Source organism: Coprococcus phoceensis, assembly GCF_900104635.1.
GTDB classification, from domain to species: Bacteria; Bacillota; Clostridia; order Lachnospirales; family Lachnospiraceae; genus Faecalimonas; species Faecalimonas phoceensis.
This window is the reverse complement of sequence record NZ_FNWC01000007.1, coordinates 459104-515779: the sequence shown is the minus strand read 5'-3', so window position 1 is coordinate 515779 and position 56676 is coordinate 459104. Positions and strand designations below refer to the sequence as shown.

Below are 56676 nucleotides of genomic sequence, written 5' to 3'. Positions count from 1 at the left end.
AGAAAAACTTATTTTGCAACCATAAATTTAATAATAGGCAAAAATATTTCTTAATAAGTTGCAAAACAAGTTGACAAGAGATAGCAAAATAAGTATAATTACAGATACACAGTTGCAAAATACGTATTTTGAAAGGAGGTTGATAAAATGAGCAACATCAAAATGGGTTTAACCATAGAAGAAGCAGCAGAATGTACGGGTATCGGAAGAAATACAATGCGTAAGTTGGTAGACTGGGGCAAACTTCCCGTCCTCAAGGTCGGCAGAAAAGCGATTATCCGCAGGGATACTTTAGAGCGATTTATGAGTGTCAATCAGGGAAGAAACCTGCTCAATGAAAACGATGTCCGCAAAGTAGAATAACTGTTCTCCAAGCCCCCAGCGTTTGAGAGCGAAATACACCCCTCGCACAAATCTTCGATTTGTACTCTGGGTATTTCGCCCTTGCAGGGGGCACTGTATCACAGCTTCGGACAATGCACCGCCGCTATGATACAGAAGAAAACAGCACACTGTTTTCTTCGCTGTCCGTCTGCTTACGCCGCCGAAACAGCGGCAACCGATTTCTCGGTTGCAAAAAGAGTATGCCCGTCACGGGAGAAAGGAGTATATGGCAAGACATTCATTTATACAGATGTCGAAGCTACCCAATGTCAAGGGAAGAATATCCTATATCACAAGCCACGCAAGACAGGAAAATCTCTATGCCACCTACCGCACCGCTGACAATGAATTTTGGAGTAACCTTGCAAGGGAAAGCCAGCAGGAATTTAAGCGAAGCGGTACAGAGGGCAAATGTATTGAAGCAAGGGAATTAATTATCGCCCTGCCTGAAGTATATGCAAGATACGAGCCGCAGGAAGTCCTTGAAGATTTTACGGAGGAGTTCCACAGGCGGTATGGTGTGGAGTGCGTGTCAGCCCTCCACCACAACAAACGCAAGACAAACTATCATATCCACCTTATCTTCAGCGAAAGAAAACTGCTTCCTGAACCTGACATCAAGAGAGCCACACGCAGCGTGTTCTATGATGAAACAGGCAAAAGGGTACGCACCAAGAAAGAAATCACAGGGGAGGACGGACAGATACGAAAAGGCTGTACCGTCATAAAAAAGGGCGAGGTTTACGAAAGCCACCTCTTTACCGTGAAAGATGATAAATTCAAAAGTGAGCCTTTTCTTCGGGAGGTAAAAGAGATTTACACCGACCTTATCAATCGGCATATCTCCGATCCCGAACAGCAGTTAAAGGTGTTTGATAAGAACAGCGTTTATCTTCCCACCAAGAAAATCGGTAAGAACAATCCCAAAGCCGCCGAGATTGAAGCGGATAACACCGCAAGGCAGGAATGGAACAGGACAGCGGATATGGCGTTGTTATCGGGTATTTCCGAAGCAAAGATTTTAGAAGTCAAGCAGACCGAGATACACGAAAAAGCAAGTCAGTCAATCATGAGCAAAGGCTGGTTACCTAATCTGTTCCGTGGGATTGTGGCAAAGGCAAAAGATTTTCTGCAAAGCCTTATCAGGGAAAAGGATATGCCGCCCAAGCCTACACTTGATATTGATATGGCAGAGTTCCGCCATATGCGAAGCCTGATGATAAAAGCGCATGAGGGGGCAAAGGAAATCCGTCATTTACAAGACGATATTCTTCCAAAACTGAGAGCGCAGCTTGCCGATACAAAAGGGATTTTCAAGGGCAAAGAGCGTAAAACGATTACCGAGCAGATACAGCAGACGGAAAAGAAAATCTCCGTTAAGCTGGATAAGCTGCCCGATATTCTGAAAGAGGACGGTTATCCCGATGTGCAGGCGTTTATGCGTACTTTCCGAGAAATGGAAAGTGTTGTAGAACAATATAACCGTGACCTTGCCGAATGGGAACGTCAAGTCAGCAGGAAACCGACAGCCACCGCTAAGGCACAGTACAGACCGCCCGAAAAGCAAAGCGTGTTAAAACATCTGCGTGAGATACAGGAACGCAATAAACAGAAACCGCCCCAAAGACAGCGTAAGAAATCCTTTGACAGAGATAGCCGATAGGCATTCAAAAACCGCCGTGTATGGTGTTATCCATAGCGGCGGTATACATAATTATTTACTGTCTGCAAGTGTAATTTTCATATCCTGAACATTGATGATTGTTTCCTGCTTACATTTCGGACAGTAGAGAGGAAAGTTTTTTAATTCCGTATCTTCCCGTATCATAGTACGGGTTTTATTGCCGCATACAGGGCAATATATCCATTCTGAAATAATAGTTGGCATATAATATCATCACCGCCTATCATTATTTTCATATTCATCAAATTGTTTTGTTTTTTTCAATATCCACAGTGCGTAACTTAAGCTAATAATACATAATACTGCACTTGAAATAATATGAAACTTCATTGAAGAATTTTCAACAGCAAAAACGCTCGAAGAATTTACAAAACTATGTGCAATAATACACGGTAAAAGGCTCTTTCCTTTGTAAAAAATAATTGTAAAAAGAAAACCTATTGCGATTGCATAACAAACTTGTAAGAGTGTAGGTATTAAATCTTTTCCGTTCAGTAAGTTTACAATATGTCCAATTCCAAAAGTAACACTTGAGATAACAATCGCCAACTTTACATTGTCATTGTATAATGCTTTGAACAGAAATCCACGAAAAATAATTTCTTCAATGAATCCAACGCAGAGCATACTTAAAATATATAACACAGTTTCTAAAACAGACAGCTTCATCGTAACGCCATTCCATAGGTTAATACTCATAATTAGAAGTAGCGGAGTAAAATATAAGAAATTTCTAAGGCTTCCATTAAAAGAACACAGACCGTATTTTTCTTTTAAGTTGTGTTTACTCACAAAAACTAAAAGAAGCAATGTAAAAACTATAGCAACGGGTGCAGCAATTATTTTTTCAGTGCCAAGCGAAGCAGAAAAGCTGTCAGCAACACTAAACAAAACAACATAGGAAATAATCCAAACCAATGAGAAATTTAATTCATTTTTCTTATATAAACGATACATTATAATCCTCCTTTCAATGAATAAACTGTTCCGTCAAATACCAAGTCTAAATCAGATATAATCGTCTGTTCGTCATAGGTCATTTCGTTATTTGCAAACATACTTGCATATCCGTGTGCAATCAGGAATAATGAACGGAAAATGGTTTTCGCCTGTTCTGTATTGACCTCTACTTCTTTACTCAGTATAGCTATAATAGGCTGTAATTCTTCAGAATTTATCAACTCAGAAATATTTTTTCCTATAAACTCATTTGTTTGAAATAGAAACCGAAACAAATTTTTTTCTGTTTCAGCAAAGCGTATATAATTCAGTCCAATATCTTTCATCGGATTTTCACTCTGAATATTAGTTATATATTCGGAATGATACTCATCTGCCTTAACATATACAGTTTTTTTCAATTCCTCTATTGTTTTAAAATGATACATAACAGGTTGAGTGGAACAGCCTAATTTTTTTGATACAGTTCGTGCATTGATATTTTCTGCTCCCTCACTTCGTGCTATCTCAAATGCTGCATCTATAATCATCTCTTTTGTAATTTTCACCTTTGGTGGCATATTTTTCACCTCTCCGCCATTTTATAATTATTGTTATATAACATAAATTATAATAAAGGGAGAGATTTTTGTCAAGTTTCGTAACGAAAATACAGTAAAAATAAGCGACAGAGAATTTACTCCCTGCCGCCTTGTCTACTTATGCGAATATAATTTCCCTCTCCACAATCTCCATAGCACAAGCCCGAATGTTATTCATCTGTCCAACCCATTCTAAGGCATTTTTCGCCTTTAGGCGTTCCGTGATACCCTGTGCCTGCTTCATCTGTTCTACAATCCTTTCAAAGCGTTCCTCCGCCTGTTTATCGACATCCGCAAGATAAGCATTCAACTTGCCACTTGTGAGTAGCGTGGCGTAAAACGCCCTCTTATGTTCCTGTAAATATCGTTTGTGTCGCTGCCCCCATAAACCGATAGGTTTGTTTTCTTTTTCGGCTGGTAAGGTCAGGCAAGGGATATAATAATCTCTTTGCAGTTCATACCAAAGACCATTGCTTTCATCATAAATATACTTGTTCATTAAAAAATCCTCCACTATAATATATTCGCACATATGTCACAGTTCTCCGATTGCCACACTCTGTTATATCTTGTTATGGGATTTTCTTTCCCTTGATTTTGCCCTTATAAGCAGTCAGGGAGAGAGTAAACTTGTGTGAAATCATATAAAGGGATAAGGCGAACACATTGCGATAAATCCTTTATTTTCAAGGCTTTTGGAGGATTTTATTGATAGACTATAACCTCTGCTAAGAGGCTATAAAATTGTGTTATTCAAATTCGTATTTACAATTATATTAGAAGGTTGAAGGTCTCCCATTCCCACACCCATATTATGCATATCACGTACTACCCTTATCAATTCATCTATTATTATCTTCACTTTTTCCAAATAGTTACAAATGTCTTGTTCCTGATGAAACGGATATGATGATGATACCCAGTGAGTTAAATCTATTCCTTCTACGAATTCTTCTACTAGGAAAGTGTTTTCCCACACCTTAAAATAATCTTTTACTTTTACAATACCATTTATACCTTTAAGTCTATCTAGTATTGTATGCTCAATATTAAGTCTATGCTCTGCGTCATGCCCATTACCATCATACCCTACTTTCGGTCTTGCTTCTTTAATAACAACTGTTTCCCTAGAGTCTTTATTTTCTGCTAAATATATTCCTCCGCCATTATTAAATCGCAATGCTCGTGATATTTTATATTGACTTAATTTGGATGGCTTTTTTTCTCCAGTTCGTTCTACTTCACATTCTACTTTTAATATTTCTGGCTCCGTAACAAAATCTGGCACTCTATAATATGGTGTCCTATTATCGGGAACTAATTTTCCTGTATTATCTTTTATTGCTAATTCACCAGATTCTGTAACCATCCTCTTAAATCCGCCATATCGATAGTATACATTTCCGTCCTTCCACTCTCTATCACTTAGAATATATGGCCCTTTTTCTACCCCCTTTAGACATTCATGTAACTCATCCAATAATATTGGAAATATATTATCATCTGGGTAAATTGCCATGAATTTTCCCGCGCTAGCTCTATTTCCATGTTTTGAATTCATGAGTTTTAGAAATTCCTCATTCGCAATATGCTTAAATGCGATATTTTTTTTAAAGAGTATTTCTCCTACTCGCTTTAATACTTCTTCTGCTGTTTCAGTTGTTGCACTAATATGTATTTTCCATCCCTGATCCTGCATTCTAATTGCAGAATTCGAATAAAATCTCCAGTTAGTGAATTCAACTATTTCCCAATCTTCTGAAGGCAAATCTAATATGTAATCTGTATGATCATCCACTTTGTCCGGCAATTCATAGTAGCGCGTACCTGGTTTTATGTAATTAAAATACAAAAAGTTTCCCGACATAATTTCTCTCCTTCTTTGTTTTCTTAACTCTGGATAAACTATACTACATTTTTTGTATGTTCTATTGATCTAGTCAAAAATACGGATTTACTTGTAAAAAAAGCGGGAAAAATATATTTTTGGAAAAACATGTAAAATTGCATTATATAAGTATATTCTCTGTCAATTTAATTACTATTATATTTTAATTTTCAGTATTGACAGATGTACTCATTTGTACTATATTGTATATGTGTAATAAGTACATTGTTGAAGGTGGTGATATATATGGATATAATTATCAGCAATAATACAGCACAACCCATTTACGAACAAATTACAAATCAAATTAAAAAAATGGTCATGAATGGAGAATTAAAAGCAGGCACCCCACTTCCCTCAATGAGGTCGTTAGCAAAATCACTACACATTAGTGTGATTACAGTTCAAAGGGCTTATGATGATTTACAAAAAGATGGTTTTATTGAATCTACTATAGGTAGAGGGAGTTTTATTACAGATCAAGATCGAACATTCTATCAAGAAGAGCAGCAAAAAATAATAGAAGATTACATCCTTAAAGCTGTCGAAATCGCAAAAACAAATAACATAAAACCTGGAAAACTTATTGAATTAATCAATATATTTTATTTAGAGGAGGAATAAACTTGAACAATATATTAGTAGTTAAAAATTTACAAAAAAAATATTCAGATTCTGAATTTACCTTATCAGATGTATCTTTCTCAATTCCTAGTGGAAGTATTATGGGTTTGGTTGGTGAAAATGGTGCCGGTAAAACTACAACTATTAGTGCTATACTAAATACGCTATTTAAAGACGGTGGATCTGTTGAAATATTTGGTAAAGAGATGACTGATACTTCATTTGATATTCGTGAAAATATTGGCGTGGTATTTGATGCAGTTAATTTTTCAGAATCACTCACTGCAATTCAGCTAAACAATGTTATGAAACATTTATACAAACAATGGGATAATCATCAATACTTAAAACTTCTTCATACTTTCAATTTACCAACTAAAAAGAAAATCAAAACATTTTCGAAAGGTATGGCAATGAAACTTGCTTTATCTGTAGCGTTATCTCATCATCCTAAATTACTTATTTTAGATGAGGCAACTTCTGGTTTAGATCCCATTGTACGAGATGAAATCTTAGATATTTTTTTAGATTTTGTCGGGGATGAAACTCATTCAATTTTGCTATCTTCACATATCACTAGTGATTTAGAAAAAATTGCAGATTACATCACTTTTATACATGATGGTGCTACTATTCTTACTGCAAAAAAAGACGACCTTCTTTATAATTATGGAATCATAAGGTGTAAAGTTTCAGACTTCGACAAAGTCAATACAAATGATATTTTATCATATTATAGAAGAGACTATCAAATTGATATTCTTGTCCAAGATAAAGAATTAGCCAAAAATAAATATCCAAATATGTTAATAGATAATGTAACACTTGACGAAATTATGTTACTTTTAGTTAAGGGGGTGCGCTAAATGAAAGGACTGTTTCTAAATAACTACTATTCTGCACAAGATGGACTAAAAATATCACTACTAATATCTGCACTATTAGTAGTCCTTACACTATTCGTGACTGATAATGTTGCTGCAGCTGCTATGGGACTTATTATATTTATCTTTCCTACAAACAACGTTTCATCACTTCAAGCAGATGAAAACTCAAAATGGAACAAATATGAAATTACTACACCTGTTAGCCGATTCCAAATTATTTTATCAAAGTATATATACTATCTAGGCACTGTAATTCTAGGTTTTATTTGTAGCTTAGCAGTTGTTTGCATTATATTTATTACCGGCCGGAAAGTGGAAGTGAGTATACTTCTATATCCCATTTTATTTGGTATTGCTCTCTCTTTATTTATGGGAGCTTTCCTATATCCGCTTTTACTAAAATTGGGAGCACTTAAAGCTGAATTGTTTACTGTTATTTCTGCTATATTATCAGTAGGAATAATGTTTTTTATATGGTTTGGAGTAAACAAATTGCTTTTTGTCATGGATTTTAAAAGTATAATGATGGGAAGTATATCTTGCATACTTTCACTCATTTTCTTTACTATTTCTTTTTGGATTTCTTATTGTATTTATCAAAAAAAGGAATTTTAACTCACTATCACTTTTCTAATAAATCAGCCCACCCGTCTAATGGTGTGCTACCCGTCAAGCGGACAATGAAAAATAATAAATTTTTCTCCGTCAGCCTATTAATCGGCTGGCGGTATTTTTATGCTACTTTCAATGTAAGTTCATGAAAGGCCATCGGTGTCATTATATGTAACTTACTCTGTAGTCGTCGGTTGTTATAGTATTCAATATAGTCTTGGATGCTTTGGATTAATTCTTCTTTTGATGTAAAGCATTTCCCATAATACATCTCCCATTTTAAGATTCCCCAAAATCTTTCCATTGGTCCATTGTCAATACAGGGTGCAGCTCTGGACATGCTTTGTTTCATATGATGTTTCTTCAGCCGACTATAAAATGCCTGACTGGTATATTGGAATCCGCGGTCTGAATTATACCGAATTCGGTATAATTCAGGCCGCGGAAGTCAGTACGTGTCAAAAGAATACAAACGTGTAACCGCAACTATGCAGTGTAGCTATTCTAAAAAGGCATATCCATGGGATAATGCATGTATTGAATCGTTCCATTCCCTAATTAAGAGAGAATGGCTGAATCGTTTTAAGATCAGAGATTATGATCATGCATATCGTTTGGTTTTCGAATATTTAGAAGCATTCTACAATACGAAACGAATTCATAGTCGCTGTGATTATATGTCACCAAATGATTATGAAGAGCTGTATCGTAGGCTTCAACAGGGCGAATTGCAGATGGCAGATTAAAATGGGGAAAACCTCATTCTCGTAAACGCACCATAGTGCGTACTATCAATTGATTAGCCACTCATCAGAGTGGCATATTTTATAAGTTACTTTCTACATTTCTCTGGCAACTTATCTGACCAAGGAAGCAGATCCTCACAGAAACTTGTATCATGATCTTCCATATGTTTTGGAATCTCTGTGAGTAAATATTCAAAATAATCGTATGGTTTCAGATTGTTTGCTTTTGCTGTTTCAGCAATACTATAGATGATTGCACTTGCTTCAGCTCCTGCAATGGTATCAATCATGACCCAGTTTTTCTTGCCAACACAGAATGGGCGGATTGCCTGTTCTGCGGCATTATTGTCTAGTGGGACATCACCATCTTCAAGAAACACACGCAAATATTTTTCCTGATTCAATGAATACGTGAATCCATTTGCTGTTTTACTCTTTGGCATCACAGACAACAAGTTTTGTTTTGCCCACGCAAAATAAGCATCTACCAGAGGCTTCACAGTCAGCTGTCGATGTTTCAAACGTTCCTCAGAACCTAACTCCTTGAGTTTATTATCCTCACGATAAATCGCTTGGATTTGTTTTAATGCAAGATATGCAAGTGACATTTTCTGACTCGCCTTCGGCAAAGCCTTTACCGCTTCATCAAAGCGACGTCTCACATGTGCCCAACATCCGGCAATCTTCAGGTCTTCACGTTCTTCTGCAATCGTGTGGTAAATCTGGTAGCCATCCGTTATACAGACTCCACGAAATTCCTTTAGGAAGGATCTTGGATGGTTTGCATTACGAGTAGGTTGATACTCATATAGGACAATCTGCTTATCAAGATACATCATTCCTGTTCGGTAAACCCACATGTAGTGCTTTGTTCCGGTTGTTCGGTATTCCTTTGAAACAAGAACCGGAATTTCATCGGCTTGAAGCACATGATATTCATATAACTTTTCGTGTAGGTAATCATAGAAAATCGACAAGTATCTTTCTGCACAAAGAATCGTCCAGCGAGCCATATCTGCTCGATCAATGTTCACTCCCATTCGTTGGAATTCTTGTTCTTGACGATAAAGCGGAACTGCATTTATATACTTTGCATTCCAAATTCCAGCGAGCAATGATGCTGATACAAGGCTGTTCCTTAATAAGTAAGCTGGATGATCTGCCCTTTTGAAATGGTTATCCTTCTTTGACTTATAGACTCCCACATGATGTTCCTCGATTTCAACTTTCATTGGTGTAAAACGGTAACGATTATATACTTCATCTTCTAATTGATACCAGCCGTCTTCTCCGAATTCAGCAATCAATTCATCCTCTGTCATCTTGTGTTCTACAGGGATGACTGGAAGATTCCGGATATCAGCAATACGTTTCCCTTTTGTCTTCTTTCCACGTTTTTTAACAGGTTCTTCTTCGGATTCATCCAGTGCTGCAACAGCCTCTGCCTCATTGAAAAAGACGATATTCCCATCAACCTCCATGAAACAAATCTGGTTATCTACACCTAGTTTCTCAGAAGATTTGCCGAAACGTTTGTTGTTCAATACAGCGACTTGCTCCAACAATAACTGCAACTTCTGATCAATATCCTTCAGTTGTGATTGTTGAACCAAAAACAGTTGAACAAGTGTAGACTTGTCAAAATGATTTAATTGTTCTTCTGTATATTCCATCGCCATAATGACACCCCTTTTCTAAGTATTATTATAGCGGATATGGCAGAAAATTGCGAATTTCATCCCCATCTGAATTCGTCATTTTGCCTATGGTTGTAAGCAACCACAATAAGATTCTACCCCATTAAAATCAAAGGCTTTTAAAGTGATTCCTATAAAATATAAGCTTGCCAAAGTGCTGTAACACACCGATAATGCCTAATAAATCACTTACTGATTATTCAAAATAAAGGGAATGAAGCACTTGATTTATCCTGTAAAATTTCTACCTTTTGCACAAGGATTATGTGGTATATTTCGGGATGGAAATCTCCTGGACCTTTCTTTTGGGAGAAATGGTCAGTCCTTCCATCAGCCAACGGAATTGTTGTCCTGTAAGTTCCTGTACTTCAGATTCATTTCTTGGCCATACAAAACTGCCTTTTTCAAGACGTTTATACAAAAGGAGTTCTTTTAAAATTTTATTACCCTCAGCTATCAGTTGTATGGAATTACGCTTTTTGCATGTTGCTAAAAACGCTGCCTTAAATTGTTCCATGCTAATCGCATGGGTATATTCATTCTGTAAAATATACAGATCGTAGTAATCTCTCAATCTTGTATTCGCTACACCTCTTGCTATTACTGTTTCCATTTTCTCTGCAAGTACTGTTTCCAAATTATAGGCTAAAATAGATATAGTACGTTCTTCAAACATCAACTTAAACGTATACAATACTTCTCTCGGTGTGATAATGTCTCCAGTGGAAATATCTACTTTTAATGGCGTCCGCATTGTTTCCAATGTAGCCTCTAGATTCACTCGTACTCCGGTATATTCTGCCTCATCCATAATTTCACCGACACTTTTTATAGAAAATGTCATACCATCATCAATGGGAACCGCAATAATTTCTTCTATCATTTCCCTTGCATTTTCTACGGACAGTGGCATATTCTTTATGGTTGTATCAATATCCATTGTAGAACGAGTATCCAATCCTACCATAGCAGATACTAGCATTCCCCCTTTCAAAATAAAATTGTTTCTATATTTTGAAAGAGAAATCCGTTCTAAGAAACGCTCCATCACATAGTTACGCATAATAATCTGTGCCTGTAAGCTATCCCCTTTTGTTAAATTTCTTACTAACGCTTTCAACTGTCTTGAAGTTTTAATCATTATAACAATACCTCCAAATATGGTCTCAAAATTTTTTCTACACGAAACTCTTTTGCATATCGCATAAGTTGCGGCAGATTTTTTTCTTTACTTCGCAGGTATTCCTTTATTGCTGACTGTAAATCCTGAATCTCTACATTACTGCGGCTGCGTAATAAATCACACACGGTACGTTCCGCATTGTACGCTTTCACAAGATGTCCCTCTGGTGATTCTAAATTTACTACTCCCAACTCTAAAAGTTCTCTTTTTACACGATATACTTTTATCTTCTGCTCTTTCATACTTTTTGCATGGTATCCTGCTTTTACAGTAACCGTAAATTGTAACGGCTCTCGCTCTGCCATTCCTAACAAATAAAGCGAAGTTTCATGAGAAAAAATAATCTGTGGATATCTCGTTTGTAATAAATAAAAAGGATCTTCCCATGCATCCGGCGACAAGTAAATTCCTTTTGCCACACATTCTAATTCCATTTTCTTTGCATATTCCATAAAATAAGTTTTTGAAATTCCTGCCTCAATCACATCGGCAGTTTGAAGAACTCCATTCTTTTCACATAGCATGTTGTCTAACTTTTCTTTTTTATTCATTTTCATCACCTTACTTTCACACATTGATTATAATTTATTAATGTGTGAAAGTAAACTTTTTTTATTTATTAAAAGAAAACTTTTTCTCTACTATCACAAATTTAACAACTCCTATATATGCCTCCTCCCAAGCAAATACATCTGCACTCGTCTCAATGTGCGAATTTGTATTTTACAGAGTTTACATATTCCATGCTATGTATGCGGTATTGGCTCACCAATACCGTTATAACTATCGCTCCATCACAACCTTATTTCTTGTTGTCTGTACTTCCACACTTTCATCCGGCTCCACATTCAAAATCGGATGTTCTTTCTTATCCATACCAAGTAATGTATTTAATTCCCCTAATCTTGCGTTTTTTTCTGTAATTCATCCCGATTCATAGCAAAGTTGCCTACCACATCTATTTTCTTTTTCATAGATTCTAATTTCCTTTTAATCGCTTCACCGCATAGTTAATAACTTCTTCCGGTGTTGGCCTGTCTCCCTTATGCTTTCCAGAACTGTTTTCCACCAATTCCAAACCGCCTATACTCCTATATTGATTTGTACTCTTGATCGTGTGAATTTATAAAGTGATATTATGAAAGAGGGCGTTCTTCCGCTAAGAAAAACGCCCTTGTTTTATGAGATAATTATAAAGATATAAAGATGTATTTTCAATCCTGAGCTTTTCCGATTAATCCAGATCTTCTGTACAAGCCTGCATAGCTTCCATCACAGCATTTCTAAATCCGAATGATTCCAATCTCTTGACCATTTCAATCGTAATTCCGCCAGGTGTACATACCTGATTCTGAAGTTCTGCCGGATGTTTCCCTGAACGAAGTACCATCTCAGCACTTCCCTTTACAGCCTGTGCACTGAATTTGATTGCCTGCTCCCAGGTAAATCCTTCTCTTGCTGCTCCATTGGCCATAGCATCAATCAGCATAAATACCATTGCCGGAGAACTTCCTGTTACTGGGATAATACCATTCAGCTTGCTTTCATCCAAAATTTCTGCGATTCCAAATCCAGAGATCAGCTTTAACATGATCTCTGTCTCTTCCTTGCTTACATTCTTATTCGGTACAACGGCTGTAACAGCTGCGCCTACCTGAGCACATGTATTTGGCATGCAACGTACGATCTTCGCATCACTCCCCAAATGTTCTTCCAGTTCTGCAATTGTAACACCTGCTGCAACACACCATACGATTGTTCCATTCTCCTTAACGGTATCTTTGATTTCATCCATAATAGCCGGTACCAGCCATGGTTGTACTGCTACAAGAAGTACATCATTCTTTGCTGCAATCATATTATCATCGACAGCTGTAAATCCTGCTTCTACCGCTCTTTTTCTGCTTCCTTCAAATTTATCCGATATGGTAATATTTTCAGGTTTTACAAGATCATTATTTACAATACCTCCAAGAATCGCTCCTGAGATCAATCCATATCCAATTCCACCTAATTTCATTATTGTTTCCTCCTTCAAATCCTTTTTCATTGATAATCAATTTGTTTCCAAATTGTTACCGTATACCGCTTCTTTTTTGTCCACTTTTTTCAAAGCTCTTCGGAACATATTGACACTGGTATAAAACACTACTACTATTACCATCCACTGTAATGTGGAAATCGACATTGACTTTACAATATATACTGCAACCGCTACACCAAACACACCGCCTACAGTCAATCCCATCACTGCATGACGGTCAACCAGACCTTTTTTCAGACTCATCAGACCTGTTGTCGGAGTAGATACTGCTCCGGTACACATCATGATAGGGAATGACACCAGAGGGCTCATGCCCAGCATATAAATCATACACATACACGGTGTAAAATTACCAATACTGAAGTTTAATGCCACACCAAAGATAAAGTTACCAACACATGCGATTACCAGTTTAATTCCTTCCATTCCAATTGCGTCTCCGCCTGCCGGCAGGATTCCAAACTTGCTTCCTAGCATCAGAAGTGCTGACAGCAGAAGTCCAAATGCCATAACAATCGTAACTGTTCTTTCTGAAATCCTTGCAACCAGTTTGTTGCCAATAGCAGCTCCCAACACTCCGCATATTACAATCGGAATCAATGTGCCGAATTCCACTTTCACAGAACTAGTAAAAAGTAATGCTTCAAAGATGACCGGGATTGCAACTCCAGCATTCAATGTCCCCGGAATTTTCTTGTCATCTACTAGACGGAACAAGCCGTAGGCCGCCGTTGTTGTTGCAAATGATCCAATTCCAAGTGCATCGAAGAAGTTCACAACTGCTCCTATGATGTAATGCAGTATCGTCTCTTTTTTAGATACTCCTTCTTCTTTATTCTTCTTATAATCTCTTACAATAATGGCACCTACCACGATCGCATACACGATCAGAATAATCTGAATTATTTTTAATATCATCTAGCTATCTCCTCACTCATACTTTTCTATAATAGATTCCATTGATTTTAATTGCACATCCTGGCTGATATTCCTGTAGCTTTGATGCTATGCTGCTCATCTGCTCCTGATTTGGTGACTGGATATCTTCAAGCTCATACTTTTTCCCCATTTTTCTATAGGTATCCACTCCCAGCTTATGATATGGCAACAATTCAATGTCCCTGACTTGTTTCAATGGTCTGACAAATTCAGCCGTAAGCCTCATGTTTTCTTCTGTCATATTAATTGTAGGAATTGTCGGAATTCTCACATGAATATCTCCTGTAAACTCCGCATCCATACGACGGATATTGTCCTTGATGATTTTATTGGATGCACCTGTATATTTTAGATGCTGTTGCTCATCGGCCAGTTTGAAATCCACAAAAACCGTGTTTAGATAAGGAAGCATCTTCTCCAGTGCCTCATATGGTCCATACAGACTGGATTCAATCGCTGTATTGATTCCTTCATCCCTGCATTCTTTCAGAATATCTCGGACAAAATCCGACTGCAGAAGCACTTCTCCGCCACTGATTGTCACACCACCACCTGAATGAAAGTAAAAAACTTCATCCTTGCGTATAATCTTCATAATACTTTCCGGTGTTGCATCATATCCATAATCCATCATACATTCTATGGACTGCGACTCCGGTGTCGAACACCACTGACACCGGAGTGGGCAACCTTTCATGAACACGACAGTTCTAAGACCATCTCCGTCATGGATGGATGCTTTTTCTATCCGAAGTACCTTTCCTGTCCGTCTTTCCATTATTACCTCCTGTTAACAGGTGCTACAGAAGTTGCTCTGTGCGGTTCTAGCAATAATCTCATCCTGCACTTCTCTTCCAAGCTCCGTAAAATATGCTGTATATCCAGCTACACGCACCAGCAGACCTTTGTAATTTTCCGGCTTTTTCTGTGCTGCAAGAAGTGTCTCTTTATCGATAACGTTGAACTGTACATGATATACATCCAACGTACACAAACTTCTCAACAGTGCCATCAGCTGCCGAATACCGTTTTCAGTCTTTACCATATCCGGTTCCAGTTTCATATTAAGCAATGTTCCCTGTGTATATCTTGAATGTGGAATACTTGCAACTGACTTAATTACCGCTGCCGGTCCTTCTACGTCTGTTCCTCCATTCGGACTGATACCATCTGCAAGTGGCATCCATGCTTTTCTTCCTGATGGCAGTGCTCCAACGTCCTGTCCAAATGGTGTATTACCGGATACTGGTAAGATACCAGGTGTCATCTGTCCAAATTTACTGTGATATTTTTCAATTTCATCTGCAATAAATGTAAGCATGTGGCTAGTAATATCATTTACATCATCGTCATCATTGCCATATTTATGACTTTCTTTACAAAGTTTCTGAATCTCTTCATATCCTTCAAAATCAGCATCAAGAGCTTTCACCATATCTTCCATGCTGACCAGCTTACGGTCATATACCAGATCACGGATTGCTTCCATACTGTTTATCAAATCCGCTACACCAATCAGAATGATACCATTACCGGTGTTGTATTTCGCTCCGCCCCACGCATAATCTTTGGCATTCTTCACACATTCGCGGAAGGATAAGGAAAGTGCCGGAACGATTCGATCCATGCAGATATCATCGATAATATGGCTTTCCTTTACACAGATACGTACAGAATACTTTAATTGCTCTTTTACTGCATTTTCAAAATCCTCATATGTCTCAAATGTAGTCGGATCTCCGGTCTCTGTTGCTACCTTTCTTCCTGTCTTACGGTTCACTCCATTCGTCAATGCGAACTCAATGATACCGCCCAGATTAATATCTGCAAATGCGGAATAGTGACGCAGTCTTCCGTCTAGATTTGTCTCTACACAGCCTGCCGGATTCCAGTCATATGCTTCCTTAAGTGGAATACCTTTATTCATCAACATACGTATTCCCACATCATCATTATAGAATGCCGGGAATCCGGTACCCAGGCTGATAACTTCTGCAACCTTCTTCAAAAACTTAGTCGGATTCTTAGCCATACTGTATCTTACACACATGTTTGGCTGATAGAGCTGCACATCCTGTGTAGCCTGTAACATCATATAAGAAATATCATTAACTGCATCTCTGCCCTCTGCATCGATGCCACCACAGCACAGTGTCTGGAACATTGGATATCCTGCTGAATATCTTGCTGTTGTTGCATCCTGGAATACACATGGTTCAGAGAACTTCACCCACAGACACTCCAGAAGCTCCTGTCCTTCATCCTCTGTGATTCTTCCACTTTCAATATCGACTTTGTAATATGGATAAAAATACTGATCCATTCTTCCCGGATTATATGCTGCTGCATTCTGCTCCATAAAAATCGAAATATGATAGAAGTAGAATGACTGAATTGCCTCCTGAAATGTCCTTGCCGGATATCTCGGTACATGATGGCAAGTCTCAGCAATCGTTAATAATTCAGCTTTTCTTTCTTCGTCTTTCTCCAGCTCTGCCAGACGTTCTGCTTCTTTCGCATATCTTTCAGCCATAATGCAGATGCCTTCTGCCGAAATCAGGAGTGCCTGAAGATAATTATCTTTATCAAATGCTCCCGGGTCTGTCAGGTCAAGCGCTTCTCGCTCTGCCTTGATTGTATTCATGATACTTTCAATACCTTCATCAATAATCTGCTTGTATCCGGCAGTCGTCTCGCCCCAGCCTCGTACAGCTTTCTTATCAATGTAGATCTGTCCACTGTCTCTTAATGCGCGTACATCATCTGGAATCTGTTTGAGCCATGCTTCATAAGTGGAACGCCCTTCCCAAAATGGTTTTACTACATCCAAGAACATCTGTCTGTCTTCCGGCTTTAAAATAAAAGGATCATATTTTCTTTCATTGATGGTATCCAGTTCTTTGTCCAAGATAGACCAGCAAGTATCTGCACTGAGAATACCGCCTCGCATCTTACTTCCGGCACACCCTACGATCAGCTCCTGATCCCATATCTTGATTGTTTTCTCCTGGCACTGTCTGCGAAAAGACTTTGCTTTCTGAATAGCCAATGGCTCTCCACCCGTCTCCCTGAAACTCTCCGTCAGAATTCTTGCATTTTCTAGATCCATTTCTGGGATTGTATTAACAACACGTTCTTTCATGAAATTTATTCTTGCTCTTTGTTTCTCATTCATGATATGACTCCTCCTTCACCATATTTATCTAGTAACTTTCGAACATATTCTCTTTACTTTCTGACAAGATTATAACGTTATATTTTTAACAATTCCATTACTTTAACAAAGAAAAATATTAATTTTTCCACAAAAAATTCCACAAAAAATGTGATAAAATCCAATTCCACAACACATTATTGCACAAAAAAAATAGAATGATACACTTACATTGTGTATCATTCTCTGAACGTTATCTCTTCACAACACTAAAAAATATGATTTCTGTATTGCTTAGGTGTCATTCCATTTTTCTTTTTAAATGCCTGTATAAAATAGCTGGAATCGTTAAATCCTACACGAAATGCTATATCTGTAATATCCAAATCTGTAGTCCGCAACAATTCCATGCCTACCATAACACGATACGAAGACAGATAATGCATTGGCGTTTCCTTAATGATATCCTTAAAACAGCGTCTGCACTCTTCAATGCTAATACTTGCTGATTCAGCAATCTCTTTAATCTTTCTATTGTTCCTTCATAGACACCACCCACACTGTTTTCTTCTATAAATTCCAATATTTCAGCTCGAATTTCTTCTTCTGATAAATATTCCTCTTCTAAAACCGTTATGTACTTTTCCAATTCCTTCGGAACTTTTAAGATAGAAGAAATGAAAATAAACACAGTATCCAATTCTCCTTCTGCAATCTTTAAACAGGCATTTTTGAACAATCCCACAATTCTTGCATCTTCCAAATAGTAATCAATGTTTTTGATAATGATAACTTTTTCCTGAAATTCCTGCTCCTTTACACCATTTTTGAGAAATTCTTCTAAAGTACAATTATCATCTAAAATCTCCTGTATTGAATGAATTTCTCTTTTTTCTATTTCCTTCCGATTTAGAAGTCCATACATCTGATTCCATTCCCATACTTTTCTTCTACCACTTGCTTTTAAAATACTTTCTTCTACTGCATTATCATCGTAGCTGTTCACATAAATAATCGGAACATTCGCATCAATATATGCTTTTAATTTTTCTCTCAACATATTTTCCTCCTGCTTTTTCTATTTTTGTACTATAGAGTTTACATTCGCCTGCATCATTTCTAAAAAATTCCAAGCGACTTCATTGATCACATCACGATGAAGAAGTTTCTTATCTTCATCATTCATATTGTATTCACCCGAAATTTTTATCTTTTGCTTATAAAAATTTTCCGCCTCTGTTTCTTCTATTTTAATCTCCGGAAAATCAATTCCAACCAGTTCTAAATCTTCCATTTCTTTCGTGATAACAAAATGCTCCGAAAGTAAATATATCAGATTCAGAATAAATATCAGAGTCTTCAGACACCATATTCATGATTGTTACTGTTGAAGAAGACACTCCATTTAATGCTTCTGCTGCTTTTGGACTATATATATCATCTTGGTCTTTTCTAATCAAATATCTTATATAATTCGTTTTATCTAAATTCCTCCGCTTCAGTTGCATTTCTAAAAGCTTATAATCCTCTGGTGATAATTCTACATATAGTGCTTTCTTTTTTTCATTTTTCATAATGATTGCTCCTTTTTAAACAGTTTTCACCCAATATGGCAAAAGTCTATGCCATATTGAATGATTGATTTTAAAAGCTTATCCAAGCTCTCATTACTTCTTTGTTAGTTATCTTTTCTTTTTAATTTTTATCTACTCCCCTTATACACGTCTTCTTATTATTTAATTCATATAAGCAGATAAACATATGATTAATGTTGATAAAAGAAAGGGGATTACTTTAATGAATACAGAGACCTATGAAGACTTAATAACAATCGAAGAGCTTTGCGAAATCCTATCAATCGGAAAAAACACTGCCTACCGATTACTAAACACAAAAGAAATTTCTGCTTTCCGCATCGGACGTATTTGGAAAATCCCAAGAGCATCTGTTTCCTCTTATATAAAATTCCATACCACTTTACTATAAGACAACCGGACTGATTACTCAGTCCGGCATTTATTATGTAGCATGAATAAAAATACATTATTACAACATTCTTTTGACGAAGATTTAGATTAAAAATTTGACGAAGATTACGAAAATAAACTAGGTTTATAAGTTGCGTATATATTTGTATGATAAGTCGCTTACTTTTTATTAAAAAGCATGCAGAATTTGCGTTAAGATGTTCGTACAGAACTTTGACGAAAATCATGACGAAGATTTTACGAAAATCGGTACAATAACATGCGCCAATTTGCAACAGCTTACAAGAAGTGCCTTTGACGTGAAAAGCCCCAGAAACACTAGGTTTTCTGGGGTTTTAATAAGCTTTATTAAGTTATGATAACTTGTTCGATTTAGGAATTAGTTTCCCATCTGTTTTGCCAACTTTTATTTACTGTTTTCTCAAATGCCCATTTTATAAGGCTTTCTACGCTTTCCTCAATTCTGCTCTTCCATTTTACCCAATTTCCCTTTGGGTAGAAACTTTTCATTCCCGTTGAAAGCAAATTTCTCTTATTTTGCTATGTTGGGTACTCTTTTATGCACACTGGGTAGAGTTTTTATTTTTCTGAACTTTCTGTTTTTCACTCACGCTACCAAACTTTGCTATTTCTTCTTCAAATTTTGTTTCTGTCACATGAGTATATATGTCAATCGTTGTACTGTAATGCTGATGTCCCATTAGCATTTGCACTACTTTAGCGTCCATTCCTTTTTCAAAGCACCTGCTACAAAATGTATGTCGGATTGCATGAGGATAAAGGTCTTTAAATTCTATCGGCTCTCTGTTTTCCTTTACCGCTTCTATTGCTTCTTGAAAATTGATTGCTTTTACTACTTTCTTAATTTCTTTTTCTGCTACATTCCGAATAACTGGACTTCCTAAAGAAGTGGTAAACACCAAGTTATCAAATTCTCCACTTGAACGCCAACGATTTCCATAGGCTTTTTTCTGCCTGTTCTGTTTTTCTTTTTGAGATAACAGAATTTCTTCTGTTTCTGCCATAAACGGAATACTTCTGTATGAATTATGTGTTTTAGGCTTTGTTAGTCGCATAGTCTTTACTCCATTTTCATATTGACAGGATAAAGACCTTTGAATGTTAATACATTTCTTATTCCAGTCTATATCTTCCCATTTCAGACCACCGACTTCCCCAATTCGCATACCCGTCAGAAACATAATGTAAAACATCTCTTTATACCAGTTATGCTCTACTTCCTGCAAAAACCTTGTTTGCTCTGCCATTGATAAGAAACGTCTTTCTGCTGTTTTATTTTCCCAAGGTACATTGATTTCAAAACATGGATTGATGTCTATAATACGATTATTCTTTGCAGACTCCAAACACTCCCGAACTCTGCCTAAAGCATCTCGCATACTGGAAGACGCTCTCCCCTGCTTATTCATATCGTTAATGACACGTTGAATATCCAAGTTCCGTATATCTGTCACTTTCATATTCCCTATTGCTTTTCCAAATGTATTATAATATTTGCTACGCATAGGAAACACGCTTGTTTCCTTGATATTAGGAATTTTATAATTTGCAAACCATTCCTCAAACCATTCATTCAGCGTTATTTTCTGACGTTTCATATCAATATTATTTCTTGCTTCTTCTTTTGCCTTTTCAAACAATATTTTTAATTTCTTCAAATCAACATCATACAAGTTAATGTCTATTCCGTTTATCTTTGCTCTTGCTTCGTATCTACCGTCCTTTCTTTGACGTAAACCTGTTCCTAATTCTTTTCCTTTTAAATCTTTACCCATAATCTCTACCCTTTCTATCAATCAAATATTTTGATAAATAAAAAGGGAACTTCTGTGATTTTAACCATATACTACTATAAGTTCGCCTCCTTTTCAATCAGAACTTCAATAACTTTTTGCTTGTTGCTCTAGCCATGTGTCTAATAATCTTCTGTTCGCATACCACCGATACCCAATCTTCATGGAAAACGGACAGTTTCTACTTTTCAAGAGTTCTCTTGTCTTTGTTTCTCCAAGTCCAAGATACTCACTTACTTCCTTTAAATTTAATAATGCTTTTTCTATACGATTATCCCCTTTCCTCTAATCTTCTTGCTTTTATGTAATCATCATACAACTGTTTCTGTGTGATATTCATTTCTCCATTTGCTACAAGATTACCGATATAATCCCTTTTCTCTATCTTTCCAACCTCTGCAAACAGTTTCAAAGACGGAGCAACATACTTTTCTAACCATTCCCACACCTTTTGTAAACTTTTCTTCTGTGGTTGCATGGTAAGTTTAACCTTACCTATATCTTTCATCAGTTCCGCCCACGCTTGATAGGTTGGGTAAAGCCTTTTTCGTGTTGTCATGCTGTCTGTCGGCTTTTCTAAAAATCGTATTTTGCTGTTCAATACTTCCATTGCCAGTCCTGCCACATCTCTATATCTCAATAATTCCTGTACTACGCTAACTGCCATTTCCTGCCGAAATCTCAACTCATATCTATTCCAATTTTCGTCTAATTCTGTTCCATATTTTTTATTCTGTTCATATCCTTTTTCATAAAATACCAATCTCAAATTGCTGGCTGAACTGCCGAGATAAAGACTACCACCTTTACTCTGAAACACTTCTTCTTTCAGTTCTCCCGAGTCGTGAAAATCTATCTCCCTTAGTTTTGTGGAAAGCAATCCCTCTTTTGTCCGTACAATCAAATCGGGAATACTCAAATAAGGTTTTCTATCATCTATCGCCAAATCAATCCGAGGAACATTGATATGATACTGGCAAACTCTGTTCAAGAAATCAAACCATGTTTCCTCATTGAGTTGTAAAAAATTCTCATAGTTGCGACAGCCTTTCCCACTCATCAAAATCTGAAAGCCTTGATACTGTGCATTTCCTGTCGGCTTTAGCACCTTGATATTATCGAAGATTGCCACAACCTCATGTCCTGCAATCCCCTTTTCATAACCCGTTACGGTCATAAGTTCCAAAGGTATTCTCAGTACATCTTCTATAACTGCTTCTAACGGAACTTCCTTAATCGTTATCTGACACCAGTCTATCAAGGCACTTAATGCTTCTTTCTGTCGTATTACTCCCCTGTTAGTGTAGGGGAGTTCTGGAAGAAAACTTCCGCTTCTTTCTTCCAAATTTACCATACCTCCTATCTGCAATGGCGTTGCCATTGCCCTGCCCTCAACCTGCCGTTTGGTACGTCAGAACGAGGACAGGAACTTTGACCGCCTACATATTTTTGTTTGCAACAGGGCGGATACCCTTACAGGTAATCTTCTCCACTAATACAGGAAAGTTTCCTCTCTGCACATAAGGGGCATATACTGGTTCTTCCAGTTCCACCACCGCATAAGGCTCAATCTTCGGAAGTTCCGTTGCTTCCAAGCGAATATCCACGCTGTTCCCAAGCTTCATGCTTCCAAGATGAAGTTTTAAGGCTTCCACTTCCTCTGTTTTCTTCTTACTGTCTTTATCATAGCGGTAACAGTTATCCGCACCCATGAAACGAAGTTCTCCAAATGCTTCTTTTACCTGTTCTTTTGTCAATGTAATCTGCATACACGTTCCTTTCTCCCCGTTGAACCGATAGGTCAGTTTCTCATATTTTCAATTTCTTATTACGACGTCGTTTGTGGTTCAGTTATTTCTGAACTTAATTGTATATTAGCACAGACATATTTGTTTTGCAATAGGAAGTTTAGTTTTTTATAAACTTTTTATTTTCTTTTTTCTGAACTTGTGGTATAGTGTCCTTAGACGATAAGATATGAAAAGTTATAACGAGATATGGAAAGAGAGGGTTTTCAGATGAATACAATCGCAGAACGGATTAAATTTGCCATGAAAGCAAAAAATAAAAAACAAGTAGATATAGTCAAAGATACAGGTATCAGCAAAGGGGCGTTTAGTTCCTATCTTTCGGGACAATACAACCCCAAAGCCGATAAAATGGAACTGATCGCCGACTCCTTAGATGTAGATTTGCGTTGGCTTTACGGACAAAATGTGCCTATGGAACATACAAGTCAAAACGATAACGCCCTGCAATATGTCTTTTATAACAACTCCTGCTCTGAGTATCTTCTTGATGATTTAGATGATATATATATCGCCATGATGACACAATATGCCGCCCTCATTCCACGCTTTTATGTCCTTGTCAATCGTGCTGGAAATGCAATGCACATACTGCCACTATTTTTGAAAGAGGATAGTTCCCAATTCTATGAATGCCCGTCTGATTTCTTTTATTCCGACAGGCATACAATTTTTACAAGAGATTTTGAAAGCATTCACATGGTATTAACAACCGCCACGATTTACTATTATGGAATTGATACAGCAACCTATGAACCGAAAGTTACCATGCTCTCCTACTCACAGACTGACGACTGCTTTCATATCGACAACGGAATACAAGACGGTCACATAAAAGCATTTGAAAAGGAACTGGAGAAAGAAACACTTTACTTAAAACATAACGCCCAGTAACAAACAAGAGGACTTGCAAGGTTTCTGACCTTTCAAGTCCTCTGCTGTATCATGGTGCTGTTGGCTGTGTCCGTTCCGTCAAGGACTGCCCTACGGCGTATCGGCTTCGCCTTGTTCCTTGACCTCACTACGTTTTCTTTTTTTCTTGCCACAACAAAAGCCTGCACGAATTTTCTTCAATCCGACAGGCTCTCATTCTTTCACATACTCTATCAATTCTTCTATTCCACAATCCAAGTAACTGCACAGTTTACAAATTAGTTGTGCGTCTAATCTCTGAAATTCATTTCTGCAATAACGATTAAAGTTAGACCTCGGTATATCCAATTCCTTACAAATGGTATTCTTACTAACTAAGACTTCCCATACCCCAAATGGGACTTGTTCCTTGAAAATTCAATATTTCAGCTAACAAAATAGCGATTTATGCCACAGTAGCCAGTGGATGGAGTGCATTACGCAGATATTCCGGCAGTCTGGACTCAAAATCAGCAGTAAATCTAGCCAACTGTTCGTCACTAAGCTTCAGAAGTTCCTGAAGGCTTGCCATGAAAGCATCCATCAGGATGCTAAGTGAACGGTAGAAAGTGATATCTGCCATTTCATCTACCAGAAAAAAGAACAGTTCCCCTAGGGTTCGTTGATCTTCATTCTGTCTCTGCTCCATTGCAAGTAACATGTATCTGGTAAACACGATTGCTACGTGAGCAGTCAGTGCATCATAAGATAAGCTATGACATTCACCAATCAGATTCAGCATAGACTTGCAGGTCTTGAAAAAGACCTCGATTTTCCAGCGTTTGCCATAGATGCGGATGATTTCTTCTTCGGAGAGCGATGTATCTGTGCATATGAAAGCAAGCCAATCCTTACGATTGGCCTTGTTTCTTACGCAAACGATTTTTGCTGGAATGGGATTCTCTTTCCCTACCATCACATCAACAGAAAGAAGATACCTGGAACGGCCACGACGTTTCTTGTTCCTGGAATATATTTCCTTGATATTAAGCTGGTCCTCACCATAAGTGTACTTGATGCGGCTGCTTTTCTTGATCATGGCAATGACATCCATTCCTCTAGACTTAAGCGCAGTTATCTGTGCAGGATTGGAAAACCAGGAATCAAAAAGCACATATTCTGCAGAAAGCCCCGCAGATACAGCGGTATCAAGGAGTGTAAGCATTGCCTCCGGAGCTTTTGTCTGTGCAAGCTTACGACGCTTTCCGGCAAGAGTTCTCTTATCAAATGCCTTCACAGGGCCGATGATGTTCGACTCTTTGGATGAAGCCAGGAGACAGCTGTTTACAGGAATCAGCGTATTCCCATCGCTCCAGCTTACGGTCAGCATACGGAAGCCTTTCTTGTAGTTCATTCCCGTATGATCAAAGACTTTAGATCCCAGTTCTGTCTTTTTGCAGCTTGTACGATGGAACAGACTGTCGTCGATGATAAACACGTTCTTACGGGAGTCATCAGTAAGGTGCTTTAGATCATTCTTCACGATGTCAGCAGCAAGAAGTGATGTAAAACGGAGCCAGTTGGTTTTCGTAGAATTCAGAAAACGATAGAAGGTGTTCTTGGAAAACGCTTCTTTGAAGGAACCTGTTTTCTGTTGCATATACATACTTCTTCCAGTGAAAATGTTCCCCATCTTATACTTAAGCAGAGAAACAGAGGAAACGCCTTTCTCTTTGGTGCCGTTGCATTGCTTCAACAACCTGCCAACGTGATGCTTGATAAAAAACTTCTGGACACAATCAAGTAATGCTACCTCATTGCTATTGTTCTGTGATATACTGGACATGGCATAAATCCCCTTTTCTATTTTGGTTTTTCGACAATTCTATTATACCAAAGGAACGTATTTATGCCTTTTTAATTGGCTGAAATATTGAATTTTCAAGGTTAATCACACCTTATTGGTGTGGGAAGTTTGAGTTACTAATTCCTTTTTCTTTCAGCAGTTCCTCTATGTGAAGTTCCAAATGTCCATACTTCATTGCCTCACCTCTACATAAAAGTATATTCAATAAATCTTTATGTAGTAATTCACTATATAGTGAGGTACTATATAGTTATCCCTATAACTATGTAGAAACAGAGGTATGTCAAAATGAAAAAGAAATTGTTATTTGCCACTATTATTCTAGTCTTGCTTGCAGGTGTTCTCTATTACATTAGCTTGCCCGATTATCTTGTATTTAACAGTATGTCATTCAGCAATGGGGCTAATCGTGATACCGAATTGCAAGTTATCGTATATCAATACTGGAATATTGATGAAGTGGTAGCGGAAATCAAAGCAGAACATAATCAAATCAACGGAACTCCTACTACGCTTACAATCAATCTACACCGTTCTAAATGGTCTTTTCACAATGGATATGAACCATTTTATACCACTACTATCAATTATGATTGAAGAGGAAAAGCAGACAGTCCTATCAAAAAACTGTCTGCTACAAGCTGAAAGTTGTCACTCTGGTAATTCCATTTCATTATTCATTTTTATAAATCCGTATTTTTCATATAATGGTCGCCCCATATCTGTCGCTTCTAATGAAATAGAAAAGATGCCTTTGCTCTTACTGTCTTTAATCAGCATATCTAATGTTTTATAGGCAATCCCTTTTCTTCTGTACTTAGGATTAGTATACATATTCATTATGTACGCCTTTTTTCCGCTCGGATTATGATAGGTCGGCATCACTTGAAAAAAACTAACACCACCAGTTCCAATACAACAACTTCCATTAAAGACCAAATACGCAATATGAGAGCCATCGCAAAGAGCTTTTTGATAATAGCTATAAGATTGCCTTTCTACTTCACCCATATCAGTATCAACGCAAAGTTTATTAGCGGCTTTTAATACCTCTATTCTTGTTTTTACCAATATATCTATATCTTCAAGCGTCGCTCTTTTATATGTTAAGTTCATCTTATATTCTCTCCTACAACTTAAAATTTGTTTATTTCTCATAATATCATACTTTGTAATTATTTACACCATTATAATCAAAAAAATAACGCAGACAATATCTCTACTATCTGCGTCATTCCTTTCATATCTTCTTGAAATATTTACTCCATTTTCTTTCAACTTTTACTCCAAATTTACTCCATTTTAAAAATCTGTTACGATATTTTGCGGTATTCTACGATACCTTTTCTTTGAAGAAAAATGTCTGCAAACCTTGATTTTCAGCGAACTTTTCAATATTTCCAAGCACTTTATTCTGTTGTGAGATTTTCTTCTCAAATTATTTCTGCACAATATTTATGATTCTTCCCGGAACGTAAATTTCTTTTACGATTGTTCCTGTCAGTTTATCTGCAACTGCTTCTTTACCAGCTTTAATCGCATCTTCTTTTGATACGTCTGCCGGAACTGTCACAACTGCTCTTGTTTTTCCGTTAATCTGAACAGCAACTTCGATTTCATCATCTTTCATTGCATCTTCATCGTATGTCGGCCATCCTGCATTGAATACAGTTCCTTCGTGACCTAACTGCTGCCATAATTCTTCTGCCATATGTGGTGCAAATGGTGCCAACAATACAGCAAATGTGCTCAATGTTTCTTTATCGATTCCGCCTTCTTTTTTCGCGATATCGATTAATTTATTGTTGTATTCCATGAAACCGGAAATAACCGTATTTAAGCTGAAACTTTCAAGACGCGTTGTGATATCGTATACCATTTTGTTACGAATCTTGATCATCTCTTTTGTCGCTTTTACATCTGCATCTTTGCTGTCCATAACAAGATTCCATACACGGTTCAAGAAACGGTATACACCGTCGATTCCGCGGTCATCCCATTCTGCATCTAATTCCGGTGGACCTACAAATAATTCGTACATTCTAAGTGAATCACATCCGTAATCTCTTACCAAATCATCCGGTGATACTACATTTCCTTTTGATTTACTCATCTTGATACCATTTTTACCAGTAATCATACCTTGGTTAAATAATTTCTTAAATGGCTCGTCAAAATCGACTGCTCCGATATCGTATAAGAATTTTGTATAGAAACGAGAGTACAACAGGTGAAGAACAGCATGCTCCACACCACCGATGTACATGTCTACCGGAAGCATCTCATCTGCTTTTTCTTTGGAAACCAATGCTTCTGAGTTATGGTTATCTACATAGCGCAAGAAATACCATGAAGACCCTGCCCACTGAGGCATTGTGTTCGTCTCACGTTTTGCCGGCTTTCCACAAACCGGACAAGTTGTATTTACCCAGCTTTCGATTCCCGCAAGTGGAGATTCTCCTGTTCCTGTCGGTTCATAAGAATCTACTTCCGGCAACGTCAATGGAAGCTGATCTTCCGGTACCGGAACTGCTCCACAATCCGGACAATGTACAATCGGGATTGGCTCTCCCCAGTAACGCTGGCGCGAGAATACCCAGTCACGTAATTTGTAATTCACTGTCGCTTTACCGATTCCACGCTCTTCAATGATATGTGGAGCTTCTTTTTTCAGAACTGCAGATTCCATTCCGTTCCATTCTCCGGAATTAATCATTGTTCCGGAAGCCTCTGTGTAAGCTTCTGTCATATTTTCGATTTCTTTTCCGTCTTTTGCAATTACCTGAATAATTGGAATATTGAATTTTGTTGCAAATTCGAAATCACGATCATCGTGAGCCGGTACACACATAATAGCGCCTGTACCGTAATCAGCCAATACATAATCGGATAACCAAATTGGTGTCTTTGCTCCACTAATTGGGTTGATTGCATAAGAACCTGTGAATACACCTGTTTTTTCTTTATCCTGAAGACGATCTACATTTGATTTCATAGAAGCTTCATAAATATATTTTTCTACTGCTTCTCTTGTCTCATCTGTTGCAAGGCTTGCTGCCAAAGCGTGTTCCGGTGCAAGTACCATAAATGTTGCTCCGTGCAGTGTATCCGGTCTTGTTGTGTAAACTGTAATTTTTTCGTCTTTTCCTTCTACCTGAAAATCAACTTCTGCACCGAATGATTTTCCAATCCATTCTGCCTGCATTTTCTTAACTTTTTCCGGCCAGTCTAATTTATCAAGGTCCGCTAAAAGACGTTCCGCATATTTTGTGATACGGAGCATCCACTGACGTAAGTTTTTCTTTGTCACTTCTGTTCCGCAGCGCTCACATTTTCCGTTCACTACCTCTTCATTTGCAAGTCCTGTCTTACATGAAGGACACCAGTTGATCGGGAACTCTTTTTCGTAAGCTAATCCTTCTTTGAACATTTTTACAAAAATCCACTGTGTCCATTTGTAGAACTCAGGATCTGTTGTATTTACTTCCATATCCCAATCGTAAAGTGCTGCGATTTCGTTGATCTGACGTTTGATGTTCTTTACGTTTTCCGCTGTAGAAACTGCCGGGTGAACACCCATCTTAATTGCATAGTTCTCTGCCGGAAGTCCGAATGCATCCCATCCCATCGGATGTACGATATAGTATTTCTGCAATAATTTGTAACGGCTCCACACATCAGAGATTACATAACCTCTCCAGTGTCCTACGTGAAGACCATTTCCTGACGGATATGGAAACATATCCAGACAATAATACTTCTCTCTTTTCCCATTTTCATCTGATTTAACATTTACCGGGTTCTTTTCCCAGTTCTCACGCCATTTTTTCTCAATGGCTTTGTGGTTATAAGGTGTTGCCATTATTTTTCCCCTTTCTGCTTATAATTCTTGGTGAGGTTCTTTCGAACCTAGAATTAAACAAAGCCTTCTCATCTCAAAAGAGACGAAAAGGCTTGAATTTCCGTGGTACCACTCTCATTCATTCCGCATCCTGCGAAATGCACTCATTGCTTCTGTAACGGGAAGTCCCGCTTCTGCCTATGTTACTTGACGAGGTCTTTTCGAGTCTAGTAACAAGGTACAACTCATCGGCTTGGTGAGGTTCTTTCGAACCTAGCGATGTAGTTGTTTCTATTCCTGTTACTTGACGAAATTTTTTTCATCAGTCATTTCAGCAAAAGAACTCCGAGGCGAGTTGGGAGATTACGCTGCTGTCTTGCACCATCCGACAGCTCTCTGAAAACGATAGGCTCTTAATACTCCTCATCTATGTTTTTTGATATTATTTAATTGATTGAATTTAATCTCTTGTATTGTACCATACTAAAATATTTTGTCAAGAATTGAACCATGTTTTTCTGAAAATTGAAAATATACCAATTTGTGAACTGTTACTATAAATCATCCACCAACGCACTGCTTTTTGCATACGCGGTACTTCTCGCCTCAAAGAAATCTGTCTTAATTGCATTTGCATTTGAATACTGGCTCACCCAACGCATACTCTCCGGCTCTGTCTCATGCCCTTCATAAATTGGTGCAAACCCGAGGTTTGTGCATCGCAAATTTCCAAGATACTGCACGTAATCCGTGATCATTTCCCTATTCAGTCCTTGCACATCATCTCCGATTACGTAATGTCCCCACTTGATTTCCTGCTCGCAGCCCTCTTTGATCATACTGCGGTATTCGTCTATATATTGCTCGGTAAATAGATCCGGTTGTTCTTTCTTCAGTTCAATTAAAATATTGCGAAACAACCACAAATGAGTGTTTTCATCCCGATTGATATAGCGAATCTCCTGTACCGAACCCGGCATAAGCTGGTTTCTCCCAAGATTATAGAAGAACATAAATCCGCTGTAAAAATAGATCCCTTCTAAAATATAGTTTGCCACAATCGTCTTCACCAGCATTTCCATGCTCTTTTCTGTCTGAAATGCATTATAAAGATTTCCGATAAATTCATTTCTCGCAAGCAAATGTTCATCTTCCTTCCACTGATACAAAACCTCGTTTCGCTCCTGCGGCTCGCAGATGGTATCCAGCATGTAGCTGTAACTTTGGCTGTGCACCGCCTCCTGAAATGCCTGAATAGACAGACATAGATTGACCTCATTTGCCGTGATATACTCGCTGATCCCCGGAAGATTTGCCGTCTGGATACTATCAAGAAAAATGAGAAATGACAGAATTTTATCGTATGCCCGTTTTTCTGCTTTCGGAAGATTTCGATAATCTTTAATATCCACTCCCAGATTAATTTCCTCCGGAATCCAGAAATTATTCATCGCCTGGCGATACCAGCCGCTCACCCATGTGTATTTCATATTGTTAAAATCATTGAGATTTGTTGTGTTTCCACCAATCATTTTCCGCTTCTGAACCTGTATATCTCCGTTCGGATTAAAAAGCGGTCTTTTCTTTAATTGTTCCATTATTCCATCCCTTTCTGTTGCCATTTACTAAGAAGAGCAGACTTCACATTCCTCCACTTCCAAACTTTTTGAACGTATATAATAAATCGTTTTCACACCTTCTTCCCACGCAAGAATATAAAGATCCAACACTTTTCGGAACGTATACTCGTTCGTAATATAAAGATTCATGCTCTGTGCCTGATCGATATGACGCTGACGCACTCCACAGGCGCGCACGGACCACTTCTGATCGATGTAGTGTGCATTTTTGTAATACCAGAACGTCTCCATAGAAAGCTCCGGTGCAACACGCGGCATCAATCCATTTTTCTTTTCTTCGAGGAAATACCGATTCATGATCGGGTCAAGTCCTGCACTCGTTCCGGCGATAATGCTTGTACTGCTCGTCGGCGCTATCGCTAAAAGGTAAGCATTTCGGAGTCCCTGCTGTTTCACTTTTTCCCGAAGCTGATTCCATTTTTCTGTCTTCAAATGTCGTTTATCAAAATATTTTCCTGTCTGCCAATCGCTTCCCTCAAAATATGTGTAACTTCCCTTTTCTTTCGCAATCTCGCTGCTCGCCTCAATCGCAGCATAATGGATTTTAGAAAATACGTCCCCGACAAATTGTAAATGCTGCTCGCTCTCCCATGAAATTCCCTGTTTTGCAAGCATATGGTGATACCCACTCACACCCAGTCCGATCGGGCGATATTTCTCATTATTGATTTTCGCATATGGAACAGGAAAGAAATTCAGATCAATGACATTGTCAAGCGCCCGCACCGCACATTTTGTAATATCCGCAATCTCTTCCCCGTCTTCCACGTTCAGATGTCCCAGAGACAGGCTCGCCAGATTACATACAACAAACTCGCCCGGTTTTGTGACCGTGACAACCACTGTTTCTCCATTCACCGTTTCCACTCGCTCTTCCACTTCTTCGATTCCGCTCATATTCTGCGCAATCTCCGTACAAAGATTACTGCAATAAATCATGCCTTTATGTCCATTTGGATTCATGCGGTTGACATGATCCCGATTAAATGTAAACGGTGTTCCGGTCTCCACTGCGCTTTTGATAATCAGCCGGATAATGTCTTTAATCGGAACGACTCTCTTTTTAATCTGATCATCCTGCACACAGTCCAAATATTTTTCTTTCCACGCTTCTCCATAACAGTCTTCCAGCGCATAGCCCTTCACCGTCAAAATCTCGTGAGGACACATCAGATACCAGTCTCCCTCGATATTGTCTCTTGCCTGCTCCCAAAAATAATCCGGGTAGCAGACCGCCGGGAACACATCATGCGCCTTCATCCGGTCATCCCCATTATTTGTTCGCAAATTCAAAAACTCCGGCAGATCTCTGTGCCACACATCAAGATAAACTGCAACTGCCCCTTGGCGCACACCAAGCTGATCAACTGCGACCGCCGTGTCGTTTGCAAGACGAATCCAACGTATCACACCTCCTGCTGCCCCCTCAAATCCTCGGATAGCGCTTCCGCTTGCCCGCACTTTTCCAAAATACATTCCCATTCCTCCACCAAATTTACTTACTTTGGCAAAATTATCGATACTTCGGTAAATTCCATTTAAACTATCCGGAACAATATCGATGAAGCAGGAAGAAAGTTGGTGATACGGCTTTCTTGCATTCGATAACGTCGGTGTCGCCATCGTCACTTGAAGTTTACTGAGCATATCGTAAAAGCGTTTTACCCAAGGCGCCCTGTCTTTCTGCTCTTTCATCGCCAAATGCATGGCAATTCCAAGAAACATCTCCTGCGGGCTTTCCAGCGCCACACCTTGTCCGGTGTGGATCACATAACGGTTGAGCAGCAATTCCAATCCCGAATACGTAAATAAATCATTTCTTTCAGGAGCTAAAAATGTCTCAAATTCATCGATTTCCTCTTTCGTATAATTCTCCAAAATATACTGTCCATATAGCCCCCGCCCTGTCAGATATACAATTTTTTCATACAGTGTTGTAATCTGACATGATTCTTCCGCTTTCCTCAGTTCTCTTTCAAAAGTAAACAACAACAGCCTCGCTGCAATCATCTCCCATTTTGGGGCTTCCTGTGTAGTCAACTCCACAGCCGCCTTGATCAAAAGTTGCAGATTTTCTTCTATTGAGAGTTCCGGTTTCTGAAATGTCAGAAATTTATCTTCCAATATTCCCAGATAATATATATCTTCCGGGAAATCTTTCTGAATCGCTTCCATATAAGAGGCAATTTCTGTAAACTTTTCAAACGTCTCTATCATCTTTTTTCTATTTCCCATATTTTTACCTCATTACTATTTATAGTATTTTCTAAAACAGAATACCACAATATATAGTTGTTTTCAACCAAAAGAATACATTTCACTCTACACAATTACTATATGCAAAAAGGCACATGACTCTACATCATGTGCCCATTATCCGTTCGTTCTTAAATTTGTTCTAAAGCCTGCCCAATATCTTCTAAGATATCTTCAATATGTTCTGTTCCAATGGACAGTCTGACTGTACTATCATAAATCTGCTGCTCTTCCAATTCTTCTTTTGACAGTTGTGAATGTGTTGTTGTCGCCGGATGAATAACGAGGCTCTTTACATCCGCCACATTCGCAAGCAGTGAAAAAATCTGTAGACTGTCAATAAATTTGTGTGCTTCTTTTTCACCGCCAACAATATCAAATGTAAAGATCGAACCTGCACCATTTGGAAAATATTTTTCATATAATGCGTGATCCGGATGTTCTGATAAAGATGGGTGATTTACACGCTTTACTTTCGGGTGATTTTCCAAAAATGCTACAACTTTTTTTGTGTTCTCTATATGTCTTTCCAATCTCAGTGACAAAGTCTCCACACCTTGCAGTAAAAGGAAAGCATTAAATGGAGAAATGCACGCTCCTTTGTCTCTCAGCAAAATTGCTCTGATATATGTCACAAAAGCAGCCTCCCCGGCGGCATCCACAAAGGAAATACCGTGGTAGCTCGGATTTGCCTCTGCAATGTTCGGATATTTTCCGGATTTCTTCCAATCAAACTTTCCGGAATCTACAATAATACCTCCGAGAGATGTCCCATGACCGCCAATGAACTTTGTTGCAGAATGTACAACGATATCCGCTCCATATTGAATCGGTTGAATAAGATATGGGGTTCCAAATGTGTTGTCAATCACAAGCGGAATATTATGTCTATGTGCAATCTCGGCAATCGCTTCTATGTCCGGGATATCGCTGTTTGGGTTACCTAATGTCTCAAGATAAATCGCTTTCGTCTGTTCCTGTACCGCATCTTCTACTTCCTGAATGTCGTGTACATTGACAAATGTCGTCTGTATTCCCTGTCTTGTAAGAGTGTTCTCCAACAAATTATAGGTGCCTCCGTATATCGTCTTCTGTGCTACAATATGGTCACCTGCCTGTGCGAGTGCCTCAATCGTATACGCAATCGCTGCAGCTCCGGATGCAACTGCCAATGCCGCCACACCACCTTCTAATGCAGCGATTCTTTTTTCCAACACATCTTGTGTAGAGTTCGTCAATCTTCCATAGATGTTTCCCGCATCGCTAAGTCCAAATCTGGCTGCGGCATGTGCAGAATCGTGAAACACATACGATGTCGTCTGATAAATCGGTACTGCTCTCGCATCTGTTGCAACGTCTGCCTGTTCCTGTCCTACATGTAACTGTAATGTCTCAAATCTATATCCCATATTTTCTACCTCTCTTTTTATCAAATTGTCTGGTTCTCGATTTTCTTAACAATCACAGCACATTCGCCCATTTCTGAAATTATGTCTCAACATTAAAAACACTATTTTCATATACCCCATCTCCAATGCTTTTTTATTTCTTAGATATTACCCCTTAATTCCTACCTTGTCAATATGTTTTATGGGCTTTTTGTATCTTTTCTAGAAACAGTAACAGTATTTAATTGCTCAATTCACTTAATTTGACTTCGTCAACTAGAATCGAGCTAATATCCGTCTTCTCTAAATACTCTACAATTTCATCTCGCTTTCCTGAGATACAATAATTCTTTGCTTCCAACACATCTAATTGTTTCGCATCTTCATAACATTCTCTCAGTGCACTCTCTTTCCCTTCACCCGGAAATACATATTTACTGCTTTGTAAATCTAAAGAGTTCCATATATCCATATGGTCCAGCAAATCTTTTAAGTGAGAAAGATACGTCTCTTTCAACTGCGCCTCTGTCATCTCTGTTCGCGCTGCATCCTCTCCACCAATCAAAGAATCCCGCAACGCAAGCCCTCCTTGAAACGATGAATTTGGCTGATAGACTTCCACCCATTGCACATCCACAGCTTCTTTCCGAAGTTCTTCCACCACTTTCGGACTCTCTGCCCCGACAGAAAGATATAAAATCGAAGATTCCGGAAGTTCTTTGATTTTTTCAAGATATTTTTCTTTTTCTTCATATGGATTCTCAAATCGATTTGCCCGAAATGAAGTTACGAATCCACTGTCTCTCCAGTTCACATATTTTCCAAACTTCATATCAACCCACACATTTGGCGCACCATAAATCACCGGACTTCTCCGGTCTGTAATTTGCATAGACAACTCATATCCTGCAAATCCCTTTTTCTTTACTTTTAATGCAACGAGTTCCGCATACGGCTGTGTCGTCTCCCAATAATTTTTCAGAGTTGTCTGCATCTGACTGTGCTCTCCCTCATTTAGCTTTGCCGGGTTGATAAAAATTGCATTTAAAAATGGATTAATAATAAGCAACAGCACAAGAACCACTCCAATAATTCCGGCCAACGTACAGCATACAATCTTCTGAATCTTTTTCTTCATTCTCTGTTCAATTTTCTTCTCCAGTTCTTCCTGCTGCGGCATATCTTCCAGCATCGCTTCCAATTCCTGATCTAATTTGTTTTCATTCCATTCTTTCATGATTCTCCCTCCAATCGTTCTATTAATTTTTGTTTCGCCCTAGAACGTATTCTTACATTTTCTCGCGTAATTCCATGCATCTTCGCAATTTCCTCATCTTTCATATGAAAATTTCTTATTCGTCTTTTATGTTTCCAGGTGTTATGTTTTTCTGTACGATCTTTTGCATCATCTCCCACACTGATTTTGATGTCGCTTCCACTTTTTCATTTCTCTTATAAATCTGTGACTTTTTTACTCCATGTTCCGCCCAACTCTTCCCACCGGATGCATCATTTAATAAAACCGGCTGAAAATTATCTAACAGATGTGCATACTTTGCATCGGCAGTCTCGTAAGCCTCAAATTCTTCCCATAATTCTCTAAAATATATCCCCTGATCTTTTGGAAGCAAGCCAAAAATACGGTCTGCCGCTTTTTCTTCCCTCTCACGCTTATCAGTTGCCCCTGCTGCATCATACGCATAAGTGTCTCCCGCATCAATCTCTACCAGATCATGAATCAGCACCATGATAATCACTTTCATTACATCTACCGGCTCCTCCACATGTTCTTTCAATAAAAACGCCATCAATGCAATATGCCAAGAATGCTCAGCATCATTTTCTTTTCTGTTTCCATCTGCCAGATACGTCTGGCGAAAAATATTTTTCACTTTATCAATCTCCACAAGAAATTGTATCTGTTGTTCTAATCTTGTCATCTCTTCTCTCTCCTTATATATTCGTCATAGTTAATTTCAGTATACGTCCACACATTTTCCCCGTCAAGAAAAGACTTTTTGGTTACTGTTACCTTGACATTTCTCTCTATTTCGCATATGATACTATATAGTTTACTTTGTTAACTATCCAAAAGGAGGCTAGTTTATGCGAGATTACACATGGCTGGATATGATGAAGATCATGCAGGAAATTCGACTTTTTTCTACACTTCACGTAAGACGTGCCAAAAAGGAAGGAATCACATCCGCTCAGGAAATAGATCTGCTTTCCAGAATCGTACTGTCAGATCACGCCCTGACTCCTCAGGATTTGACTGTCCAGATGGGACTTTACAAATCCGCAGTCAGCCGTCTGATCGACCATCTGGAAAAGAAAGGATTTCTTAAAAAACACTATTGTGAGACAGACAAACGTAGTTATGTGCTTTTGATTACAGAGACTGGAAATATGGAACTGGATTGCACCTATCGCTATTATCTGGAGCCAATCTACAAACTGAGAGAAGTACTCGGCGCAGAATCTTTCGAATCATTAACCACACAGATTCAGACAGCAAATGAATTGCTGCAAGATAAAAAAACAGGGAGGTAGTCATATGACTTTTTATCAAGAATTACAATTGGATCAGGTCGGCTCAAAATCCTATATCGCAAGCATAACTGACCCTAAAGAAAAACGAAAGCACATCGCAATCTATTTATTTAAAATTTTATTAACCGTTTCGTTTTGCGTTGCTTTTGTTACTATTTACACAAAACTTTTCGGAGCAAACAATAGCATTGTCGGTGTCGTTGTATTATTATCCGTCATGGTATTTCGTTATGCCGATATGGGTATTCACAATCCGCATGGCGCATTTAGTATTCTGATCATCTTCTGTATTCTCGCAGTTGGTCCAAGATTGACCAATATGGTCTCTCCGGGTATCGCATTCTTTGTGAACATAATCTGTATCTTTGCTCTGATGCTGCTCGGCTGCCACAATGTCATTATGTCCAATCACTCCACATTTGTGTTAGCTTATCTGTTATTGCAGGGATACGATGTCAGCGGACATGATTATACCCTCCGACTGATTGGACTTTTAGTCGGTGCAGCATCTACTGCTTTGATTTTATACCGGAACCACAAAAAAATGTCTTATAAACGAAGTTTCCGGCATCTGTTTCAGGAGTTTGATTTGTCTTCTGCTCGCACAAGATGGCAGATTCGTCTGACACTCGGTGTCTCCAGTGCGATGCTAATTGCTTCACTTCTCGGAATTCCGCGTGTGATGTGGATTGGTATTGCAGCGATGTCTGTTCTGCTTCCATTTCGTAAAGATATGGAATATCGCGTCAAATTCCGTGCACCCGGCAATATTCTCGGAGCCATCTGCTTTCTTGTACTCTATACTGTGCTTCCGGAAAGCTGCTACAGTTATATTGGAATGATCGGTGGTATCGGAGTTGGTCTTTCGGCGACCTATGGATGGCAGACAGTGTTTAACTCTTTCGGTGCATTGGCAATTGCCACTCCGATTTTCGGACTTCCTATGGCAATCTTTTTACGTATCTTCAACAATGCCTTCGGCTCTTTATATGCACTGGCATTTGACAGTGTCATCACAAAAGTCCGCACATTATTCGAAGAAAAAGAATCCCGCATCTCCGCTTAGATGCAGGATTCTTTTTAATTCCAATCACCGACAATATCTTTTACATATGCATAGATTTCTTGAAAATCAACCTCGCACTCTCCATCGAAAATACCTACCGGTATTCTTGCTTCAAATCCATACATCATCGGATAATCTTCTTTTTCAAAATCGTACACGATCACTTTTTTTCTATCAGGATCTACCAGCCAATACTCTCGCACTCCGGCGGTCATATACTTGTTCAGCTTAAGCACCAAATCCTTCTTTCTGGTAGACTCTGACAATACTTCCGCGACAAAATCCGGCGCACCAAAAATACAACGATTCTGAATCTTTTCCCGATCACAAACCACAATGACATCCGGCTGTACCATCGTCTTATCATCGCAATCAAGCTGTACGTCAATCGGAGAAGCAATAGGAACACATCGTCCATGTTGCTTTCTGATATAATCTTTTAATACAAGCAATATCTCCGTCCCCAAAAGTTGATGTACCGATGTCGGTGCGGACATATCGTAAATCACACCATCGATCAGCTCTACCCTCTGTTCCTCTGGCAAAGCATAGTAATCTTCCAACGTATACGCCCCCTGCCTCTTCACGTTATAAATACTCTGAGCTTCCTGCACACAAGAAACCGTATCATTCTGAAAAATCTGTGATAATGCCGCGATCGTATCATATCTCGGAGACTCCGTCACACCCGCAAATATCTTTTGCACCGTTCCGAGCGGCACATTTGACATCTTTGAGATCTGTTCATATGTATATCCCAGTTCTCTCTTTCTTTTTTTCATCTCTTCAATCGTCATACCATCACCTCTTTCCTCTATTTTACCGTTTTCTTTCCACATCGTCAATTATATTTCCATATTTCATCCTTTTTTCAATTTTACGCCATTCATATTTGCAAGTTTCTCTTCACCATACCTGTTGTAAGCGTTTCTTCAAATTGGTATAATACCAATATAAAATTTTAAGGAGATTCTTATGAAATATACTAACTATTATTCCTCACCACTCGGAAAGCTTTTGATGGCTGCTGATGACATTGGTCTGACCGGTCTTTGGTTTGAAAATCAGCTACACTACGCCTACAATCTTGATCCGGAGCATCAAGAAAAAGAGCTGCCTGTCTTCAATCAGACGAAGCAATGGCTTGACCTTTATTTTTCTGGACAAACCCCTGATTTCACTCCGCCTATTCATATGACAGGCACCCCTTTTCAAACTGCCGTATGGAATATTTTAGAACAGATTCCCTATGGTCAGACAACAACTTACGGAGACATCGCAGCTCAAATCGCCAAGCAAAAAGGTATTGCACATATGTCAGCACAAGCTGTCGGACAGGCTGTTGGGCGTAATAAAATTTCCATTATCATTCCTTGTCATCGCGTAATCGGCAAAAATGGAACACTTACCGGCTACGCAGGTGGATTGGACAAAAAAACAGCTTTGTTATCCATTGAAAAAATTATTTGATATTTCTGCTCATAATTTTCTCAATTACTTCTTCCCAATTCGAGACACGAATGTGCTCCGTCTCCTCGTATTGATTTGCCTTGCTGGAAAACAAAAGTGTAGAAATTCCTTTTTCGGAAGCAGCATCACAGTGAGTTAGAGAATCATCAATCAAAACGGATATTTCTTCCTCCACACATGCCTTTGCCTTATCAAACGTACAGATCAGTTTATCATAACAGATGCCGCCATTGGCAAGTTCCTGCTCTGTCGTTTGGTAGGGATCTGTATAAAGTGCATCTGTCCTTGCTGTAATAATCACAATACGATGTCCTAACTCTCGCAGTCTTTTCACCCCCCATGCCGCATCTTGTTTAAATGGTGTACCCGGCACAATTCGGTCATAATACGCTCTGCAAAATCCAATTTCATCCTTTTTCCACTCTTTTGGCAAGTTACTGTAAGAAATATTCTGCTTTCTCAAGGTTTCCTCATCCACATCAAAATATTCTGCCACATACGGCAAAAAATAATCAAATGATTCCGTTAATGTATCATCAATATCAATCGCAATATTCATATTTTACTTTCTCCTGCTCCTTTTTCATTCTCTTAGCTAATTCCAAACTCTTTCGCATACCGAAGAACACCACAAATTTTTCCGGCAGCATCCTTCAGTTTATACGCCATAAAGTTTTCTTGTGGCACCTCAAACGGAGCCGTTATTCCAAACATATTAGCTGGCAAATACCCTGTCCTCGGATAATATGTTTCACTTCCTAATACAATTGAATATTCATAGTTCAACTCTTTTGCAATTCTATGCCCCTCTTCTATCAAAGCAGTACCGACTCCCTGTCTCTGATATTCCGGCAAGACAGATAATGGCGCTAATGCCAAAACCACTTTATCTTCCACTTTCGCTTTTGTGAACATGATATGTCCTACAATCACACCATCTATTTCTGCAACTAACGATAATTCCGGAATATATGCGTCACCATTTCTCAACGCATTGACCAAATCCTGTTCATTCCCATCCGCTTGTACAGCACTGCCAAACGCTTTCTTTACTACAGAATATATATTTTCATAATCTCTTGTCTCTTCTTGTCTGATAATCATAGCATCCTCCTCAATCAATAATCACTTCGCCATTTTCATCTATAAGGTATATCGCAAAAACATGATGGATTTGTGCCGGATAAGATTCTGCAATTTCCCCATTATAGACAACTCGTACCTCTGTTCCTTCCTCCATCTCAGGCACTTCTTGAATCGAGATGACATCTGTGGATACCGATATTCGATCCACAGATGTCAATTCTTGCTCTCCCTCAAATGGCTCTACTAATATACTGTTTTCTTTTACTTCCAACACTGTTGCTTGAAAGTAAGGATTTTTCTTTTGCTCAGTCTCTTTTCCACACCCAACCACCATTACCAGCAAAAATAAGATTAACGCAAGATAAATTTTCTTCATAAGACGCCTCCTTTCCCATCATTTCGATTTCCATTTTTTCAAGTATCTCTTAAAGCAAGCACGCTGTCCTGAGCATTATAGTGATACTCTTGTTTTAATTCATCGAGCATCAGATGAAGCCTTCTGGAATAATTTGGTATATTCACTTCCTGCTGGTATCGAGCTAAAATAGAATATTTCTTTCCCCAAGCAGTTGTCCAGTCTATTTTTTCTTCCCCTTTATCTCAAATTCTTCTAATACCTTCTCCAATTCCTGATTTTCTCGCCAATACGCACTGTCTTCATCATGCCGCAAACTATCAATGAGTGTTTTTTGCATTTTCGGACCAAATGTTTTATCTACTTCTTTTGTTTTAATATGTCTGTACAATGGCGATTGATTGATTTCCCATTTGTGTGTGAGTGACTTTAACATCGAAACGAGTATTTTTAAAACCTTTTTGCGCTGTTTGGTGACCAGATAAAGTTGAAAATGGGCTACATATGAATTGTACTCCCATAAGTCAAAGAGGTCTGCTCCTTTTTTTGAAACATTCGCAATATATTCCGCATCATCTATTCTATCTTCTTTGATTGCGATTTCCATCAACGACATCAATGTCGCATGAATTTCATTGGTAGCAGACAATAATTTTTCTTCTGCTGCTTTCGCCGCCTCGCCCAGTTTTCCCAATTCAATCAATAAATTTACCTGAATCTGTTTTTTATCAAAAAAGTCCTGTTCTGGCAGCGAATTTAGCAATTCTTGCGCCCGCTCATACTCTTTGCGTCCCATGTATCTCGAAATCAGCATCGCTTTTGCCTGATTTTGAATCGCACTGTCTGAGCTGTCCAAGGCACGCACATATAATGTTTCAACACCCTCCTTTTCGGAAAGCTCCGACAATTCATTCAAAAATAATGCAATTTCTCTGTCTGACAAATCTTCCTGAAAAGATAACAATGTATTCAAATCTGTATCCAACAATCTGGCCAATGCCGGAAGCAATGTGATGTCCGGATATGACGTGCCGGTTTCCCTTAGTTAAAAATATTACTCTTGTTGATTACTCAACTTTTCCGATAAATCGGTAATATATCTCAATTTCCTGTATTCTTTCGTTATCCTCATTCGTTGTTGCTTCATGTATGAGGATTTTTTCTATCATGGCATTTAATAATGGTGCTGTCAGTTCCTTTGGTACGGAATATTCCTTGATTAACTCAATCCACTTTTCAGCACCTATCATATCCTGTTCCATTTTACTTAGTTCTTCTCTTAGGCTTGTTATCTGCTGTTCCAGTTCTATCTGTTCTTTTTGGTACTTGCTGGACAACATCACAAAATTTCGCTCTGTTATCTTCTCACAGGCTCTATCTTCATACATTTTCGCAAATAAACGGTCAATCTCATTTTGTCTGTTCTCGGCTTTCTTCAATGTACTTGCCTTTTTCTTCTTTTCCCGTATTCGCTCTGCATTGCCGACTTTCTGTATCTTGTTCAATACCTTTTCTTCGTCCTGCTGTACTGCCTTAGCCCAATACTGCAAGCGTTCCAATACGGCTTGATACAGCACATCATAACGAATGTAGTGCATAGAACAATTACCTTTGCCAAACTGCCCGTAGTAACTGCAAGCATAATAACTGTAAGGCGTTTTATTTGCCTTATTCGTTCCAAATCTCATAGACCAGCCACAATCCGCACACTTGACAAGCCCTGCAAAAATCGGCGTTGCCTTTTCCTTTGTCTGTCTGCGTCTTGATTTTATCTGCTCCTGCACACGATAGAACACTTCCTTGTCAATAATCGGCTCGTGAGTGTTTTCTACTCGAAACCATTCACTTTCGGGTTTACGCACTTTCTTTTTACTCTTGAACGATACCGTAGACTGCATATTGTGAACACTGTTTCCGATATAAACCTCACTTTTCAATATCGCCTTGACATGAGCAATCGTCCACTCATAACGCTTACTTTCGGGTTTTCCCTCAAAGATATGTGCAAAAGTACCGTATCTTGTAAAATTTAGCCATGACGCTGTCGGAACTTTTTCTGCTCTTAACTGCTTTGTGATTTTTGCACTTCCGTAACCTTGATAGGCTAGGGAAAAGATTTTTTCAATAATCCATTTTGTTTCATCATCAATCAACAGTTTTCCTTTGATGTCAGGGTGTTTCTTATATCCTAACGGAGCATAAGCACTGTAATGAGCCCCCTCCGCAAACTTTGTCTTAAATGCTGATTTGACTTTACGGCTTGTATCTCTTGCCACCCATTCATTGATGATGTTCTTAAATGGTGCAATCTCACTTTCGCCTTTTTCGCTGTCTACACCGTCATCAATCGCTATGTAGCGGACATTATGACTAGGGAAATACAATTCTGTATATTGTCCTGTCATAATATAATTTCTGCCAAGACGGGAAAGGTCTTTCGTTACAACACAGTTGATTTTTCCTGCCTCTATATCCTCAATCATTCTTTGAAAACTCGGTCTGTCAAAATTTGTTCCCGACCAGCCGTCATCAATATATTCATCAATGACATTCAAATGATGTTCTTTTGCATATAAACGCAACATACTTCTCTGTGTGGTAATGCTGGAACTTTCGCCCTGTAATTCATCATCTCGGCTTAACCTAAGATAAAGTGCAGTATTGTAAATCTGTTGTTTCATTGTCAGTTATCCTCCTTTATAACTAACCCGTGTTTACAATACCTGCTTGCAAGTAAAGTATAACACGGGTACTTTTTGTCATTCAATCTATTTCTTACAACTGCACTGATTTTATGCGATTGTCTGCTTTGCTTTTTCCAGCATGACATCAGTTAGAAGTTCTTCCATTGTTTTGCCCTTTTCGGAAAAATGCTCTTTTACTACAATCTTTGTCTTTCCTCTGTTGCCAATGCCACACTTGCCATTTTTCTTTTGAATTGTTTTTACAGCATTATCAATAACACATACCCCCTTTCTGTAAAATCTTTCTAAGCAATTCAACGGCTTTTGTCATAGCCCACAGGAGTTCCACCTCTGCATAGTTCTTATGTAGCCGTACCCATTGCGTGCGACGCTCTGAACGCTCAAGCTGTGGCTGTACGGGAGTATCATTATCTGACAGTACAGGTCATGGCGATAAAAGAGGACAAATCTTTTATAAGAACACAAATAGGTTTTCGCTCGCTCTTGCAGGGGAAAGGTCGTGGCGTATTTGTTTCAACGGCTCGCTGTCTGTCAAACGTATTGAATTGCTTTATTCAGTTGTCAAAGAACAAGAAAGAAGAAAATCATCTTTCCTATATACCGCGTTGGAAAAGAGGGGAAACGTAACCAAAATCCAAAACTTTTTCCGTTATTAGTACAAATGGAACGGTTCATTTTGGCAATCAACGGTTGATTTTCTCCTTTTTCACTACTATCTGTACAGCAAACGTCCATTTGCTAAGTTGAAATGGAAAAATTTTAACTTCTTTTCTTGCACCATATAGGGATAGACATTGTCATTTTGCTAAGTTAATGACGAAAAAAGATTATTTTTCTTTTCACACCCTAACTACCCAAACCATACCGTTACTGCCAACAATAGAATGAAATATTTTCTTTGCACCATATAGGGAACGGAAACCTTAAATTGTTAAGTTTAGAATAAAGTATTTTCCTCTTTTCACATCAACACTCAACTGCTAATGCCTGTTTGAATACAAAATGATGATGCTTTTCTTCTTTTCATAGAACACTGTCCACTAATCACGAATTTCCGTCATTTTTTCAAAACTTTTTTCTTCTTTCACTTCATATAGGGACAGCAAGCCCCGATTTAATGACCTATTTTCAAAAAAAGTTTAGATTTCCTTTTCTCGCACCATATCTGTACGCAAGTAGCCGTTTTGTTGCAGATTTAATAAAAAATTTATTTTTCTTCTTTCACTTCACATAGGGAATGAAAACAGCTCTTTGCTGACTAAATCTGAAATTTTTCAATTACATTAAAAAATACCGTCATTCTCTTGTGGAACAGCGGTATCTATACGTTCTTCTATGGTTGATTTCTCTAATTGTAATAAATGTTTATGCTTGTCTTTAAGTTCTGCCTGCTCAATCATATCTTTCAGTATCGTTGTATGATTTTCTCTGTCTAATGCCTGTACCATTTTTATTGTTGGTGCAACTTGTCTTTGTAGCCAATGCAACGCTTTTTGTAAAGTGTAAGGCTCTGGCTTTGTGGTTAAGCGTATCGGCTCTCTGTTTTCCCCTACAAACCATGCCCAATCATCATTTGTTATCCATTGACTTTTTGGCTTGTCGTCCTCTCTGTCAACAAAGCGGACATAATGATTGATGATAGAAAAAGCGGTGCGTTCAGCGTCCCGATAGGTCAGTAAATCTACAACCGCATAATAGGCTCGTTCATTCTTCATGCGTATTTCAAAACGGTTCTTAATCTCCGTATCTTCAATTTCTGTGCCATTCTTGACATACTGCTCATAATTTTTCTGATAAGCACACATATATAATTCGCTACTTGTTGAACCGAGATATAAGGTTTCTCCTGTATTCTTTGGTAAATCGCTACCGCATTTTTCTGTACCGCTGTAATCTTTCTGCATACGAAAATAGGAAACACATTCGCCAGCCTTGTATTTTTCCTTTAACTTTGGAATATCCAATATTCCTGCTCGGTCATTGATAGCCAAATCAAGCCGTTTCATCACACCACCAGCCGTCATACAATCCAGCATGAAGTCATACCATGAGCGTTCCTGTGCCAGCAGATAACATTCCATTTGCCGACAGCCTTTGCCTTTCAGTTCCAATAAAACACCTAAATGCTCCTGCATGGAACACATGATATTGATGTCGCCAAGTACATATTTGCTTTCATATCCGTATTTTCCATAATCTTCATAAAGCATATAATCAGATTTCAGTTGTAATACATCACGGATAATCGCCAATGCGTCCGTAGTAGGAAAGCGGACACGAAAGTAATCAATCAATAAGAATAGTGGTTCTTGCGGATTGAAACGCTCAATCTGTTTTTCTATGACTTCTCTTAATTCGTCATTCAATGGCTGTTTCCCTTTTTCAATGCGGTTGTAATATTCACGGCTGATACCACAGGCAACAGCAAGCCTTGTTTGTGTTACTCCGTATTCCTCACGCTTTTGTCTTAGTTCTTCAATAAAGTTTTTATCATTCATTCTAAAATTCCTCCAATCAAAAAAGCAACTACCGTATTTGATAATTGCCTATACTTAAATTTCTGCAAAAGAAAAAGACAATCAATTTCTCGTTTGAAATCAACTGTCTTTCCTATGTCTTGTTCAATTTTCCCAAGTGATAATGGCATAATTTATATCACACCATGTAAAATGCAGTTTCGCCTTGTAAATACAGCGTTTTCCGCTTGTTAATGTATATTGACTCTTGTTTTTTGTGCCCCCCTTGTTAGATAACGGGGGCTTTGAACGGCTCGCTAACGCTCGCCCAACCGCCAAAGTGAACCAGACACTCGCCAGCAAGCTGGCGTGGCTCTATGTCTTCGACCGCCACCGTGTCTGGATCACTCCGTCGGTTTGCAAATTTTTAAACTTATCTTTGTATAACCTGAAATTTAATAGCGTAAAACAAAATAAATTACATATACCCAACTAAGCAAGCCATGAAAAATTGCCCACCCAACTGATTTCCATGTTGTATAACTTATGACCATAGCTAAAGCACTACCGAATGTAATACCTGATTTAACAGTTTTTTGTACTATTGTTGTTTTATTTTCTTCCATAATTTTATTACTCTCCAATCTGGGATTTATTTGTGTCTTGCTTTGCTGATAAGTTCTTCAGCAATAACACTGAGTGCCATACAAATACCACATACTGCCCCCATATAAACTCCTATTGATTTGCCAATATACTCTGTTCCAGACTTTGTAAGTTCGTAAATAGGTATTCCGAGTATTTTAACAGTTAGTGTATTTACATCTGTACTATATGCGTTAGTATATCCAAAGTAAATTGCGACGCTCATCAATAGCATTGCAAGAGCAAATCCAACTATCAGCGCAATCAGAATTTTAATTTTTTTCTTCATATATTTTCTCCCCGATAAATTCCACTTTTCTTAGTTCTATAAACTGGAATTGTCACTTCCGGCATAAACAAAACGGATGTCCTGCCGGATCAAACATGGTTACAAAATCATTTCCTCCAAATTGACTTTCCGCTTTCTTGGCTCCCAATGATTCCGCTTTCTTAACCATTTCTGCAACATTATCAACCTGAAAATCAAAATGCATCTGTTTTTGTTGTTTTCCTGTATCTTCTGGCCATACAGGAGGAACATAATCTTTTTCCTCAATAAACAAAAAAACAATCCCCGAAGAACTACTGACAGCCGGTCTTGCAAATAGTTCACACATTTCCCAACCTAATAATTCTCCATAGAATCTTTGCAATTTTCTTTCATCATCACAATCAACCATAACATTCCCTAATACCACTTCATCTACCATATTTTTAACATCCTTTCAAATTCTAATTTAGCTGTTCATTCTTTTTATAGTTTCCTCTATGGAAATACATTCAGCATAACGTTCATGCCACATAAATTCGTTATAATATCGGTAACTTTTTTGGCTATCCATATAATTATTGTTTATCGTCGAATTTGCAAATGCAGGTACAATCAAATTAAAGCCATATTCAAATCCGCTTATTACTGTTGCATTGATACATTTATCGGTTTGAAGTCCAACAATAATTATGTCTTTTTCATTATTTTCTGCTAAATACTCAACTAAACCAGTATCTTTAAATGCACTGTTCACACTTTTAACAAACAATTTCTCATTAGATAATGGCTTAAATTTTTCAAATACTTCAAAACCATCAGTACCTTTTGTTAAACCGCTCCCAATGCCATCATCATGTACAACATAAATGACTTCAACATTGTTTTCTCGTGCTTTTTTAATTAACAGTTGAATATTATCAATAAACTCATTGTAATTATATAATTCATCATTAACAAGTGCCTTTTGTGTATCTACAACCAATAAGACCATTTTTCCACTCCCCCTTAATAAATTTCAATTTATATGTTTCTCTGTATTTACATTATACCATTTTCCAATACCTGCTACAATGTTTCAAAATCTTAAGACTACTATTTTTTCTGCTTTTGAAAAGCTACTTATCCGTCCATAATTTGTAAAGGGTGCTAAGCATTGCTTACGCAACAAGCCCTTGACAAATCATATCCCGATAAGTTTAGAGTAATCAAGCAGAAATGAAATAGTCTGTTGTTTCAAGCCAACGAAAAAGAGATACCAGCACATTTATGCAGTATCTCTAACTTAACAGCATTATTCTTTTATTCGCAAGCAGGTAAACACAGGTTATTCCTTAATATCCTTTTGTTTGGGAAACTCCTTTCTCCCATTTATTGACCGCCGGGGCTGTCACCCCAAGATAACCTGCCATTTGTTCTTGTGTAAGTTTTTTTGCAATACGCCGCTCTCTGATCATTTCATTTATTTTCATAACGACTTCCTCCTGAGTTCACTAATCACTTAAGCAAAGTATAGCAACTTTTTCACACCCAAACAATTGACTGCTTCTTAAATAATGCTTTCAAAATTTAACCATTGGTATATGAAACGGTATAACACATATGAAAACTGACATACAATTTTTCTTGACAAACAATAGTTATTTTAGTATTTTAGAAATTGCTAAAATACTAAAATATTTATGGAGGTGCTTATGCATAAAATATCAAAAATTGCCCAAATTGGGAAAAATTGTGTAGCCTGCGGATGCTGTATGAAAGTTTGTCCGAAAGGCGCTATACATATAGAACTTGGTATTATTGCCAAAGTCAACAAAGATGCTTGCATCGGTTGTGGAAAATGCGCCAGAGAATGTCCCGCCGGAATTATTCTCATCGCAGAACGGGAGGTAACAAGATGAAACAACAAAAGACATGGGCGGATTATCTCTGGATCATCGAACTATTATATTTAACACTTGGACTTTTTAATATTCTGTTTGCCTGGCTGGGGCTTATATTCTTTATAACTCCACTGCTTATTTCCATCTTCGGAGGCAGCAAGGTATACTGCAACCGCTTTTGCGGAAGAGGTCAATTATTGGGGCTGTTAGGACACAAACTAAAACTATCACGTAAAGCAACACCCCCAAAATTTTTACATAGTCGCTGGTTTCGATATGGGTTTTTGACATTTTTTATGATTATGTTCGGGCTTATGCTATATAGCACTTATAAGGTTTTTAGCGGTGCACCACTGAAACAGACCGTCACACTTCTGTGGACGTTTAAATTACCATGGGAATGGGCAAAAATCGACATGGTTTCACCTTGGATTTCCCAATTTGCTTTTGGCTTTTTCAGTGTCATGCTCACCTCTACAACATTAGGTCTCCTGACCATGTTTCTGTTCAGGCCTCGTTCCTGGTGCGTATATTGTCCGATGGGAACTATGACACAAGGAATTTGCTATCTAAAACACAGGAAGGAATATAAAAATCATGGAAATGAAAGCAAGAAAAATTGCTGATCTGCTAAAACTATTGGCAAATGAACACCGTTTACTGATCTTGTGTTCCCTAATTTCAGGTCCACTCACCGTAAGCGAAATTCATACCTTCACCCCGAACATTACTGTTTCAGCACTGTCTCAGCATTTAAATCAACTGAAAACGGCTGGGATTCTTGAATCAGAAAAAATCGGCATGAATGTTGTCTACCGGATTCAAGACGAGCGGATCATTGCTTTGATCAGCGCTATCAAAGAGAATTATTGTAACTAATACTTAGCCACAAAAACGCTGTGACAAACCTAATCTGGTTTTGTCACAGCGTTTTTGATTATATATTCTCGCTTCGAATGGTCTCAATGATATTCTGCTTTTCTGCTTTTTTCACCGAATATCGCATTGTCCAAAAGATGATCAGAAATACTGCCGCAACTGCAATCAAGATTTCTTTCCACGGAAGTGTATACGGTACCTCAATGATACCGACAAACACTTTGTACATTCCATAGGATAGCGCTACTCCGACCGGAACCCCAAAAGCCAATGCCTTTGTACCATATAAAATACTTTCACAGCGAATCATCTTTCGAAATTCTTTTTCTGTCATTCCAACCGAGCGCAGTATCGCGAATTCACGGCTTCTAAGCGTCATATTCGTTGTGATTGTATTGAAGATATTGGTAATTCCAATAGCCGAAATAACTGCGATAAATCCATATAAGAAAATCGCCGCAACCAATACCATACTGTTCTGCTCTTTTGCCCTCTGCTCATAATCAATGAAATACCACTCTATACTTTCATCCAATCCCTGAATTTCTTCCTGTAATATTTTTGTATCTTCCGCTTCCGCATAAAATCCATCCAGCGTACCACCCATTCTTGTCATCATTTCATCCGAAATAACAGCAACAACAGAATAATAATCCGCCTCCACTCCAAACGGAAGCTCCTTGGTCCGCTTTGCAATCTCCATCGACTCTACTTCTTTTTGTTCTCCATCCTCCGACAACATGCGATAGGAAAGCGTGTCTCCTGCCTTGCTGTTCAGCAGTTGGAACTGTTTCCTGACTGTCTCTCCGGTATCCTGATCATAAATTGTTCTCCGCTGCGTATCGCAGATAATCGCCTTCTCTTTTGCATCCTCATAAGAAAGTCCCTGCTCTTTTACATACGCCCGATATTGGTCATCCGGAATGGAGTAAAATGTGATATATAAATCTTCCTCCCCCACTTCAATTGAATCATATACGCCATTCATATCTTCCAATGCTTCTTTTGTATAATCACCTTGTGCAATATTACAGATTTGATGCTTTACAACTGTACTTTCCTTAATTCCATCTGCCTTTTCCACTTTCCCATAAAGTTTTTCCTGCTGCTCCTGCGAAATATCGGAATCTTCTATTGCGCCATAAAGATTATAGTCCATCTCCTGATATACATAGCTTTGCAATAAAAATCCATATTGAATAACAGAACTGATTGAGATAAACAGCACAACACTTAAAAAAATGGAAAATACCGTTGTTCTGTATTTTTTGCGGCTTCGTTTTAAATTTTTACTTGCAATCTCACCTTCTATGCCCAATATTTTTGAAAGGAGCTTAGAAGTACGCAGTTTCTTCCCTGCAATTTTAATACCTGCCGAGTCACGAATTGCATCCATTGGAGCAATCTTGACTGCTTTTCTCGCAGGGATGACTGATGATAGATAAATTGTGATAATTGCAACTGCCACTGCAACTACAAGCGCCTGCCATGATACATATAAGTGTAATGGAATATCTGCAAGACCACTTCCTGCCAATATCTGCGTCACTGTCAAAAGTGTAACCCAGATTGCAAAAACGCCACACAGAATTCCCAATGGAATCGCAATCACTCCAAGCACAACTCCCTCAAACAACACATTTTTCCGAATCTGCTTTGAAGTAGCGCCTATGCTTGCCAACATTCCATACTGCTTGATTCGCTCCATAATCGAAATGTCAAAACTATTCTTAATGACAAAGACCGATGTAAATATAATAATCAGAATGACGATCACAGCCATCCGATATAACACCTGCATGGTCTGCTCTGATCTCGTTCCTCCCTCAAACTGCAGCAACATATCATTGGTAATGATCTGTTCTTGCGAAAATCCATGTTCCTCTTTCAAATTTTCCGCAAACGTATATGCTTCTTTTGGATCTTTTAATGACAATGCAATTTCTATCGGCTGTCCGGCTGTATCATGGTCCAGTTTTGTCACAAGTGTAGAGCCCATCATCCCGTCTTTCTGAAATTCAAAGCTGTTAATTCCCATCAAGCCTGCAATCGTATACGTCTCCTCTGAACCATTGACTTTGAGTGTCAACACATCACCCACTTCATAGCTAATACCATCCAATCCGCTCAGCTGCACCGGCATCAGGATCTCCTGCTCATTTTTTGGCATATGACCTTCTATCAGCTTAATTCCAAGCCGCTTCAAATCCTTCTCCTCAAATGCTTTCAATTTCAGCATCCCTCTATAATTTTCCTGATCTTCTTCCTCTTTAAAAAATGTCTCAGGCGCTACATCTGCAATTGTCTGCCCAATCATAGTCTGTTCGATTTTTGCATTGTTTAACAAATATTTCTGCTGTTCAACCGGCACATCCGATACAAAAATATGATAATCTCCATCATTTTCCTTTGCGTACTCTATCATAGAGCCCTGCATGCTGGAAACAAATGTCGTAATCGCCGTAACCAGCGCTACCGAAAGGATAATTCCGAAAATTGTTACAAGCGTACGCTTTTTATTCCGTTTTAAATTTTTGACCGTGAGTTCATTTAAAATGTTCATAAACTACCTCACTCTCTCGTCTTTGACAATCTTCCCGTCATCAATTGTCAGAATCCGATCCGCTTCCAGCGCAATATTCTCGTCGTGTGTAATTACGATCACCGTCTGATTGTATTTTTGATTGGACATTTTTAAAAGATCAATAATCTCTCTTGACGCCTTACTATCCAGATTCCCCGTCGGCTCGTCGGCGAGCACGATCGCCGGATAATTCACGATTGCACGCCCAATCGACACTCTTTGCTGTTGTCCGCCTGACAGTTGATTCGGAAGGTGCTCTTTTCGATTCTTGAGATTTAAGATTTCTAAAAGTTCCTCCAGACGTTCCTCTTTTACTTCCTTTCCATCTAATCTGCATGGAAGCGTAATATTTTCTACTACATTCAAAATCGGAATCAGATTATAAAACTGATAAATCAATCCGACCTGTCTTCTCCTAAAGATTGCCAGTTTATCCGCATTCAGCTCATAGATATCAGTCCCGTCGATAAATACCTTCCCGCTTGTCGGGCGGTCAACACCGCCAATCAGATGTAAAAGTGTTGATTTACCACTTCCTGACGCCCCGATGATCGCAACAAATTCTCCCTTTTCCACGGTAAAACTCACATTATCCAAAGCAACCACTTCAGTATCCTTTTCTCCGTATCGTTTACATAAATTCTCTACTTTTAAGATTTCCATACTCTGCCTCCTTCGTTTTTCTTTATTCTACGATACAAAAGTGACTCTAAAGTGACTTTTGGAAATCATTTTTATATATTTTTACGATAAACGTCGTGCCCTCATCTTTTTTACTCTTTACTTTCACTTCCCCGTTCTGGTATGCAATCATACTTTTCGTAAATGCCATACCAAGTCCCATACTGTCTTCTCTGCTTCCTTTCATCTTGTAAAAGCGCTCAAAAATATGCGGAAGTTCTTCTTTTTCAATCCCTTCTCCATCATCTGTGATTTCAAGTTTTGTATAAAGATTATTTTCCGACCACAAAAGCGCTATGTGTGCCGCGCCATGCTCCAGTGCATTTTTCAAAATATTGTGCAGAGCTTCCAAAAGCCATTTTTTATCACACCAAAGCGTAATATCTTCTTCGCCAGATGAAGCAATTCTACACCCACTCACCTCACAGAAGATTTTGAACGAATCTATCATCTTCTCTGACAATTCTGCTGCCATCGTCTCTTCTCTTTTCAATGTAAGTGTCTTTGAATCTAATTTTGCAAGGTTCAAAATCGTTTTTACGAACCACTCAATCTTCAGCAGATCCGCCTGCATATTATCAAGAAATCGCATTCTCTTTTCGCTTGACATGTCCATATATAGGATTTCATTTGTCATACGAAGAGAGGTAATTGGTGTCTTGAGTTGGTGCGAAATGTCCGCGATCAGCCTTTCTGTCTCCTTCTTATTTTTTTCGAGCAGTTGATTCTTTTCTCTGAGAAGTACGGTGATATCATATACTTTATTTTTAAGAAGACTGAATCTTCCCTCTTCGTTATCCCGCAGATCCAGCGTTGCCGTTTCCTGAAGTACCTCCTCACAGTATTGTTCCAGTTCCTCAATCTGCTTTCTCTGCCTTTTCATGGCATATAAAAAGATACCGACACAACCTGCACAGACCAAAAATAAAATCCCAGTCACTCCGCCCACTATCATCACCTGCTGATTTCCACCGGTTCGTTTCGGTAAAAAATTGTCTTCCTCAATTCCATATTTCTTCAATACACTTTCTTTCTGAGACGCTACCCCGTCTGAAGTCATCTGACGAATCGTCTCCTCCTCCACATCCGGATATTGCCTTACAATCTCTGTCACAAGACTGTCCGTCACGTCATACAGCCATCTGTTATTCTCCCGCTCCACAGCGCCAGCAAATATCCAGGTACTGATAAGTCCAGCCAAAGCAAGGACACACACGCTGATTACAAATCTTTTTTTCTCCATAGATCAAACCCCCGCCTTATATCCCATGCCGCGCACTGTCCTGATGATCTTTGGAGCATTTGGGTCTTCTTCTATCTTCTCGCGAAGTCTTTTGATATACACTGTCAACGTATTGTTGTTGACAAAATTGCCGGACTCATCCCAGATTCCCGAAAGTATCTGCCCTCTTGTCAGGATCCGGCCTTTATTCTCAAAAAACAGAGCAAGTATCTTATACTCCAGCGCCGTCAGTTCTATGCGCTCATTGTTCTTGTAGACCGCCCCTTGCTCTAAATTCATCTTCACATGCTCAATTTGAATTTCCTGTCTGTTTTCTTCCAGTATCCCAGTATGGCGGATTACATTTCTAATTCTGGAAAGTAATTCCCGTGGACGAAACGGTTTCGTAATATATTCATCTGCCCCCAATTCAAATCCTTTTACAATCTCTTCTTCTCCATCCAACGCCGTCAGAAAGATAACCGGCAGTTCTTTTCTTGCTTTGATCTCCTCAAACAGTTCAAACCCATTTCCGTCAGGCAATGTGACATCTAAAATAACCAACTGAAAATCCTCCGACTTTAACAGTTCCATTGCCTGCCTTGCCATAGCTGCCACTTTTATCTGAAATCCTTCACCTTCCAAAAAAAATTGAATGCTCTGTGCAATATGCTCATCATCCTCAATCAACAGTATTCTTATCATTTTATTCTCACCCCTCCATAGTTGTACAAATTTTATAAATAATTTAAATAATTATACAACTTTTTGTAAAATATTAATATAAATTTGCGATATTTTATTGCTCTTTGGCAAAAGTTGTTGTATAATAAATAATATCATAGACAGAATAAAAAATACATAACAAAGGAGTGATTCCCATGGTATATTTATTAACAGGGCAAAAAGGCAGTGGCAAGACACAAAAGATGATTGAATTAGCCAATCAGAAAGCAAAAGCATGTGACGGTAATGTTGTCTTTATCAAGAACAGCCACAATGATACCTACAGTGTATCATTTGATATCAGAGCAATCTGCATGGATGATTTCCCTTCCATCCGCAACATAGATGAATACACTGGTTTCATCTATGGTATGATCAGCTGCAACAGTGATATCGAAGTTATTTTTATTGACGGAATTTTAAAGCAGACCAGTGTTTCCCTCGAAAATATCCCAAGATTTGTCGATCGTTTAAGCAATATCTCGAAAAAGCACAACGTAGATTTCTATGTAAGTGTAAGTGCTGACAGAGAAGGTCTAAAAGATGTGAAGACGGAAAAATGTGAATTTTTAAATTAGAATGTAAAAAGAGTTGCGAGACTGTCTCACAACTCTTTTTGTTTATTTTAAATTAGTTACAGTGTTCATCTTTTCTCCCACTTTGTACTCTACCGTAATCTCCTGGCCGACATCGTATTTGATGATATCGATATAGTCCACTACAGGCACATCAAAAATGTCCTCGGAGCCTTCTATCATAATGTAATAGTGTGAGTTTCCATCCACAACACCTTGCGCGATTTTTGTAATCTTACCTGTCAGGGTCTGAGTTTCCCGCGTATCTTCCTCTTCCACCTGAATTCCTTCTTTTAAGAGCAGCTCTTGATACCGTTCTTCACATTCATTTACCGTATCTCCGATTGCAACAACCTGATATTTATGGACATTCACCATCGCATATTTCTTGACAAGTCCTGCCTCGTCCTTCAGCGCAATGAAATATGTCGGTTCTCCGGAAATATTCAAAAGCAGCGGGAATGCAGCCTTATAGCCGAGATCCTGCACCTCTCCCTGCGCGGAATTCATCGCTGAACTCTCTGTCGCCCCTTCAATAGCGTAATATTTTGTCTCCATCGTACGTTGATTCATCAGCACAAACCCTACATTTGACTGGTCACCGCTTACGGATGTAACACCTGTATACACCCACACATCATCGTCAATTGCGAGATAATTATATCCTTCTGTCGTCTTCAGACAA

At 38.5% G+C, this 56676-nt stretch carries 63 protein-coding genes, 1 pseudogene and 1 other annotated feature (1 of these 65 running past the window's edge); of the genes and pseudogenes, 16 read left to right on the top strand and 48 right to left on the bottom strand.

The annotated features are described in order from the left end of the window. Window positions 1-147 precede the first annotated feature (147 nt). Both BQ5364_RS06130 and BQ5364_RS06125 read left to right on the top strand, forming a co-directional pair. Window positions 148-363: a helix-turn-helix domain-containing protein gene (locus BQ5364_RS06130; protein WP_004612412.1), complete on the top strand. Its 216-nt coding sequence runs from the start codon at window positions 148-150 to the stop codon at window positions 361-363. A 247-nt stretch (window positions 364-610) separates the two neighbouring features. Then, entirely contained in the window at window positions 611-2047 is a 1437-nt protein-coding gene (locus BQ5364_RS06125) for a MobA/MobL family protein (RefSeq protein WP_071143850.1), read from the top strand. 51 nt (window positions 2048-2098) lie between these two features. Here BQ5364_RS06125 and BQ5364_RS06120 read toward each other — a convergent pair whose 3' ends face one another. From BQ5364_RS06120 to BQ5364_RS06100, 5 genes are all read right to left on the bottom strand, one after another. Continuing rightward, complete coding sequence (locus BQ5364_RS06120; RefSeq protein WP_004612410.1) at window positions 2099-2272, bottom strand: cysteine-rich KTR domain-containing protein; 174 nt, start codon at window positions 2270-2272, stop codon at window positions 2099-2101. A gap of 9 nt (window positions 2273-2281) precedes the next feature. Next, window positions 2282-3025, bottom strand: a complete 744-nt coding sequence (locus BQ5364_RS06115; RefSeq protein WP_004612409.1) for a CPBP family intramembrane glutamic endopeptidase — start codon at window positions 3023-3025, stop codon at window positions 2282-2284. Beyond that, complete coding sequence (locus BQ5364_RS06110) at window positions 3025-3576, bottom strand: TetR/AcrR family transcriptional regulator (RefSeq protein WP_235837130.1); 552 nt, start codon at window positions 3574-3576, stop codon at window positions 3025-3027. The genes BQ5364_RS06115 and BQ5364_RS06110 overlap by 1 nt, the downstream gene beginning before the upstream one ends. A gap of 151 nt (window positions 3577-3727) precedes the next feature. Then, on the bottom strand, window positions 3728-4108 hold the full coding sequence (locus BQ5364_RS06105; RefSeq protein ID WP_008789362.1) for a TnpV protein: 381 nt from the start codon (window positions 4106-4108) through the stop codon (window positions 3728-3730). Between the two features lie 237 nt (window positions 4109-4345). Then, complete coding sequence (locus tag BQ5364_RS06100) at window positions 4346-5476, bottom strand: class III lanthionine synthetase LanKC N-terminal domain-containing protein (RefSeq protein ID WP_071143849.1); 1131 nt, start codon at window positions 5474-5476, stop codon at window positions 4346-4348. A gap of 267 nt (window positions 5477-5743) precedes the next feature. On the opposite strand from BQ5364_RS06100, the gene BQ5364_RS06095 reads away from it, so the two are divergent. The 3 genes from BQ5364_RS06095 to BQ5364_RS06085 are packed head-to-tail and all read left to right on the top strand — an operon-like array spanning window position 5744 to window position 7623. Further along, window positions 5744-6121, top strand: coding sequence for a GntR family transcriptional regulator (locus BQ5364_RS06095; protein ID WP_071143848.1), 378 nt, complete (start codon window positions 5744-5746; stop codon window positions 6119-6121). 2 nt (window positions 6122-6123) lie between these two features. Further along, the gene (locus BQ5364_RS06090) at window positions 6124-6987 is read left to right on the top strand and encodes an ABC transporter ATP-binding protein (protein WP_071143847.1); all 864 of its coding nucleotides are present in this window, start codon (window positions 6124-6126) and stop codon (window positions 6985-6987) included. Then, window positions 6988-7623, top strand: a complete 636-nt coding sequence (locus BQ5364_RS06085; protein WP_071143846.1) for an ABC-2 transporter permease — start codon at window positions 6988-6990, stop codon at window positions 7621-7623. 118 nt (window positions 7624-7741) lie between these two features. On the opposite strand, the gene BQ5364_RS06080 is transcribed toward BQ5364_RS06085, so the two are convergent. Then, a complete protein-coding gene (locus BQ5364_RS06080; protein ID WP_159431672.1) occupies window positions 7742-7972 on the bottom strand; it encodes an IS3 family transposase in 231 nt (76 codons plus the stop codon). 103 nt (window positions 7973-8075) lie between these two features. Between BQ5364_RS06080 and BQ5364_RS06075 the strand changes: the two genes are divergently transcribed. Further along, a complete protein-coding gene (locus tag BQ5364_RS06075) occupies window positions 8076-8366 on the top strand; it encodes an integrase core domain-containing protein (RefSeq protein ID WP_235837129.1) in 291 nt (96 codons plus the stop codon). A gap of 86 nt (window positions 8367-8452) precedes the next feature. On the opposite strand, the gene tnpC is transcribed toward BQ5364_RS06075, so the two are convergent. From tnpC to BQ5364_RS06025, 11 genes are all read right to left on the bottom strand, one after another. Continuing rightward, window positions 8453-10045 carry an IS66 family transposase gene (tnpC, locus tag BQ5364_RS06070; RefSeq protein ID WP_071143845.1) on the bottom strand — a complete coding sequence of 531 codons (1593 nt, stop codon included), beginning with the start codon at window positions 10043-10045 and terminating at the stop codon, window positions 8453-8455. 280 nt (window positions 10046-10325) lie between these two features. Beyond that, window positions 10326-11204 carry a nucleotidyl transferase AbiEii/AbiGii toxin family protein gene (locus BQ5364_RS06065; protein ID WP_083382713.1) on the bottom strand — a complete coding sequence of 293 codons (879 nt, stop codon included), beginning with the start codon at window positions 11202-11204 and terminating at the stop codon, window positions 10326-10328. After that, on the bottom strand, window positions 11204-11797 hold the full coding sequence (locus BQ5364_RS06060; protein WP_022250637.1) for a type IV toxin-antitoxin system AbiEi family antitoxin domain-containing protein: 594 nt from the start codon (window positions 11795-11797) through the stop codon (window positions 11204-11206). The genes BQ5364_RS06065 and BQ5364_RS06060 overlap by 1 nt, the downstream gene beginning before the upstream one ends. Before the next feature lie 683 nt (window positions 11798-12480). Continuing rightward, complete coding sequence (proC, locus tag BQ5364_RS06055; RefSeq protein ID WP_071143844.1) at window positions 12481-13266, bottom strand: pyrroline-5-carboxylate reductase; 786 nt, start codon at window positions 13264-13266, stop codon at window positions 12481-12483. A 36-nt stretch (window positions 13267-13302) separates the two neighbouring features. Continuing rightward, entirely contained in the window at window positions 13303-14208 is a 906-nt protein-coding gene (locus tag BQ5364_RS06050) for a sulfite exporter TauE/SafE family protein (RefSeq protein ID WP_083382709.1), read from the bottom strand. A gap of 16 nt (window positions 14209-14224) precedes the next feature. After that, a complete protein-coding gene (locus BQ5364_RS06045) occupies window positions 14225-15007 on the bottom strand; it encodes a glycyl-radical enzyme activating protein (RefSeq protein ID WP_004611331.1) in 783 nt (260 codons plus the stop codon). A gap of 12 nt (window positions 15008-15019) precedes the next feature. Next, window positions 15020-17404, bottom strand: a complete 2385-nt coding sequence (locus BQ5364_RS06040; RefSeq protein WP_071143843.1) for a glycyl radical protein — start codon at window positions 17402-17404, stop codon at window positions 15020-15022. Between the two features lie 248 nt (window positions 17405-17652). Further along, the gene (locus BQ5364_RS17725) at window positions 17653-17844 is read right to left on the bottom strand and encodes a helix-turn-helix transcriptional regulator (RefSeq protein ID WP_235837197.1); all 192 of its coding nucleotides are present in this window, start codon (window positions 17842-17844) and stop codon (window positions 17653-17655) included. Beyond that, window positions 17796-18443: a Ycf46 family AAA ATPase gene (locus tag BQ5364_RS06035; RefSeq protein WP_071143842.1), complete on the bottom strand. Its 648-nt coding sequence runs from the start codon at window positions 18441-18443 to the stop codon at window positions 17796-17798. The genes BQ5364_RS17725 and BQ5364_RS06035 overlap by 49 nt, the downstream gene beginning before the upstream one ends. 18 nt (window positions 18444-18461) lie before the next feature. Then, a complete protein-coding gene (locus tag BQ5364_RS06030) occupies window positions 18462-18677 on the bottom strand; it encodes a hypothetical protein (RefSeq protein WP_071143841.1) in 216 nt (71 codons plus the stop codon). Beyond that, window positions 18649-18957, bottom strand: a complete 309-nt coding sequence (locus BQ5364_RS06025; RefSeq protein ID WP_071143840.1) for a hypothetical protein — start codon at window positions 18955-18957, stop codon at window positions 18649-18651. The genes BQ5364_RS06030 and BQ5364_RS06025 overlap by 29 nt, the downstream gene beginning before the upstream one ends. A gap of 187 nt (window positions 18958-19144) precedes the next feature. On the opposite strand from BQ5364_RS06025, the gene BQ5364_RS06020 reads away from it, so the two are divergent. Beyond that, on the top strand, window positions 19145-19369 hold the full coding sequence (locus tag BQ5364_RS06020; protein ID WP_328585591.1) for a helix-turn-helix domain-containing protein: 225 nt from the start codon (window positions 19145-19147) through the stop codon (window positions 19367-19369). A gap of 559 nt (window positions 19370-19928) precedes the next feature. Here the strand turns inward: BQ5364_RS06020 and BQ5364_RS06015 are convergent. The 4 genes from BQ5364_RS06015 to BQ5364_RS06005 all read right to left on the bottom strand — a co-directional run bounded on the left by BQ5364_RS06015 (window position 19929) and on the right by BQ5364_RS06005 (window position 22954). Beyond that, window positions 19929-21167: a tyrosine-type recombinase/integrase gene (locus BQ5364_RS06015; RefSeq protein WP_005330087.1), complete on the bottom strand. Its 1239-nt coding sequence runs from the start codon at window positions 21165-21167 to the stop codon at window positions 19929-19931. Window positions 21168-21272: 105 nt separating this feature from the next. After that, on the bottom strand, window positions 21273-21452 hold the full coding sequence (locus BQ5364_RS18835) for a helix-turn-helix domain-containing protein (RefSeq protein WP_080543107.1): 180 nt from the start codon (window positions 21450-21452) through the stop codon (window positions 21273-21275). Between the two features lie 4 nt (window positions 21453-21456). Continuing rightward, complete coding sequence (locus BQ5364_RS06010) at window positions 21457-22566, bottom strand: replication initiation factor domain-containing protein (RefSeq protein WP_006857463.1); 1110 nt, start codon at window positions 22564-22566, stop codon at window positions 21457-21459. A 58-nt stretch (window positions 22567-22624) separates the two neighbouring features. Beyond that, a complete protein-coding gene (locus BQ5364_RS06005; protein ID WP_005335695.1) occupies window positions 22625-22954 on the bottom strand; it encodes a hypothetical protein in 330 nt (109 codons plus the stop codon). A 249-nt stretch (window positions 22955-23203) separates the two neighbouring features. Here BQ5364_RS06005 and BQ5364_RS06000 point away from each other — a divergent pair, with 249 nt between their 5' ends. Further along, on the top strand, window positions 23204-23887 hold the full coding sequence (locus BQ5364_RS06000; protein WP_071143839.1) for a helix-turn-helix domain-containing protein: 684 nt from the start codon (window positions 23204-23206) through the stop codon (window positions 23885-23887). Window positions 23888-24079: 192 nt separating this feature from the next. On the opposite strand, the gene BQ5364_RS17385 is transcribed toward BQ5364_RS06000, so the two are convergent. Together BQ5364_RS17385 and BQ5364_RS05995 are read right to left on the bottom strand one after the other, a co-directional pair. Further along, window positions 24080-24226, bottom strand: a complete 147-nt coding sequence (locus tag BQ5364_RS17385; RefSeq protein WP_331463050.1) for a helix-turn-helix domain-containing protein — start codon at window positions 24224-24226, stop codon at window positions 24080-24082. 85 nt (window positions 24227-24311) lie between these two features. Beyond that, window positions 24312-25691: an IS4 family transposase gene (locus BQ5364_RS05995; protein ID WP_071143765.1), complete on the bottom strand. Its 1380-nt coding sequence runs from the start codon at window positions 25689-25691 to the stop codon at window positions 24312-24314. A 348-nt stretch (window positions 25692-26039) separates the two neighbouring features. On the opposite strand from BQ5364_RS05995, the gene BQ5364_RS05990 reads away from it, so the two are divergent. Next, window positions 26040-26309, top strand: a complete 270-nt coding sequence (locus BQ5364_RS05990) for a hypothetical protein (protein ID WP_235837128.1) — start codon at window positions 26040-26042, stop codon at window positions 26307-26309. A 54-nt stretch (window positions 26310-26363) separates the two neighbouring features. Here the strand turns inward: BQ5364_RS05990 and BQ5364_RS05985 are convergent, their stop codons facing one another. From BQ5364_RS05985 to BQ5364_RS05955, 7 genes are all read right to left on the bottom strand, one after another. After that, complete coding sequence (locus BQ5364_RS05985; protein WP_044998044.1) at window positions 26364-26828, bottom strand: GNAT family N-acetyltransferase; 465 nt, start codon at window positions 26826-26828, stop codon at window positions 26364-26366. Between the two features lie 322 nt (window positions 26829-27150). Further along, window positions 27151-29574 (bottom strand): leucine--tRNA ligase, encoded by a 2424-nt coding sequence (leuS, locus tag BQ5364_RS05980; protein WP_004614008.1) that lies wholly within the window; start codon window positions 29572-29574, stop codon window positions 27151-27153. 75 nt (window positions 29575-29649) lie between these two features. Then, window positions 29650-29992, bottom strand: a binding site (T-box leader). A gap of 115 nt (window positions 29993-30107) precedes the next feature. Next, window positions 30108-31151 carry a ribonucleotide-diphosphate reductase subunit beta gene (locus BQ5364_RS05975; RefSeq protein WP_022250867.1) on the bottom strand — a complete coding sequence of 348 codons (1044 nt, stop codon included), beginning with the start codon at window positions 31149-31151 and terminating at the stop codon, window positions 30108-30110. A 27-nt stretch (window positions 31152-31178) separates the two neighbouring features. Further along, window positions 31179-33428 (bottom strand): ribonucleoside-diphosphate reductase subunit alpha, encoded by a 2250-nt coding sequence (locus tag BQ5364_RS05970; RefSeq protein ID WP_136017797.1) that lies wholly within the window; start codon window positions 33426-33428, stop codon window positions 31179-31181. A gap of 152 nt (window positions 33429-33580) precedes the next feature. Further along, window positions 33581-34858, bottom strand: a complete 1278-nt coding sequence (locus tag BQ5364_RS05965) for an O-acetylhomoserine aminocarboxypropyltransferase/cysteine synthase family protein (RefSeq protein WP_004614011.1) — start codon at window positions 34856-34858, stop codon at window positions 33581-33583. A gap of 220 nt (window positions 34859-35078) precedes the next feature. After that, window positions 35079-36074: a hypothetical protein gene (locus BQ5364_RS05960; protein WP_004614012.1), complete on the bottom strand. Its 996-nt coding sequence runs from the start codon at window positions 36072-36074 to the stop codon at window positions 35079-35081. Window positions 36075-36189: 115 nt separating this feature from the next. Beyond that, window positions 36190-36777 carry an HD domain-containing protein gene (locus BQ5364_RS05955; RefSeq protein WP_004614013.1) on the bottom strand — a complete coding sequence of 196 codons (588 nt, stop codon included), beginning with the start codon at window positions 36775-36777 and terminating at the stop codon, window positions 36190-36192. A gap of 166 nt (window positions 36778-36943) precedes the next feature. On the opposite strand from BQ5364_RS05955, the gene BQ5364_RS05950 reads away from it, so the two are divergent. Both BQ5364_RS05950 and BQ5364_RS05945 read left to right on the top strand, forming a co-directional pair. Next, the gene (locus BQ5364_RS05950; RefSeq protein WP_004614014.1) at window positions 36944-37390 is read left to right on the top strand and encodes a MarR family winged helix-turn-helix transcriptional regulator; all 447 of its coding nucleotides are present in this window, start codon (window positions 36944-36946) and stop codon (window positions 37388-37390) included. Window positions 37391-37394: 4 nt separating this feature from the next. Continuing rightward, window positions 37395-38456 (top strand): FUSC family protein, encoded by a 1062-nt coding sequence (locus BQ5364_RS05945; protein WP_071143838.1) that lies wholly within the window; start codon window positions 37395-37397, stop codon window positions 38454-38456. Between the two features lie 14 nt (window positions 38457-38470). Here the strand turns inward: BQ5364_RS05945 and BQ5364_RS05940 are convergent, their stop codons facing one another. Further along, the gene (locus tag BQ5364_RS05940; protein ID WP_083382705.1) at window positions 38471-39295 is read right to left on the bottom strand and encodes a Uma2 family endonuclease; all 825 of its coding nucleotides are present in this window, start codon (window positions 39293-39295) and stop codon (window positions 38471-38473) included. A 136-nt stretch (window positions 39296-39431) separates the two neighbouring features. On the opposite strand from BQ5364_RS05940, the gene BQ5364_RS05935 reads away from it, so the two are divergent. After that, window positions 39432-39926 (top strand): methylated-DNA--[protein]-cysteine S-methyltransferase, encoded by a 495-nt coding sequence (locus BQ5364_RS05935; protein ID WP_022250862.1) that lies wholly within the window; start codon window positions 39432-39434, stop codon window positions 39924-39926. On the opposite strand, the gene BQ5364_RS05930 is transcribed toward BQ5364_RS05935, so the two are convergent. The 12 genes and pseudogenes from BQ5364_RS05930 to BQ5364_RS05880 all read right to left on the bottom strand — a co-directional run. Next, window positions 39919-40485: a hypothetical protein gene (locus tag BQ5364_RS05930; protein ID WP_004614018.1), complete on the bottom strand. Its 567-nt coding sequence runs from the start codon at window positions 40483-40485 to the stop codon at window positions 39919-39921. The genes BQ5364_RS05935 and BQ5364_RS05930 overlap by 8 nt on opposite strands. A gap of 32 nt (window positions 40486-40517) precedes the next feature. Continuing rightward, window positions 40518-41030, bottom strand: coding sequence for a GNAT family N-acetyltransferase (locus BQ5364_RS05925; RefSeq protein ID WP_022250861.1), 513 nt, complete (start codon window positions 41028-41030; stop codon window positions 40518-40520). 10 nt (window positions 41031-41040) lie between these two features. After that, entirely contained in the window at window positions 41041-41388 is a 348-nt protein-coding gene (locus BQ5364_RS05920; protein WP_022250860.1) for a DUF3221 domain-containing protein, read from the bottom strand. Window positions 41389-41590: 202 nt separating this feature from the next. Next, the gene (locus BQ5364_RS05915) at window positions 41591-42376 is read right to left on the bottom strand and encodes a transcriptional regulator (protein WP_235837127.1); all 786 of its coding nucleotides are present in this window, start codon (window positions 42374-42376) and stop codon (window positions 41591-41593) included. 58 nt (window positions 42377-42434) lie between these two features. Beyond that, complete coding sequence (locus BQ5364_RS05910; protein WP_009243663.1) at window positions 42435-44048, bottom strand: recombinase family protein; 1614 nt, start codon at window positions 44046-44048, stop codon at window positions 42435-42437. A gap of 111 nt (window positions 44049-44159) precedes the next feature. Continuing rightward, the gene (locus BQ5364_RS05905; protein WP_002303258.1) at window positions 44160-44369 is read right to left on the bottom strand and encodes a hypothetical protein; all 210 of its coding nucleotides are present in this window, start codon (window positions 44367-44369) and stop codon (window positions 44160-44162) included. A gap of 986 nt (window positions 44370-45355) precedes the next feature. After that, entirely contained in the window at window positions 45356-46570 is a 1215-nt protein-coding gene (locus BQ5364_RS05900; protein WP_009243662.1) for an XRE family transcriptional regulator, read from the bottom strand. A 413-nt stretch (window positions 46571-46983) separates the two neighbouring features. Continuing rightward, complete coding sequence (locus tag BQ5364_RS18075) at window positions 46984-47154, bottom strand: hypothetical protein (protein WP_009243661.1); 171 nt, start codon at window positions 47152-47154, stop codon at window positions 46984-46986. Window positions 47155-47180: 26 nt separating this feature from the next. Further along, window positions 47181-47462, bottom strand: a complete 282-nt coding sequence (locus BQ5364_RS05895) for a DUF5963 family protein (protein WP_009243660.1) — start codon at window positions 47460-47462, stop codon at window positions 47181-47183. A gap of 52 nt (window positions 47463-47514) precedes the next feature. Next, window positions 47515-47883 carry a VOC family protein gene (locus BQ5364_RS05890; RefSeq protein ID WP_009243659.1) on the bottom strand — a complete coding sequence of 123 codons (369 nt, stop codon included), beginning with the start codon at window positions 47881-47883 and terminating at the stop codon, window positions 47515-47517. 27 nt (window positions 47884-47910) lie between these two features. Next, window positions 47911-48435 carry a cysteine hydrolase family protein gene (locus tag BQ5364_RS05885; RefSeq protein WP_009243658.1) on the bottom strand — a complete coding sequence of 175 codons (525 nt, stop codon included), beginning with the start codon at window positions 48433-48435 and terminating at the stop codon, window positions 47911-47913. 358 nt (window positions 48436-48793) lie between these two features. Then, window positions 48794-48913, bottom strand: a pseudogene (locus tag BQ5364_RS05880) (helix-turn-helix domain-containing protein); the annotation flags it as partial. Window positions 48914-49135: 222 nt separating this feature from the next. Here BQ5364_RS05880 and BQ5364_RS05875 point away from each other — a divergent pair. From BQ5364_RS05875 to BQ5364_RS05865, 3 genes are read left to right on the top strand one after another with little or no spacing between them, the layout of a single operon-like run. Then, entirely contained in the window at window positions 49136-49342 is a 207-nt protein-coding gene (locus BQ5364_RS05875; protein WP_022250858.1) for a 4Fe-4S dicluster domain-containing protein, read from the top strand. Then, window positions 49339-49950, top strand: coding sequence for a 4Fe-4S binding protein (locus BQ5364_RS05870; protein ID WP_004614030.1), 612 nt, complete (start codon window positions 49339-49341; stop codon window positions 49948-49950). Before BQ5364_RS05875 ends, BQ5364_RS05870 begins: the two co-directional genes overlap by 4 nt. Further along, the gene (locus BQ5364_RS05865) at window positions 49922-50203 is read left to right on the top strand and encodes an ArsR/SmtB family transcription factor (RefSeq protein ID WP_004614031.1); all 282 of its coding nucleotides are present in this window, start codon (window positions 49922-49924) and stop codon (window positions 50201-50203) included. Before BQ5364_RS05870 ends, BQ5364_RS05865 begins: the two co-directional genes overlap by 29 nt. A gap of 58 nt (window positions 50204-50261) precedes the next feature. On the opposite strand, the gene BQ5364_RS05860 is transcribed toward BQ5364_RS05865, so the two are convergent. From BQ5364_RS05860 to BQ5364_RS05845, 4 genes are read right to left on the bottom strand one after another with little or no spacing between them, the layout of a single operon-like run. Then, a complete protein-coding gene (locus BQ5364_RS05860) occupies window positions 50262-52766 on the bottom strand; it encodes an ABC transporter permease (protein WP_071143837.1) in 2505 nt (834 codons plus the stop codon). Window positions 52767-52769: 3 nt separating this feature from the next. Then, window positions 52770-53450 carry an ABC transporter ATP-binding protein gene (locus tag BQ5364_RS05855; protein ID WP_071143836.1) on the bottom strand — a complete coding sequence of 227 codons (681 nt, stop codon included), beginning with the start codon at window positions 53448-53450 and terminating at the stop codon, window positions 52770-52772. 46 nt (window positions 53451-53496) lie between these two features. After that, a complete protein-coding gene (locus tag BQ5364_RS05850) occupies window positions 53497-54711 on the bottom strand; it encodes a sensor histidine kinase (RefSeq protein WP_071143835.1) in 1215 nt (404 codons plus the stop codon). A gap of 3 nt (window positions 54712-54714) precedes the next feature. Further along, window positions 54715-55395, bottom strand: coding sequence for a response regulator transcription factor (locus BQ5364_RS05845; protein WP_083382703.1), 681 nt, complete (start codon window positions 55393-55395; stop codon window positions 54715-54717). 176 nt (window positions 55396-55571) lie between these two features. Here BQ5364_RS05845 and BQ5364_RS05840 point away from each other — a divergent pair, with 176 nt between their 5' ends. Continuing rightward, window positions 55572-55994 carry a hypothetical protein gene (locus BQ5364_RS05840; RefSeq protein ID WP_004614036.1) on the top strand — a complete coding sequence of 141 codons (423 nt, stop codon included), beginning with the start codon at window positions 55572-55574 and terminating at the stop codon, window positions 55992-55994. Between the two features lie 42 nt (window positions 55995-56036). Here BQ5364_RS05840 and BQ5364_RS05835 read toward each other — a convergent pair whose 3' ends face one another. Continuing rightward, window positions 56037-56676, bottom strand: partial view of a hypothetical protein gene (locus BQ5364_RS05835; RefSeq protein WP_022250853.1) — the 3' portion only. The gene runs 959 nt beyond the window's last position; 640 of the gene's 1599 nt are visible here — the last part of the coding sequence; its start codon lies beyond the right edge, outside the window — the gene reads right to left on this strand; its stop codon occupies window positions 56037-56039.

What these genes read in the sequence shown, in the direction of transcription:
- BQ5364_RS06130 (WP_004612412.1), top strand. Translation starts at nt 148, where the DNA reads ATGAGCAACATCAAAATGGGTTTAACCATAGAAGAAGCAGCAGAATGT.
- BQ5364_RS06125 (WP_071143850.1), top strand. Translation starts at nt 611, where the DNA reads ATGGCAAGACATTCATTTATACAGATGTCGAAGCTACCCAATGTCAAG.
- BQ5364_RS06120 (WP_004612410.1), bottom strand. Translation starts at nt 2,272, where the DNA reads ATGCCAACTATTATTTCAGAATGGATATATTGCCCTGTATGCGGCAAT.
- BQ5364_RS06115 (WP_004612409.1), bottom strand. Translation starts at nt 3,025, where the DNA reads ATGTATCGTTTATATAAGAAAAATGAATTAAATTTCTCATTGGTTTGG.
- BQ5364_RS06105 (WP_008789362.1), bottom strand. Translation starts at nt 4,108, where the DNA reads ATGAACAAGTATATTTATGATGAAAGCAATGGTCTTTGGTATGAACTG.
- BQ5364_RS06100 (WP_071143849.1), bottom strand. Translation starts at nt 5,476, where the DNA reads ATGTCGGGAAACTTTTTGTATTTTAATTACATAAAACCAGGTACGCGC.
- BQ5364_RS06095 (WP_071143848.1), top strand. Translation starts at nt 5,744, where the DNA reads ATGGATATAATTATCAGCAATAATACAGCACAACCCATTTACGAACAA.
- BQ5364_RS06085 (WP_071143846.1), top strand. Translation starts at nt 6,988, where the DNA reads ATGAAAGGACTGTTTCTAAATAACTACTATTCTGCACAAGATGGACTA.
- BQ5364_RS06080 (WP_159431672.1), bottom strand. Translation starts at nt 7,972, where the DNA reads ATGAAACAAAGCATGTCCAGAGCTGCACCCTGTATTGACAATGGACCA.
- tnpC (WP_071143845.1), bottom strand. Translation starts at nt 10,045, where the DNA reads ATGGCGATGGAATATACAGAAGAACAATTAAATCATTTTGACAAGTCT.
- BQ5364_RS06065 (WP_083382713.1), bottom strand. Translation starts at nt 11,204, where the DNA reads ATGATTAAAACTTCAAGACAGTTGAAAGCGTTAGTAAGAAATTTAACA.
- BQ5364_RS06060 (WP_022250637.1), bottom strand. Translation starts at nt 11,797, where the DNA reads ATGAATAAAAAAGAAAAGTTAGACAACATGCTATGTGAAAAGAATGGA.
- proC (WP_071143844.1), bottom strand. Translation starts at nt 13,266, where the DNA reads ATGAAATTAGGTGGAATTGGATATGGATTGATCTCAGGAGCGATTCTT.
- BQ5364_RS06050 (WP_083382709.1), bottom strand. Translation starts at nt 14,208, where the DNA reads ATGATATTAAAAATAATTCAGATTATTCTGATCGTGTATGCGATCGTG.
- BQ5364_RS06045 (WP_004611331.1), bottom strand. Translation starts at nt 15,007, where the DNA reads ATGGAAAGACGGACAGGAAAGGTACTTCGGATAGAAAAAGCATCCATC.
- BQ5364_RS06040 (WP_071143843.1), bottom strand. Translation starts at nt 17,404, where the DNA reads ATGAATGAGAAACAAAGAGCAAGAATAAATTTCATGAAAGAACGTGTT.
- BQ5364_RS06035 (WP_071143842.1), bottom strand. Translation starts at nt 18,443, where the DNA reads ATGTTGAGAGAAAAATTAAAAGCATATATTGATGCGAATGTTCCGATT.
- BQ5364_RS06030 (WP_071143841.1), bottom strand. Translation starts at nt 18,677, where the DNA reads ATGGAAGATTTAGAACTGGTTGGAATTGATTTTCCGGAGATTAAAATA.
- BQ5364_RS06025 (WP_071143840.1), bottom strand. Translation starts at nt 18,957, where the DNA reads ATGAAAAATGAAAAAAAGAAAGCACTATATGTAGAATTATCACCAGAG.
- BQ5364_RS06020 (WP_328585591.1), top strand. Translation starts at nt 19,145, where the DNA reads ATGATTAATGTTGATAAAAGAAAGGGGATTACTTTAATGAATACAGAG.
- BQ5364_RS06015 (WP_005330087.1), bottom strand. Translation starts at nt 21,167, where the DNA reads ATGGGTAAAGATTTAAAAGGAAAAGAATTAGGAACAGGTTTACGTCAA.
- BQ5364_RS06010 (WP_006857463.1), bottom strand. Translation starts at nt 22,566, where the DNA reads ATGGCAACGCCATTGCAGATAGGAGGTATGGTAAATTTGGAAGAAAGA.
- BQ5364_RS06005 (WP_005335695.1), bottom strand. Translation starts at nt 22,954, where the DNA reads ATGCAGATTACATTGACAAAAGAACAGGTAAAAGAAGCATTTGGAGAA.
- BQ5364_RS06000 (WP_071143839.1), top strand. Translation starts at nt 23,204, where the DNA reads ATGAATACAATCGCAGAACGGATTAAATTTGCCATGAAAGCAAAAAAT.
- BQ5364_RS05995 (WP_071143765.1), bottom strand. Translation starts at nt 25,691, where the DNA reads ATGTCCAGTATATCACAGAACAATAGCAATGAGGTAGCATTACTTGAT.
- BQ5364_RS05985 (WP_044998044.1), bottom strand. Translation starts at nt 26,828, where the DNA reads ATGAACTTAACATATAAAAGAGCGACGCTTGAAGATATAGATATATTG.
- leuS (WP_004614008.1), bottom strand. Translation starts at nt 29,574, where the DNA reads ATGGCAACACCTTATAACCACAAAGCCATTGAGAAAAAATGGCGTGAG.
- BQ5364_RS05975 (WP_022250867.1), bottom strand. Translation starts at nt 31,151, where the DNA reads ATGGAACAATTAAAGAAAAGACCGCTTTTTAATCCGAACGGAGATATA.
- BQ5364_RS05970 (WP_136017797.1), bottom strand. Translation starts at nt 33,428, where the DNA reads ATGGGAAATAGAAAAAAGATGATAGAGACGTTTGAAAAGTTTACAGAA.
- BQ5364_RS05965 (WP_004614011.1), bottom strand. Translation starts at nt 34,858, where the DNA reads ATGGGATATAGATTTGAGACATTACAGTTACATGTAGGACAGGAACAG.
- BQ5364_RS05960 (WP_004614012.1), bottom strand. Translation starts at nt 36,074, where the DNA reads ATGAAAGAATGGAATGAAAACAAATTAGATCAGGAATTGGAAGCGATG.
- BQ5364_RS05955 (WP_004614013.1), bottom strand. Translation starts at nt 36,777, where the DNA reads ATGACAAGATTAGAACAACAGATACAATTTCTTGTGGAGATTGATAAA.
- BQ5364_RS05950 (WP_004614014.1), top strand. Translation starts at nt 36,944, where the DNA reads ATGCGAGATTACACATGGCTGGATATGATGAAGATCATGCAGGAAATT.
- BQ5364_RS05945 (WP_071143838.1), top strand. Translation starts at nt 37,395, where the DNA reads ATGACTTTTTATCAAGAATTACAATTGGATCAGGTCGGCTCAAAATCC.
- BQ5364_RS05940 (WP_083382705.1), bottom strand. Translation starts at nt 39,295, where the DNA reads ATGTGGAAAGAAAACGGTAAAATAGAGGAAAGAGGTGATGGTATGACG.
- BQ5364_RS05935 (WP_022250862.1), top strand. Translation starts at nt 39,432, where the DNA reads ATGAAATATACTAACTATTATTCCTCACCACTCGGAAAGCTTTTGATG.
- BQ5364_RS05930 (WP_004614018.1), bottom strand. Translation starts at nt 40,485, where the DNA reads ATGAATATTGCGATTGATATTGATGATACATTAACGGAATCATTTGAT.
- BQ5364_RS05925 (WP_022250861.1), bottom strand. Translation starts at nt 41,030, where the DNA reads ATGATTATCAGACAAGAAGAGACAAGAGATTATGAAAATATATATTCT.
- BQ5364_RS05920 (WP_022250860.1), bottom strand. Translation starts at nt 41,388, where the DNA reads ATGAAGAAAATTTATCTTGCGTTAATCTTATTTTTGCTGGTAATGGTG.
- BQ5364_RS05910 (WP_009243663.1), bottom strand. Translation starts at nt 44,048, where the DNA reads ATGAAACAACAGATTTACAATACTGCACTTTATCTTAGGTTAAGCCGA.
- BQ5364_RS05900 (WP_009243662.1), bottom strand. Translation starts at nt 46,570, where the DNA reads ATGAATGATAAAAACTTTATTGAAGAACTAAGACAAAAGCGTGAGGAA.
- BQ5364_RS18075 (WP_009243661.1), bottom strand. Translation starts at nt 47,154, where the DNA reads ATGGAAGAAAATAAAACAACAATAGTACAAAAAACTGTTAAATCAGGT.
- BQ5364_RS05895 (WP_009243660.1), bottom strand. Translation starts at nt 47,462, where the DNA reads ATGAAGAAAAAAATTAAAATTCTGATTGCGCTGATAGTTGGATTTGCT.
- BQ5364_RS05890 (WP_009243659.1), bottom strand. Translation starts at nt 47,883, where the DNA reads ATGGTAGATGAAGTGGTATTAGGGAATGTTATGGTTGATTGTGATGAT.
- BQ5364_RS05885 (WP_009243658.1), bottom strand. Translation starts at nt 48,435, where the DNA reads ATGGTCTTATTGGTTGTAGATACACAAAAGGCACTTGTTAATGATGAA.
- BQ5364_RS05875 (WP_022250858.1), top strand. Translation starts at nt 49,136, where the DNA reads ATGCATAAAATATCAAAAATTGCCCAAATTGGGAAAAATTGTGTAGCC.
- BQ5364_RS05870 (WP_004614030.1), top strand. Translation starts at nt 49,339, where the DNA reads ATGAAACAACAAAAGACATGGGCGGATTATCTCTGGATCATCGAACTA.
- BQ5364_RS05865 (WP_004614031.1), top strand. Translation starts at nt 49,922, where the DNA reads ATGGAAATGAAAGCAAGAAAAATTGCTGATCTGCTAAAACTATTGGCA.
- BQ5364_RS05860 (WP_071143837.1), bottom strand. Translation starts at nt 52,766, where the DNA reads ATGAACATTTTAAATGAACTCACGGTCAAAAATTTAAAACGGAATAAA.
- BQ5364_RS05855 (WP_071143836.1), bottom strand. Translation starts at nt 53,450, where the DNA reads ATGGAAATCTTAAAAGTAGAGAATTTATGTAAACGATACGGAGAAAAG.
- BQ5364_RS05850 (WP_071143835.1), bottom strand. Translation starts at nt 54,711, where the DNA reads ATGGAGAAAAAAAGATTTGTAATCAGCGTGTGTGTCCTTGCTTTGGCT.
- BQ5364_RS05845 (WP_083382703.1), bottom strand. Translation starts at nt 55,395, where the DNA reads ATGATAAGAATACTGTTGATTGAGGATGATGAGCATATTGCACAGAGC.
- BQ5364_RS05840 (WP_004614036.1), top strand. Translation starts at nt 55,572, where the DNA reads ATGGTATATTTATTAACAGGGCAAAAAGGCAGTGGCAAGACACAAAAG.